Below are 57,671 nucleotides of genomic sequence, written 5' to 3' on the forward strand. Positions count from 1 at the left end.
CACTACCGTAAACGATTAAACCTTCCCATTCATTCTCTGTTGCCAGCAGAGCAATGTCAGCATCAATGAGCGCTCGACGTAGTGAGCCGCCACCATCAACAAGCAATACGCGACCGACACCGGGCTGCTGTAATACCGTTCGAAGTAACGCATTATCTTCGAAACATTTTACCGTAGTAATTTGTCCACCGAAGGAACTGCGACCACCATAAGAATTGAACATTGGCTCAATCACATCAACCTGATCCAGATAAATGTCACATAGTTCGGACGTGTTATATTCCATACGCTAACTTCTTCTCGTAGTAAAAGAAACGGGTGCTGTCATTTCAATACTTTCAGGTGCCTATCGATAAGCCCTATGCTCGAAAGTAATTCGCTTGTTGAAATTATAACCAGCTTGTTAACCGATGCAACTGAGATTAAACGTTTTAAGCCAGTATAACGCCTGCGGCAAATAACAAATTAGTCAGAAGTGCGCACTTCACCATGGTTGCCATCATAGGACGAAGCGCGGCTCCATCTGTTGATTGAAAAACCTGTTTCCCATGTTGAAATAACAAAGGCGCACTTAAAATAAATAACCAACCAAACGGTGAGCGAAGTTCTAACCCTGCAAAGAGTGCAAGGCAAACAATACTGCCAGTCAGTAAAAATAGGTGATATTTACGCCCCCAATCAGGCCCCATGCGTACTGCTAGCGTAAGCTTGCCACAGGCACGGTCATTATCAATGTCACGTAGGTTGTTAATATTTAACACCCCAACAGCAAGTAAACCACAGGCTGTTGCCGGTAACATGATGATTGAGTCAATTTGCCCGGCTTGCAGGTAATAGGTTCCTGCTACGCCAAGCCAACCAAAGAATGTAAGTACTGAGATATCCCCCAAACCACGGTAACCATAGGGCTTATTACCCACGGTGTAAGCGATGGAAGCAGCAATCGCCATTACACCTAATAGCATGAAGCCAAACATGTCTTTTAGGTTATTACAGGCGAGAATAATGAGCGTTAAACCACTGGTAACTGTAAGTACAATATTCAATGCCATGGCTTTTTGCATTGACCCTTTGGTGACTAACCCTGATTGGATTGCACGTTGTGGGCCAATACGGTCATCATTATCGGTGCCTTTTACCGCATCGCCATAATCATTGGCGAGGTTAGATAAAATTTGGAGTAAAAGTGCGGTTAGCAGAGCGAGCCCTGCAATTGAAGCAGAGAAACTTCCTTGCCATCCTGCCACTGCACTGCCGCATACAATTGATGCGATGGCCAATGGCAAGGTTTTAGGTCTTGCTGCATCGAGCCAAATTGCGAGTGAAGATGATTTCATAATCAGTGTGCTTTAAAAAACTGTAGAAAGGGTATTATGGCGCAATTATAGCGAGGGGCAAATTTATCCGATCAATGTTTGTTTAAAAACAAAAAAACGGCGCCATATGGCACCGTTTAATGCTTTTACAGTAGGTTATCTTTCACCTGCTGCTACTTTTCTATTACAGAATGAAGCGACTTAGATCTTCATCTTCGACCAGTTCACCGAGACGCTCATTAACATAAGCTTCATCAATGACCAGCAATTCGTCTGATCTATCAGTGGCGTCGAAAGACAGTTCTTCCATTAAACGCTCCATAACAGTATGTAAGCGACGAGCACCGATATTCTCGGTACGCTCGTTAACTTGCCATGCTGCATCAGCAATTTTATTAATACCGTCTTCAGAGAAGTCGATATTGACAGACTCTGTCGCCATCAATGCCTTGTACTGTTCGGTTAGAGAAGCGTTAGGCTCGGTCAGAATACGTTTAAAGTCATGGCTCGTTAGTGCTTCAAGTTCAACTCGAATAGGTAGACGACCTTGCAGTTCAGGGATTAAATCTGATGGTTTCGACATTTGGAATGCGCCAGAAGCCACAAACAAGATGTGATCCGTTTTTACCATGCCGTGTTTAGTTGATACTGTGCTACCTTCGACTAATGGCAGTAGGTCGCGCTGAACACCTTCGCGTGAAACATCAGGGCCTGAAGAGTCACCGCGTTTACAAATCTTGTCGATTTCATCAAGGAAAACAATGCCATTGTTCTCTACCGAGAAAATTGCCTGTTCTTTTAATTCTTCTTGATTAACCAATTTAGCCGCTTCTTCTTCTGTCGCTGCTTTAATGGCATCTTTGATTTTCATTTTACGTTTTTTGCTTGTGTTACCAGCTAAGTTTTGGAACATTCCTTGAAGCTGGTTTGTCATGTCTTCCATTCCTGGAGGAGCCATGATCTCTACACCCATTTGCGGCGCAGCAATATCCATCTCGATGTCTTTATCATCAAGCTTGCCTTCACGTAATTTCTTACGGAATGACTGACGCGTTGAAGAGTCAGTATCGTTTTCTTCATTCTGCCCCCACTGATCACGTGCGGGTGGTAGCAGCACATCAAGAATGCGGTCTTCAGCTAATTCTTCTGCGCGAAATTGTACTTTGCTCATCGCTTGTTGATGCGTCATCTTTACAGCAACATCAGTTAAGTCGCGAATGATTGTTTCCACTTCTTTACCGACATAGCCGACTTCGGTAAATTTCGTGGCTTCAACTTTGATGAAGGGGGCGTTAGCGAGTTTTGCTAAACGACGAGCGATTTCGGTTTTACCGACACCCGTAGGACCAATCATCAGAATATTCTTAGGTGTTACTTCAACACGCAGCTCTTCTGGAAGTTGCATGCGACGCCAGCGGTTACGTAATGCAATCGCAACAGCACGTTTAGCTTTATCTTGACCGATAATATGACGATCAAGCTCATGGACGATTTCGCGTGGGGTCATCTCAGACATTGCAACTTCCTTACTTAGTTTCTAGCTCTTCAATGGTGTGATTATGATTGGTGAATACACAGATATCGCCAGCGATATTCAGTGACTTTTCAGCAATTTCACGCGCACCTAAATCGGTATTTTCTAATAACGCGGTTGCTGCTGCTTGAGCAAAATTACCGCCAGAACCAATCGCAATTAAATCATTTTCAGGCTGAACCACATCACCGTTACCAGTGATAATTAATGAGCCAGTTTCATCCGCTACAGCTAAAATAGCTTCCAATTTACGTAGCGCACGATCGGTGCGCCAGTCTTTAGCAAGTTCGACTGCTGATTTCAGCAAGTGACCTTGATGCATCTCAAGCTTCCGCTCAAAACGTTCGAATAGAGTGAAGGCATCAGCGGTGCCGCCTGCAAAACCCGCCAGTACTTTGTTGTTATATAAACGACGTACTTTACGAGCGTTGCCTTTCATTACTGTGTTGCCAAGAGAGACTTGACCATCACCAGCAATTACGACTTTACCGTTTCGACGTACAGATACGATTGTTGTCACGGTTGAACCCCTTTGATTCTCTTCGGCTTAATGCCGAGAACGATGTTATTAGTATATCTGGGGGTGGTGTATTTGTTTTTCAAGGTATGGCGAGGTAACAAAAAAAGGATGCCTCGGCATCCTTTTTCAAATCTATTTAGAGGTAGTTACTGGAAGTGTTATTCCCAGAACCAAATCGCGCAAGGTGCAATACCTGCCCGTTTTAGCATGTTTCGGTCGTTTTCAGCTTGGCGCTTTTTGGGGTAAGGCCCAATGATGACTCGATACCATGTGCCTTTTTCACCGGCCGATGCTTTAACTTGGCTATTTAACCCCTGAAAAGCGATCATCGCTTTACGCTGTTCAGCCTGATCTTGGCTACGGTATGCCCCACATTGCATCAGATAAGGTTTGGTTGGCTTGTCATCGGCTTTTTTGGCTTCAATTTGTATTTCTTTGTTTTTCAACTCTTCGATGTAACGCCACTTTTCTTCAGGCTTCGGTGGAAGTGTGCTGGTTTCTTTGGCTTTATTTGGGGTTTTCACCACGGGTTGAGTTGTTTTTTTCGTCGTGTTTTTTTCTGGTGTCGATATTGGCTGAGGTTTCACTGCTTCAGCTTTTGGAACAGGCTGAGTAGCAGGTGCAGGAGAGCTGGATAAGAAATACAACCCATAGCCAAGCGCACCGACTAATGTCAGTGCAATAAGTCCCCATTTTACAGGGAATCCAGTGGAAGCTGGGGCTTTTCGGTTTTGGCGGGCTGGCTTTTTTGGCGAGCGTCCGCGTTTCACATAATCTTTAGTGGCCACAATGATAAAACATTACAAGAATCACAATTAGGCTATGGTACAAACTTGCGCCGTACCTGACTAGTGTTTGAATCAATCACTTGAGGAATAATCGTTTTAATACGATGGGAAAGTGTGAGCTTATGCCCAAAAAAGTAATAAGCTCACTTATTTCTGCGTGTGATTACATTGATGGTGGCGCGGCACTTTCGCGAATGACCAACTTTGCATCAAGTAAACGCGAGCCAGCACGAATATCTTTGCCTTTTAATAGTTCAAGTAGCATCAACATTGCTTGGCGACCAATTTCATAACGCGGCTGAGAAACGGTGGTTAACGGGGGATCGCAATATTCTGCAAATTGAATATCATCAAAGCCTACAATGGACAGATCTTGCGGTACGCGTAAACCAAGACGTTTGGCTTGTTGCATTGCCCCAATGGCCATCACATCACTGTGACAGAATAGTGCTGTTGGTGGCTCAGGTAATGAAAGTAGGGCTGTAACAGCCCGTGCACCTGCTGCAAACGAGAAATCACCTTTAACAGTGTAAGCAGGGTTCAACTCTATACCACCACGACGAAGTGCTTGCTGATAACCTTGTGCGCGAAATTGACATAGCGCTGCTTGATCAGGACCAGAAATTTGCGCAATACGCTTATGACCCATCTGAGTTAAATAGTTTACGGCTTCATAGGCGGCAGTTAAGTTATCGATATGAACAGTTGGCAGCTCAAGTTCTGGCGCATATTCACATGCCATTACTAATGGAGGTAGGTTTTTCTGTTCGGGCTTGCTGACATCAAACGGTAAATCAGCGCCCAGCAGCAGCATGCCGTCAGCTTGCTTGGTGAAAACTAAATTAACAAATGAATTCTCGCGAGTTTTCTGTTGTCCGCTATCACCGAGCAAGACTAAGTAACCGTGTTCCATCGCAGCTTCTTCGATACCACGGATAATCTCGGTGAAGTAGGGGTCACAGATGTCGGGTACGATAGTAACGATGGTTTTTGATTCATTGCGGCGCAGGTTTCTGGCCAGTGAATTGGGGGAATAACCAGCTTCCATAACGGCTTGTTCGACTTTTTTACGGGTCGATGCCGAGACCTTTTCTGGGTTCATTAACGCACGGGAAACCGTGGCCGTAGATACACCAGCTAGCTGGGCAACGTCCTTCATTGTCGCCATATTTGCAGTTCCTCTCTATTATTTCTCTCTTAATATGCTGGAGGACCTTGGCCAAAATGAGCAGGCACCGTGACCAGCAAGCATCTTATTGTATGCGCTCTGTTGTTGATTAAACATGGCTTTATGAGCATAAATTACATTCAACATGTGACTTACATCGCATTGTTCATTTTAAGTTAAATCTTGAGGTTCAACATCGATCGACCAACGTACTTTTTTCGCTAAGGGCAGTAGTTGAATTGCGGGTTTAGCAATTGCTAGCATACGCTGTAAGGTTTTACGATCCGGAGCCTGAAGAAGCAGTTGCCATCGGTATCGCCCTGCACGGCGAGCCAAGGGGGCAGGGTTGGGACCCATGATAAAGGTGTCTTGGTTAAACAAAGGGCTAGATTCAAATATGCCCCGTATTTGCTGTAAAAGTTGGCAAACGTGGTCGCTATTGTTGGCTTCTGAACGAAATAATGCCAAATGTGTGTAAGGTGGTAATAAGGCTTCTTTTCGTTCTATTAGTGCGTTATCGGCGAAGTTATCATAACCTTTGTGTAACAATGCTTGTAATAAAGCATGTTCAGGGTGATGAGTTTGCAGCAATACCTCTCCTGGTTTACTGGCACGACCGGCGCGACCAGCCACTTGAATAAACAACTGAGCAAGACGCTCTGATGCCCTAAAATCATTACTGAATAACGCACTGTCGACATCAATGAGTGAGACCAAGGTAACATTTGGAAAATGGTGACCTTTTGCCAGCATTTGAGTACCAATTAAAATTTGATACTCATTGTTCTTTATGGCTTCTAGGTAATCTTCTAGCGACCCTTTTCGACGAGTGCTATCGCGATCAATACGTACTGTTTTGTATTCAGGAAATAAAGTCGCTAATTGCTGCTCTAATTGCTCTGTTCCCACTCCGACAGCATTGAGTTGAGTTGAGCCACAACTATTACATTGGTGCATGATAGGTCGTTGAGTTCCGCAATGGTGACAACGCAGCTCTCCAGATTGTTGGTGCAGGGTGTAATACGCATCACAACGGTCACATTCTGCTAGCCAGCCACATTCATGACAAATCATGGCAGGGGAAAAGCCCCGACGGTTTAAGAATAAAATGACTTGGTTGCCAGCCGTTAAATGTTTACGCATTTGGGCAATTAATGGGGCGGATAACCCTGCATCAAGGTATAAGCCTTTTACATCTAGAACCCCATGACGAGCAGATTGGGCATTACCAGCTCGGCGAGTAAGATGAAGGTGATGATATTTACCTGTTTTAGCATTGTGTAAACTTTCTAGCGCAGGGGTTGCTGACCCTAAAACAATTGGAATGTTTTCTTTGTTTGCTCGCATAACGGCGAGATCACGGGCATGGTAACGTAAACTATCTTGTTGCTTATACGACGCATCATGCTCTTCATCGACAATGATGATGCCCAGATTATGGAAAGGCGTAAACAAAGCAGAGCGCGTACCAATAATGATCCCTGCTTGGTTATCTCGACCAGCTAACCATGAAGATAGACGCTCTGTATCATTGAGACCAGAATGCACGGTTTCCAGTGGCACATTGAAGCGACGACGAAAACGGTTAATGGTTTGTGGGGTTAAACCGATTTCAGGCACGAGTATTAATGCTTGTTTGCCAGCCGCTAATATTGGCTCTAAAGCGTTCAGATATACTTCGGTTTTACCTGAACCTGTAACCCCTTCTAATAAGTAACAGCCAAATTCAGGGTTGGCATTAATTGTCGCAATGGTTAAGGCTTGTTCTTCATTCAAGCGAGGCTTTTCTTCAGTGACCGCAAAATGCTTGTGCCAATCGACCAGGCGGGGCTTTTCTTGTAATTCGGTTATCCAGCCTTTATCGACCAGTGTTTTTAACGTGGCTGAGCTGATTTCTTCAGCAAGCAGAGCTTCATGGCGACAATTACCATTTCTTAATATATTCAACACTTGTACTTGGCGAGGCGCCCGTTTAAGTGCGGTGATTGGCTGATCGCGCCCAGCTTCTGTTAGCGCCCAGTATTTGAGCGTGCCTGCAGATGCTTCTCGTCCTTTACGCAGCAATCCCGGCATTGAGTTAGCTAATGTATCGCCTAATGGGTATTGGTAATAATTACTAGCCCAAGATAACAAGCTAAATAATGGTGAAGTCCATAATGGCGCTTGATCAATGACGGTATAGATGGGTTTTAGCTGTGCGATTGGGAAATCAGATTTATCAGTGATTTCAATAACAATACCGACCAGTTGTTGGCGTCCGAATGGCACCTTTACTCGACCTCCTACCACAGGGGAAGAGCCTGTTTTTATTAGGTAATCAAATGTTTTGTCCAATGGAACAGGAAGCGCCACTCTGGCAATATTGGATGTCATAACTAACCGAAGATGAAGCTGTGATTATATTAAAGCACTATGCTGTTAAGCGTCACAGATGGTTTACTGATTGAGTTTGAAGTGTACAACGCACGACAGTTTATCCCAAATTGATTAGTCATGTAGTCGTTATTGATAGCGCACTTAGTTATACTTAGTCGATAAACGGTGAAAATAGTAGCGTGTCTGTTGATCTGAGCGTAATGATTGATTATCATACGCGCCCTAATTTGTCGTTTATGCGGCATACTATTTTTAACGACGTGTGGTGCCCGGCTTTGGATCGGGAGAGCGACGCGGCCTTATACTTGAGGTTTTCCCATGAAACAAGGTATCCACCCAGATTACAGTGCAGTGAACGCTCGTTGTTCTTGCGGCAACACATTCATTTTTCAGTCTACTATGACTAAAGATGTAAACCTTGATGTGTGTGACAAATGTCACCCATTCTACACTGGTAAGCAACGTCAAGTTAGCTCTGGTGGTCGTGTTGATAAGTTCAACAAACGTTTCGGTGCTCTTGGTAGCAAGTAATTGCCCATTGAATTCCGATGAAAGGGGATGCTTATGCATCCCTTTTTTTTACCTGTTATTTGGTATTCCCCATATTTCTTTATTAAGCTAAAGCTGTGCAAGGCACTACTTTGCGTGATGGCTTACACTTCTTATTCGCCTAGTTTACTTTTTGTAGCACAATTTATACCCACTTATCTGATTGAGTTATCATATATAAAGATTCAATTGGCTTGACCAGTTGTGCTGCGCTAGGATTTTGTAGTGCTATATAATATGATCCATCTCCCAATACCGAACTGAACATCATTTTCATTCAGGATCGAGATCGCCTGTTACCTAGGACCAGAACATTATGTCGGAAGATTTTCGCCAACAAGCTCTTAATTACCACGCTTACCCTGTACCAGGAAAAACGGCCATTGCGCTAACAAAGCCAGCAGATACTGTTCAAGATCTTGCTTTAGCATACAGCCCTGGTGTTGCTGAACCCGTACGAGAAATCGCACAAAATGCTGAAAATGTTTATAAATATACTGGCAAAGGTAACATGGTTGCGGTTATTACCAACGGTACAGCTATCTTAGGTTTAGGTAATCTTGGTCCATTGGCATCGAAGCCTGTAATGGAAGGTAAATCTTTATTGTTTAAGCGCTTTGCTGGTTTAGACTCTATCGACATAGAAGTGAAGCACCGCACCATTGATGAGTTTGTTGATACAGTGGCAAACATTGCGGATACCTTTGGTGGTATTAACCTTGAAGACATTAAAGCACCAGACTGTTTTGAAATTGAAAAACGTCTGATTGAGCGTTGTTCTATTCCTGTATTCCACGATGATCAGCACGGTACAGCGATCGTAACGGCTGCAGGTATGTTGAATGCCCTTGAAATTCAAGGCAAAGAAATCAGCGAATCTGTTATTGTATGTTTAGGTGCTGGTGCGGCTGCTGTCGCGTGTATGGAACTGTTGATTAAGTCTGGCGCTCAGCGCGAGAAAATCTATATGCTTGACCGTAAAGGTGTTATTCACACTCGTCGTGATGACATCAACGAATATAAGCAGCTATTTGCTAACAACACCGACAAGCGTACGCTGGAAGATGTTATTGAAGGGGCTGATATTTTTGTTGGCGTTTCAGGTCCAAACTTATTGGCTCCAGAAGCGCTTAAGCTAATGGCTGATAAACCTGTTGTGTTTGCATGTTCAAATCCTGATCCTGAAATTAAACCAGAGCTGGCACATGCCGTTCGTGATGATCTGATTATGGGAACTGGTCGTTCTGATTACCCTAACCAGGTAAACAACGTTATTTGTTTTCCATTCATTTTCCGTGGTGCATTAGATGTACGTGCGAGCAAAATTAATGATGAAATGAAGCTAGCAGCGGTAAAAGCGATTCGTGAATTAACGAAAGAGCCAGTACCAGCTGAAGTCATGAAAGCGGCAGGTGTCGATGAGCTTGAGTTTGGTGTTAACTACATTATTCCAAAGCCAATGGATCCACGCTTGCTTCCACGTGTTGCCAAAGCGGTAGCACAAGCAGCTATTGATTCGGGTGTGGCGCAAATTGACATGCCTGTGGGTTACATGGAAAGCTAATGTAACGCCTTCAACTTTTGCTATGAACACTCAGAGCCAGCTGCACACTGTGTCGCTGGCTTTGTGCTATTTACGGTTTGACTGTACCACGAGTATTAGAACGGTATGTTATTCAGTAGGATCTCCCCCCTGCATCATGATCATTTCTGTACTGAACGAGCCTGAAAAGAGCATCGTGGTAGCCAATATAAGCATTAACATGTATTTCCCACCGATTAAACACATGCCTATCATATTAATTACTGAATTCCACATATACCACCCCATAGATTGCTGAACAAATAAAAATAAACGCTCGAGTAATATCCGTATTGCTTCGAATTACTGTAGTGAGTTTATTGTATTAGGTTAGGGGGAGTACTATTTGATTATGATCATTTTTATATTCAGCATTCATTCAAGGTTATTGATAAATATAAAATACGCTAGCTAAGTTCTATTTTTACAAAAGATAGCAATTTATTACTGTTTAGTGATGCAGTGTAACTGCTGAAATCTAATTGGTGGGATACTTACAAATATATTATTAATAACCATATTAATTACATTTTGTATTTTTAATTACAAGGCTAAATAAAACGAAACATATATGTCGACCTTGTAATGATTAGTTACAGTATGAAATTTTTAGTGTTACTTTTAATAGTTAATGAATCTTGCATTTGATTTGTTGAGTTACTGTAGACCTTTTTTATACGTTCAGTTTATTTGCATAATTCAGTACCATTATTAAGGTTCACATCACAAAAAAGCCTTTAGATACGGTCAGGCCTGCGCTTTACCCTTAATCACTCGGTTTTACCGATGTGTTTAGTCATTTATTATTCAGTCTTGTTTATGCCTGTTTACATTCTTTTTAATATTTATCGCCGATATCAATCCGAATGTTGACGGGGGTCAATAAAGTTCCCAAATAAGAATTGTGAATGCCGAAAAGTATTTCGGCATTTGAATGAATAATATAATTTAAATGCGGTCAGCTATTCTGATTGACTGTTATCAATTAATTAAGTTCAGGGCTTGCCATGTTTTGGTTGGTTTTTGTCGCCTTTATTTTGTTGGGGGTTATTGTATGCGAAAAAAGTGGTTTATAAAGACAGCGGATGACACGCTCTCAGAGTTGAATACAACGCGTTGTGGTCTTTCATCTGAGACAGTGACAGAGCGTCAAGCTGAATACGGACCAAATGAAATACAAGAGCAAGAAGGTAAGTCTGCTCTTGAAATGTTATTACACCAATTTAAAAACCCATTGATCTTTATTTTGGCTGTCGGGGCTTTGGTGTCCTTATTTACGGGTCATTATGTTGATGGTATCGCTATTACGGTGATTATTGTCATCAATGCGTTGATTGCGTTTTGGCAAGAAATGAAAGCAAAAAAGGGGATGGATGCCCTAAAAGAGATGGCAGCACCCAACGCAGAGGTCGTGCGTGACGGAGAAGTGTTGTCGATTCCAGCACGAGAATTGGTGCCTGGTGACATTTTAACGATTAATACTGGTGACATTTTAGCTGCTGATGTTCGAATCATTGAAGCCAATCGGCTCTCTATTGATGAAGCAGCCCTTACCGGTGAATCAGAGCCTGTCGATAAAGCGATTGCAGCTTTAGATGGTGACAATATTGGCTTAGGTGACCAAGTAAATATGGGCTTTATGACCACGATTGTAACCTCAGGTAATGGTTACGGTGTTGTGGTAGGCACTGGAATGCAGACCGAAGTTGGCCATATTGCTGACTTGATGACGAATACCGAAGAAACAAAAACACCGATGCAAGTGCGTATGGATACTATCGCTCATACCTTGATGATTGCAGCGTTGGTAGTTGTTGCTGTGGTGTGTGCGATTGGTTTGTACCACGGTATGCCATGGCTAGAAATTCTGAGCACTGGTATTTCATTGTCGGTAGCTGCGATTCCTGAAGGCTTGCCAACTGTAGTATCCATTGTATTGACAATGGGTTCGACCAAAATGGTGAAGAGCAATGCCTTGGCAAAACAGCTTTCTGCTATTGAAACTTTGGGCTCAACAACGGTTATTTGTTCAGACAAAACGGGCACGTTGACACAAAACCAAATGCAGGTAATGCAAGCGTATGATGCATCGGGTCGCCAGTGGAAAGTGACTGGTAAAGGTTTTGATCCTAAAGGAGAGTTTATTCCTCAAGATCATAATACAGCGGTAACAGACAGCCCGGAAATGATGCAAGGTTTGACTGTTGCAACGTTATGTAACGATGCTCAATATTTACAAGATGAAGGTAAATATACGGTGCGCGGTAATCCAACTGAAGGCGCATTGATTGTAGCGGCCGCGAAAGCTGGCTTGCAGCAAGGCACTATGTTGGCGTCGGGTGATTTTACCTTAATTGAGAAATTTCCGTTCGACTCTGGTCGAAAAATGGCATCGGTAATTGTACGAGATAAAGCTGGCCAACATTTCTTGGCTGTAAAAGGAGCACCAGATGTCATCTTGCGTAAAGCATCGGGCTTTATGGCTGACGGTAATGTGGTAGTCCATTCGAGTCAGGAAATGCGAGGGAACTTGGCACTGGCGTCTAGTCCTGCTGAGCAACATATTGCGAATTACCAGAAAGCGATTGAAGAGTTTGCTGATCAAGCACTGCGTACACTTGCTGTTGGCTTCCGCCCTTTGACAGATGAAGACTTAGAGCGTGATCACCATGAGTTGGAGCATGACATCACAATCCTAGGTTTATACGGCATCATGGATCCTCCACGCCCTGAAGTGCGTGATGCGATAAATAGCTGTTTTGATGCAGGTGTTCGTACTGTCATGATCACTGGTGACCATGCCTTAACAGCTGCTGCTGTTGCTCGAGATATTGGCATTATCCGCAGTGATAACGATAAGGTCATTACAGGAGCTCAACTGGATGAAATGGACGATGAAGAACTGCGTCGTATCTGTCCTGAGGTTGCCGTCTATGCTCGCGTTAGCCCAGAGCATAAACTTCGTATCGTGAAAGCACAGCAAGAAAACAATGAAGTACCTGCAATGACTGGTGATGGTGTGAATGATGCACCAGCACTTCGTCGAGCGGATATTGGGGTAGCGATGGGCATTTCTGGTACCTCGGTAGCGAAAGACTCTGGCGACCTGATTTTGTTGGATGATAACTTCAGCACGATTGTGAAAGCAGTGCGTCAAGGTCGTCAGATCTTTGATAATTTACGTAAGTTCATTCGTCAGGCATTGACAGCGAACGTGGGTGAAGTAGCAGTAATACTGATTGCTTTCTTAGTGATGGGGCCTGCAACTATTTTGCCGCTTACACCATTGATGATCTTATGGATCAACTTAGTCTCTGATGGCCTACCTGCGTTGGCATTAGGGGTTGAGCCGGAAGAGAACGACGTGATGTCGCGTAAACCGCGTAAGCGTAACGAAGGCTTCTTTGGCGATAGCTTGGGTGTCAGAATTGTAATTCGTGGTTTGGCATTGGGTGGCATGAGTTACCTAGCATTTAGCTGGGTATTAAATGCAGGTCACAGTGCTGAATATGCACAGACAGTGGCGTTTGCGATGCTGATTTTCTCTCAACTATGGCACCTGTTTGATTCGCGTAGTTTTACAACGTTATACCGTAAAAATCCATTCACCAATAAGTATCTACTTGGTGCTGTGGCGTTGTCTGCCACGTTATCTTTAGCGGTGATTTACACTGGCTTTGGTCAATTGGTCTTCAATACTGAGTCACTATCATTCGGTCACTTGTTGGCTGTGGTTGTTGCGGCATCAGTACCGACCTTTGTGCTATCAGGCATCAAAGAAATAACGAAAGTGAAATTCGTCTAACCCGTTGGCCTGCAATTCCGCAATGGATTGCAGGCTGCTTTTTATGAGCAATGGATTGCAAGCTAATTCTATGAGTAATGTAATACAGAGGTTATGACGTGAAAAAGATTATCGTATATTCCGCACTCTTATTGGTGGGGCTGATTTGTTCTCAACTACTACCATCTTTTATTCCAAGTTATAGCAAGTTGCAACCAGTCATTATGGTGCTGACCATGTCGGCACTGGCTTACATTATGATCAATGTGGGCCGTGAGTTTGAAATTGATAAAAACAACCTGAAACAATACCGCTGGGATTATGTTGTCGCCATGACAACAGCAACATTCCCATGGATTGCTGTCGTGGTGTATTTCATCTTTGTGCTAATGCCACCAGAGCTATGGAGCAACGTAGATGCTTGGAAAGAAACATTAGTTATTGGTCGTTTTGCTGCACCAACATCGGCAGGGGTGTTATTTGCCATGCTGACTGCTGCTGGGTTAGGCGCAACATGGGTATTTAATAAAGCCCGTATTTTGGCCATTTTTGATGACTTAGATACTGTGCTGCTGATGATTCCATTGTCTATTTTAGTTGTGGGATGGCAACCCGCGCTAGGCCTGACGTTAGTGTTAATGTTTGGTCTATTGGCGCTGGGTTATCGTTATTTACATTTGTGGTCTATTCCTTCTTCAGCTTCTGCCGTGTTGGGGTATGCCGTTGTGATAGCTGTTGTGTGCGAATTGTTTTACCTACGCAGCGGTGTGCATTTTGAAGTCTTGTTACCTGCGTTTGTGTTGGGTTGCATGATGAAATCGCAGCATGAGTCGGCGTCTGATCAACAGCTATCCAGCTTGATTGCAGGTGTATTCATGGTGTTGGTTGGCTTAAGTTTGCCACAAATTTTTGGTTCGGCTGATATTACTGCGTCTGATAGCATCACGCTCTCTATGCCTGCTATGTCATTGGCTGAAATTACTTACCATGTTGTCGTTATCTCGATCATTGCCAATGTCGGCAAGATGTTCCCTCTATTTTGTTACCGCAAAGAAGCTTCACTCAGAGAGCGATTGGCGTTGTCGATTAGTATGTGGCCGCGCGGTGAAGTGGGGGCTGGTGTGTTGATGATCAGTCTTGGTTATGGCTTTGGTGGACCGATTGTCACTATCAGCATGCTGTCGTTAGCACTGAACTTGGTACTGACTGGTGTGTTTATTATGGTGGTGAGAAAACTCATTCTAAATGAAAGACAGGAAGGAGAAAGCTATGAAAAGGCGTGAACTTAAATTGCTAGGTATTGTGATTACTATTTTTCTTTTTACATTGATGATAGGGCGTGCGGCGTAAGCGGAGAACTAATAAGTAAAAGCTGTTATTAAAAATCACAAAAAGTAGCGTGTTTCCATATTTGCTGACTGTGGTACCAGAGTTGTCACCACAGTCAGTTTTTTTGTACCTAGAAGATGAACGTTATTCGTTGATGTCTTCGTAAGTAATGCCCATTTCATCCATGATCGCTTTCGCTTCTGCTGGAAGTGCATCTGGACAATCTTTACGAATATCGTCATCAGTTGGTAACGGCTGACCTGTATAAGCATGTAGGAATGCTTCACACAGTAATTCACTGTTTGTTGCATGACGCAGGTTATTTACCTGGCGACGAGTGCGTTCATCAGTCAAGATTTTTAAAACCTTTAATGGAATCGAAACAGTAATTTTCTTAACTTGTTCGTTTTTCTTACCATGTTCCGCGTATGGGCTGATGTACTCGCCATTCCACTCTGCCATGTTCTACCTTCTCAGCGATATTAGGGCTAAATAATTATAACCCGAATTTTAGCCGGATTTACCGCCACATGCAAAGACATATAGACGTCTAGAAGTGTTGACGTCTTAGTTTAATGTCGGTAATGTTGTTGTTGCTATTTTATTCAGGAACGGGCTAAGCCTGAAACAAGGAAGGTAATAATGAGTGACAAGCAACTTGCCACCATCGCTGTGCGCACAGGTATTGAATCAGACAGTCAGCACAACGCTGTTGTTCCACCTATTTATCTGACATCGACTTATAGTTTCCCCAAACTCGGTGAGTTACCGCAGTACGACTATTCTCGATCAGGCAATCCCACGCGGAACATGTTAGCTGATGCCTTATCTGATCTCGAAGGCGGTGCCGGTGGCGTTGTGACGAGTTGCGGAACTGCTGCAATTAACTTGCTTGTATCGGCATTGCTTAGCCCTGATGATTTAATTATTGCCCCGCATGATTGTTATGGTGGTACTTACCGTCTGTTTAATACACGTGCTAATAAAGGCGATTTTAACGTTTTATTTATCGATCAGTCAGATCCCGTAGCGCTTGCTCAAGCGCTGGCGAAAAAACCTAAAATTGTTTGGGTTGAAACCCCGTCGAACCCATTATTACGTGTGATTGATGTAGAAGCATTGTGCCAGCAAGCTAAAGCGGTTGGCGCGCAGGTTGCCGTTGATAACACCTTTCTTTCTCCGCTTTTACAGCAACCTATTAAATTAGGCGCTGATTTTGTGGTGCATTCGACGACGAAATACATCAATGGTCATTCGGATGTTGTGGGTGGCGTTTTAATTTCAAAAGATGCAGATCAAGCAGAAAACATTGCTTGGTGGGCTAACTGCATTGGTGCTACGGGTGCACCGTTTGATGCTTACTTAACATTACGTGGTTTGCGTACGTTAGGTGCAAGAATGCGGATGCATGAAGAGAATGGTGCCGAGATCCTTAAGTATCTACAAACAAATGCTCTGGTTGGCCAAATTTATCACCCTAGTTTGCCTGAGCACCCAGGCCATGATATTGCAGCGCGTCAGCAAAAAGGGTTTGGTTCCATGCTTAGCTTTGAGCTGGCAGGTACTTACCGTCAACTTGAAGTTTTCGTTGAGGCATTAAAATTATTTTCATTAGCAGAATCATTAGGTGGAACCGAAAGCTTAATTGCGCATCCATCAAGCATGACACACCGTGCGATGTCTGATGAAGCACAAGCAGAAGCTGGTATTAAAACGTCACTGTTACGCCTTTCTGTTGGTTTGGAAGATCCTCAAGATTTAATTAACGATCTTGAACAAGCATTTACTCTGGCTGCGGAGGCGGTGTAATGGTTCAAACAGTGAAACGTCAATTGCATAAATTTGGTGGCAGTAGTCTGGCAGATCCAGAATGCTACCGCCGTGTTGCGGGTATTCTGCGAGAATATTCCCACCCGAATGATCTTATTGTGGTCTCTGCGGCGGGCAAAACTACCAATTGCCTAATTGAATGGGTAGAGCGCCTAGGTAAAGATGGGCGTCAAGCACATGAAACATTACAAGAGCTACGTCAGTTTCAGCAACACTTAATTGAAGCGTTAGTGCATGGCGAGCAAGCTGATCGATTACTGAGCCAGTTACACGCTGAATTAAGCGAACTGGCAAAGCTAAGTGGATTAGAAATCACAGAGGCAGTACGTTCTTCGATACTCGGCCATGGGGAGCTATGGTCGGCGCGACTGCTAGCGGCATTGCTTAATAGTAATAATATGTCTGCGGTCAGTTTAGATTCTCGTGACTTCCTGCGTGCTGAACGTGCAGTTCAGCCAGAAGTGGATCGCACACTTTCAAGGCCGTTATTACAACAGCAACTGGTTCAGCATAATAAGTGCCGTATTGTGATCACTGGTTTTATGGCGCGTAACCAAACGTCAGAAACGGTGCTACTTGGGCGAAATGGGTCGGATTATTCGGCAACGGTTATCGGGGCATTAGCGGACGTTTCTCGCGTTACGATCTGGAGTGATGTGGCGGGCGTGTACAGCGCGGATCCTCGCAAAGTTGCTGACGCATGTTTGTTGCCCTTATTACGCTTAGACGAAGCTGATGAACTTGCCCGCCTTGCCGCGCCAGTCTTACACAGTCGAACACTTCAACCTGTTGCGCAAAGCACGATTGATCTCACTTTGCGATGCAGCCATCAGCCAGAATCAGGTTCGACACGTGTCGAGCGAGTGTTGGCTTCTGGGCGTGGTGCCAAAATCGTAACCTCATTAGATGAAGTCTGTTTAATTGAATTAGATGTACCGCGATCTCATGATTTTGATGCAATAAAAACCGATATAGAACGTACTCTGCAGCGAGCTCAGTTATTGCCACTAGCGCAAAGTGCTGAAGTCGAGTTAGGACGTATTTTATTGGCTTATACCAGTGAAATGGTGAACTGCGTATTAGAGCTATTACAGAATCGTGGTGTCGCAGCAGAGCTACGCCTGCGCGAAGGTTTCTCGATGGTTGCGGCTGTCGGTGCTGGCGTCGTCAATAATCCAGTGCATTGTCATGGCTTTTATCAGCAGCTAAAAGGGCTACCGGTTGAGTTCATGACTGAAGCGGAATCAGGGTTAAGTTTGATCGCCGTATTGCGTAAAGTCGATACCGAAGGTTTGGTCGCCCGTATTCACCAAAGCTTATTCCAAGCCCAAAAACGTGTCGGTATTGTTTTATGTGGTAAAGGCAATATCGGTAGCCGTTGGCTTGAATTATTTGAGCGAGAAAAAGAACAGCTAGAAAAACGCCACGGTATGAGCTTTACCTTGGTTGGGGTGGTTGATAGCAGCCGTCATTGGATTGATTTTAGCGGTATTAACCCTAAACGTGCACTCAATAGCTTTGATGAGGAAGCCATTAGTTATGCTAATGGGGAGTTATTTCCCGCATTAGCGTCGAGTGATTATGACGATGTCGTCATCTTAGATGTGACTGCCAGTGCTCAACTTGCAGCAAGGTATCCCTGCATTGCGGAAAGTGGTCTGCATCTGATTTCAGCAAATAAAGTCGCAGGATCAGCCTCGAGTAAAGATTATCATGCGGTTCAAGATGCTTTTGCTAAAACCAGCCGTCATTGGTTATATAACGCAACAGTAGGGGCAGGTTTACCCGTTAACCATACCGTGCGTGATTTACGTGAGAGTGGCGATGACATTATCGCAGTTTCAGGTATCTTTTCGGGTACGTTATCGTGGCTATTTCAGCAATATGATGGCGCATTACCGTTTTCTCAGTTAATTGAGCAGGCTTGGCAGCAAGGCTTAACAGAGCCAGATCCTCGCCATGATTTGGATGGTAGCGATGTGATGCGAAAGCTTGTCATACTGGCGCGTGAATCAGGTTTAGAGATTGAACCTGAGCAGGTGAAAGTCGAATCCTTGGTACCTGATGATTTAGCGGCATTGAGCATCGATGGCTTTTTTGAACAGGCCGAAAAACTGGATGAGCTGTTACTTGAACGTTTAACGAAAGCACAGCAAGAAGATAAAGTATTGCGCTATGTTGCTCGCTTAGATAAAAATGGCAAAGCCAATGTGGGCGTAGAAGCGTTGCCTCAAGAGCATGCATTAGCCAATTTATTACCTTGTGATAATATTTTTGCGATTGAAAGCCGTTGGTATCGTGATAATCCGTTGGTTATCCGTGGCCCAGGTGCGGGGCGTGATGTCACCGCTGGTGCCTTGTTGTCTGATATTAATCGTCTTGCTGCGCTTCTATAAAATAGGATGAATACTTACCTTAATAGTATGAATGTTTACCATAGGGTATAGGATTGGCCGTAATCACTGAATGATATTAAAAACCCGCTATATGCGGGTTTTTGCTTATTTGGCGTATATTTACTATGTTGAAGTTTATGCAATGTTAACTTGAAAAAAATTCATGATCACTTTGTTGACATTAAATTGGTTACACGACATTCTGTAGACATATAGACGTCTAAACGGTTATTTAAGACGTCACCATTTGGGGAGCTGGCCACACGGCCAAAAAGGAAGGGATTCACTATGGGATACTCTCACGCAAGTCATCTAGACTCGTTAAACCAGAACATTGCTGATATTAACGGTGATATCAATGTTTCTTTTGAATTCTTTCCACCAAGCAGTGAAAAGATGGAAGAAACCTTATGGCATTCAATTCACCGCTTAAAAACACTGAAGCCAAAATTTGTTTCTGTAACTTATGGTGCAAATTCTGGTGAGCGTGATCGTACCCACTCCATTATTAAAGACATTAAAGATCAAACAGGGCTGATTGCTGCACCTCATTTAACCTGTATTGATGCGAGCCGTGACGAGCTGCGTACTATTGCTCGAGATTATTGGCGCAATGGTATTCGTGATATCGTCGCGCTACGTGGTGATTTACCCGCTCAAGGCACTAAGCCTGACATGTATGCAGCCGATTTGGTTGAGTTACTACGTAAAGAAGCTGATTTTGATATTTCAGTTGCGGCTTACCCTGAAGTGCACCCAGAAGCGAAAAGTGCTCAGGCAGATTTGATTAATCTAAAACGTAAAGTGGATGCGGGCGCTAGCCGAGCCATTACCCAGTTTTTCTTTGATGTAGAAAGCTACTTACGTTTTCGTGACCGCTGTGTGGCTGCTGGTATCGATGTTGAGATTGTACCTGGTATCTTGCCTGTTTCTAACATGACGCAAGCCAAGCGCTTTGCAGCGGCCAATAACGTGAAGATCCCAGGTTGGCTAGAGAAGCAGTACCAAGGCTTAGATGATGATCTTCTTAGTCGTCAGATGTTAGGTGCGAGTAATGCCATTGATATGGTTCGAGTGCTGAGCCGAGAAGGGGTGAAAGATTTTCACTTCTATACACTGAATCGTGCAGAGTTGACGTATGCGATTTGCCATACATTAGGTGTACGTGCCGAAGTTGAAGCTAAATAAATCATGCTTCCCAAATGTTAGAATTAAAAAAAGCCGCTGTTGCGGCTTTTTTATTATCAATAAATACTCAGTAAAGAATATTAATTGATTTGAACATCGCTATCAGCGCTATCCATATCTTTCAATTCAGCTAACACTTCTTCAGCCCAGTAAATCCAAGCTTGACGGTTGTGTACACCACGACGAAGCGTTAGGCGATCTAAGCGCGCTTGACGATCCATTTCTTTGTGATTAGCAAAGTGGATTTTCTCAAGCTCAGCGTAGTGACCCATTAAAGTATGAGACTCTTCGATTAGCGCTTCTAGTTGCTGTTGCATGGGTTCAGAATTATGAACACCACAAACAAGCAGTTTCGCTGAGAACTCATCACGAATAGTTGGATTACGAGCTGGTTCTTGGAACCACTCAAGTAATGCCTGACGTCCTAGATCAGTAATTGAATAGACCTTGCGATCTGGTTTACCGTCTTGGGGCTCTAGTTGACAAGTTACTTGGTCGTTGCCGGCCATCTTATTCAGTTCACGGTACACCTGCTGGTGGCTCGCTTTCCAAAAGTAACCAATACTGTGTGAGAATTCTTTTGTTATATCGTAACCAGTAGCATCTCTGCTACATAGTACTGTTAGTATTACGTGAGGTAGTGACATCTCTTCTATCCGATAAAATACGACAAAATAAAAAAAACAATCAAACGGACGTTACCCTTCGCTCTTTGGCGTTTTATAATCGTCTTGTTGCACTGCTTGATTGAGATCGCACAGAGTATCATTAATATACTCAATATCGATACCTAGCTGACTAAATTTATTATTCATCAAAGCAATAAATTACACATCTTGTGACCTACGTTTGAATCTTTCATTATTTACGGCACTGCACTTAAGTTTTAAACAATCTGGTTCATATCGTTTTTTGACTCTAGCGCAGTGACTAGTGAATTGAATGTCTCATTGTTGAGATTGAAAGGGAATTAAATGTGTCGAGCAGAATAATGCAGCTGTTTAAAGGTAAGTAAAGCGGTGAGCAGCATAAAATAAAGGCCGCAAAAGCGACCTTTATGAGGGGGGAATTATTTTGTTAGCTTAACCTGTGTTACGCATACCTGTTGCGATACCGGCAATACTGACCATGAGCGCTTCTTCTAAAATCGGCGATGGTTCGTCTTGTTGACGGGTTCGGTACAATAATTCAGCTTGTAGCATATTGAGTGGCTCAACATAAATATTACGTAAGCGGATTGCTTCAGCGCCCCAAGGATTTTGCTCCATGAGGTGTGCGTTATTTTCCACGTTTAAAACGGCTTTAATATCTTGCTGTAGCTGATCACGTAATTTCTGCCCCAACGGCCATAACGACTTGTCTGTTAAGCGTTGGTCATAGTATTCAGCGATACCCACATTCGTCTTGGTGTACACCATTTCTAACATGCCTAAGCGTGTAGAGAAGAATGGCCACTCACGACACATGTCTTCTAAGAGCTGCGCGTGCCCTTTGTCGATAGAATATTGAATGGCTTCACCAGCACCTAGCCATGCAGGCAGTAGCAGGCGGTTTTGTGACCATGCAAAAATCCACGGAATTGCACGTAAGCTTTCAACACCACCGTTAGGATTACGCTTTGCAGGACGCGAACCCAACGGTAATTTACCCAGTTCGAGTTCTGGCGTCGCAGCGCGAAAGTAAGGAACGAACTCGTCGCTACCACGAACCACGTTACGGTATGATTCACAAGAGACCTCTGACAGCACATCCATCAAATCACACCATTCTTTTTTCGGTGCTGGTGGCGGTAATAGGTTCGCTTCTAGTGTCGCGCTCGCATATAGGCTTAAGCTATTTACGGCTACGTCAGGTAGACCAAGCTTGAAGCGAATCATTTCACCTTGCTCTGTAACGCGTAGGCCGCCTTTTAAGCTACGAGGTGGTTGCGAGAGTAGTGCTGCATGAGCTGGCGCACCACCACGACCAATAGAGCCACCACGGCCGTGGAATAGCGTTAGTTCGACACTGGCATCTTCACAGACTTCAACTAATTCTTCCATTGCACGGTATTGTGCCCAACCTGCCGCCATTACGCCGGCATCTTTGGCTGAATCAGAGTAGCCAATCATTACCATTTGATGGTTTTGAATGAAACCGCGATACCAATCAATACTCATTAATTCTTTAATAACGGATGCACCGTTATTTAAATCATCAAGTGTTTCAAATAGTGGGCACACATCCAGACGGAATGGACAGCCCGCTTCTTTCAGTAGTAGGTGAACAGCAAGCACATCTGATGCCGTGCGGGCCATTGAAATAACGTAAGCGCCTAATGCTTCACGAGATTGCTCTGCAACGGCTTTACAAGTGTCGAGTACTTCTTGCACTTCTGCCGATGGTTGCCAAGCTAGTGGTAAAAGAGGACGCTTAGATGCTAATTCACGCACTAAGAACGCGACTTTATCTTGTTCATTCCATTGTTCGTAATCACCAAGGCCTAGGTAGCGGGTCAGTTCAGAAATAACATCTGAGTGACGAGTGCTTTCTTGACGGATATCAAGACGCACAAGGTGGATGCCGAAACATTTAATACGGCGAAGTACATCAAGTAATAGGCCATCTGCAATAATGCCCATACCGCATTCGCGCAATGACTGGTAACACGCATGTAGCGGTGTCCAGAGTTGATCAACATCATCAATGGTGGCGAGGTTTGGCGCATCTTGCTTTTTAATCTTGGCATCCAATACATCACGGGTATTGGTTAGCTTGGTGCGTAAATCTTTTAAAATAGCGCGGTAGGGTTCGTGTTCATCACCCGCGAGTTCGCGAACTTGGTCATTACATTTAACCATTGATAGTTCACTAACTAATTCTTGAATATCTCCCAAGAATAAATCTGCAGCTTTCCAGCGAGAAAGTAGCATCACTTCACGCGTCACGTCAGAGGTGACAAATGGGTTGCCGTCTCGGTCACCGCCCATCCAAGAGGTAAATTTTACGGGAGATGCATCTAATGGCAGGTTTTCCCCCAGGTGTTGTACGAGTTTTTCATCAAACTGACGTAAAAATTCAGGTACCGCATGCCAGAGAGAATTTTCAACAACCGCAAATCCCCATTTTGCTTCATCAAGCGGAGTCGGGCGTTGCTTACGAATAACATCGGAATGCCATGCTTGCGCGATCAGCTGCTCTAGGCGTTGTTCAACACGCTGACGTTCGCTGGGAGATAACTCACTCAACTCAAGGTTTGATAAGCATTTATTAATCTGTACCAATTTGTGGATCATGGTACGTCGAGCAATTTCGGTTGGGTGTGCTGTTAGTACTAGTTCGATATTTAAATCGCGCACCGCCTGAATGGAATCAAACTGGCTGATATTGTTGGCATTCAGTTTGCCAAATAAAGAATCGATCGAATCAGGGCTGCAAATTTGCTCTTCGCAGTGGCGAGAAATTGTATGGTACTGTTCAGCAATATTGGTCAAATTCAAAAATTGACTAAAGGCGCGAGCGACAGGAAGAAGTTGGTCGTCGGGAAGGTTTTGCAACTCGTCGATTAACTTAGCACGATCGCTATCATTGCCTGCGCGAGCAGATTTAGACAGCTTACGTATGGTTTCTACCTTATCAAATAGAGGCTCCCCATGCGCATCTTTAATCGTATTACCCAGCATGTGGCCGAGCATACTTACGTTACTTCTTAACGCACTGTACTTTTCATTCATATCGCATCCATCTCGTAATTTTGTTACATCAAATTCATCCATATACTTAACAATCTAGCCGCGATCCCACTTTCAGGTCAACATCGATTGCATTTATCAGTGATAAATCGAGCTAGATTTGATTTTAGTCATACACTTGCTTCAAGCCTGAAACTTTATTTCGTAAAAATGGGTCATAAAGCACGTTTTTTGTGTGCTTTTGCTTATTTGGATGAAAAATGAAGCGGTGATGGTTTGCTTTGTCATCATCATGCCGTCAGGAATTATGCTTTAGTAAGCTTATTATTAAAGAAAGGGAAACTCAGCGAAGTTGGTCAAATTTAATGAGGGATAGATTGGAGGGGCATGATGGTGTGTAGATTTGTGCTTTTGACGGTTTTACCAGTGAATCTGGTGGAATAAGGATAAATGAGACTACATATAAGCGGATATTGAGGAGAAATGGCATTTTTTCTGCTTCTGCTGTTGACAGTGAATAGATTAATCGGTAAACATATTAATTCAGAAGGCGTGAATAAAAATCTATTCTCCGCATTCACATCGATTTGCATGGATAGCAAACAGATTTTTGAACAAGACGTAGGAAAAATTAACATGAACCAAGCGATGATTAACAATCAAGATTCCCTCCGACGACGCTAAGTCTTAATCGCTTGGTGCCTCGCGCGCACCTCATCATTAGCTGCATCAGCAGCGCTGTTTCAAACCAAAAGCTTTTACAATCAAAGCCAAATAAACGGAAATCATTATGTTGAACACCCTTATTGTAGGCGCTAGCGGCTACACCGGTGCCGAACTAGCAAAAATGGTGCACGTACATCCACATCTTGAACTCGCTGGTTTATATGTTTCAGCCAATAGCTTAGATGCAAATAAACCTATTAGTGATTTACATGGCCAGTTAAAAGGCATTGTTGATCTACCTCTACAGCCATTAACCAACCCTGAAGCTATTGCCCAACAAGCTGACATTGTTCTGCTTGCGACAGCGCATGAAGTTAGCCATAACCTAGCCCCTATTTTTCTTTCCGCAGGGTGTCAGGTGTTTGACTTGTCTGGTGCGTTTAGGGTTAAAGATGATGATTTTTATAAAGATTGTTATGGTTTTGAACATCAACATGTCCAGTGGTTAGAGCAAGCTGTATACGGACTTGCAGAGTGGAGTAGCGAAGCCGTAAAACAAGCACAGTTAATTGCGGTTCCGGGTTGTTACCCTACAGCGTCACAGTTGGCATTGAAGCCATTGCTTGAAGCTGGGCTTATCGATAAAAATCAATGGCCTGTTATTAATGCTGTCAGTGGTGTTTCAGGCGCAGGTCGTAAAGCATCAATGGTGAATAGTTATTGCGAAGTGAGCCTACAAGCTTACGGTGTATTTACTCACCGGCATCAGCCTGAAATTGCTAGCCACCTTGACTGTGACGTTATTTTCACACCGCATCTTGGTAATTTTAAGCGCGGTATTCTTGCAACGATCACCGCGAAATTAGCAGATGGTGCTAATATGCAACAGGTGTCTCAGTGTATGGCTGATGCATATCAATTATCAGACGATGCCCATGCGGTTCGTTTACTGGGGGAACAAACAGCAAGTATCCAAAATGTTGTTAATACTTGTTTCTGTGATATTGGCTGGAAGGTACAAGGTCAGCACATTGTTTTAACATCAGCGATTGATAACTTATTGAAAGGTGCTTCATCACAAGCGATGCAGTGCATAAATATTCGAAATGCATTTCCGCAATTAACGGCGTTGGTATAGGAGCATCACTATGAGCAAGATCCCTTTAGTTATTAAGTTAGGTGGTGCTGTTCTGTCATGTAACGACACCCTTGAAAAGTTATTTACCGCGATTAGTGCATATCAAGCCTCGGCACAGCGTCCATTACTGCTGGTACATGGTGGTGGTTATCTTGTTGATGATTTGATGAAGAAGCTGCAACTGGAAACGGTTAAGAAAGAAGGTTTGCGAGTAACACCTAAAGCGCAAATCCCTTTCATTGCCGGTGCGTTAGCGGGAACCGCTAATAAAATGTTGCAAGGGCAAGCGATTAAATCAGGTGTCGCGGCGGTGGGTTTAAGCTTAGCCGATGGTGGTTTGTGTCAAATTACTGAACTAGACCCAGAATTAGGATCAGTTGGTAAAGCTGCACCTGGCAATGGTGAACTGGTTAGTCAGATTATGGCATCTGGGTATTTACCAATAGTGAGCTCAATTGGTTTAGATGCCAATGGTGAGTTGATGAACGTCAATGCCGATCAAGCGGCAGTGGCAGTAGCTGCGGCATTAGATGCTGAATTAGTACTACTTTCTGATGTGAGTGGCGTATTAGATGGCAAGGGTCATTTAATTTCAGCGCTAACTGAACAACAAGCTGAAGACTTAATCACGCAAGCGGTTATTACTGACGGAATGATAGTGAAAGTTCGTGCGGCTATTGAAGCGGCAAAAGCGTTAGGTCGTCCTATCGAAGTGGCGACGTGGCGTTACCCCGATAAATTAGCGGCTTTGTTTGATGGGAAAAACATCGGGACCAAGTTTTCAAGTTAGGTTCTGATCAAGGTTTTAAACGAGGCACTCAGCGAAACAGAATATGTAACACCGATTTCAATCTATATTTAATAAGCAATTTTAATAAGAAGCGCCTGAGCGGTATGACCGTCGAACGGGCATAAGGAGAGCATCATGAGTAAGGTAACTAAAGTCGTATTAGCCTATTCCGGCGGTCTAGATACATCAGCAATCATCCCATGGTTAAAAGAAAACTATGACTGTGAAGTTGTCGCTTTTGTGGCAGATGTTGGTCAAGGTGCAGTAGAGCTTGAAGGGATTGAAGAAAAAGCGATCGCATCTGGCGCATCATCTTGTTACATCGCCGATCTAAAAGAAGAAATGGTAGCAGATTACATCTACCCAAGCCTCAAGACAGGTGCTATTTACGAAGGTAAGTACTTGTTGGGTACGTCAATGGCACGTCCTATTATCGCGAAAGCACAAGTTGAATGTGCGTTAGCCGTTGGTGCTGATGCGGTATGTCATGGTTGTACAGGTAAAGGTAATGATCAGGTTCGTTTTGAAGGTGCGTATGCCGCGCTTGCTCCTCAATTAACGGTGATTGCACCGTGGCGTGAGTGGGATCTGCGTAGCCGTGAAGCATTGCTAGATTACCTTGCCGAGCGTGATATTCCTTGCACAGCATCACTTGAAAAAATCTACTCTCGTGATGCAAACGCATGGCACATTTCAACAGAAGGTGGCGTGTTAGAAGATACTTGGAATCAGTCGAATGAACTGTGCTGGGTATGGACGAAAGATCCTGAAGATGCACCAGAAAAAGCTGAAACTGTGTCTATTTTGGTAGAAAAAGGTGAAGTTGTTGCTGTCGATGGTGAAGCCATGTCGCCGTTTAATGCCCTGACTTACCTGAATGAAAAAGGTGCAGAGCACGGTGTGGGCCGTATCGATATCGTTGAAAACCGTTTGGTTGGTATTAAGTCTCGTGGTTGTTATGAAACACCAGGTGGCACAATCATGAACGAAGCGTTACGTGCGGTAGAGCAATTAGTGCTTGATAAAGAGTCGTATGAATTCCGTGAGACGGTAGGGCTTAAAGCGTCACACCTGATTTATGACGGTCGTTGGTTTACCCCGCTTTGTAAATCGATGTTAGCGGCAGCAGATGAATTGGCTCAAGATGTGAGTGGTGAAGTTGTCGTGAAACTGTATAAAGGTCAAGCTACAGTGATTCAGAAACGTTCAGTGAATAGCTTGTACTCTGAAGAGTTTGCAACCTTCGGTGAAGATGAAGTCTATGATCACAGCCATGCTGGTGGTTTCATTCGCCTTTACTCGCTAGCAAGTCGTATCCGTGCATTGAACACACAGAAAAAACAAAAATAACAAAGTGACTTTCATCTTGCCTTTTGACTGAATATTGCGGAAGGTGAGATGAGCGGTTACAACAATAATGAAGCAATGAGCAAGTCGAGCAGTAAAGCATAGGAGTAGTACCATGGCATTATGGGGCGGACGTTTTAGTCAGGCAGCTGACACACGGTTTAAGCAGTTTAACGATTCATTACGTTTTGATTACCGTTTGGCGGAGCAAGACATCGTTGGTTCTATTGCATGGTCAAAAGCATTACGACAGGTTGATGTTTTAACCGAAGAAGAACAGCAGCGTTTAGAGTTAGCATTGAATGAGCTAAAGCTAGCGGTAATGGAAGATCCAGAGCAAATTTTGCGTTCTGATGCTGAAGATATTCATAGTTGGGTTGAGCAGCAACTGATCAGCAAAGTGGGTGATCTGGGTAAAAAGTTGCACACAGGGCGCTCTCGTAATGACCAAGTGGCAACCGATTTAAAACTCTGGTGCCGTCAACAAGGTCAACAGCTTCTGCTTATGCTCGACAAATTACAGAATCAATTTGTTTCTGTAGCTCGTGATCATCAAGGTACGGTATTGCCGGGTTATACGCACTTGCAGCGCGCCCAGCCTGTTACCTTTGCCCACTGGTGCTTGGCGTATGTTGAGATGTTTGAGCGTGACCACTCTCGTCTAAGTGATGCACTAGACCGCCTTGATACCTGCCCGTTAGGATCCGGTGCGTTAGCGGGAACGGCATACCCTATTGATCGTGAAGTACTTGCGCACAGTTTAGGTTTCCACCGTGCGACCCGTAACAGTTTAGATTCAGTATCTGATCGTGATCATGTGATGGAGCTACTTTCTGTTGCTTCTATCTCGATGCTTCACCTCTCGCGTATGGCTGAAGATTTAATTTTTTACAACTCAGGTGAATCAAACTTCATCGAGTTAGCAGATACAGTGACATCAGGGTCGTCTTTGATGCCACAGAAGAAAAACCCCGATGCTCTCGAACTTATCCGTGGTAAATGTGGCCGTGTTTACGGTGCAATGACGGGGATGATGATGACTGTTAAAGCTTTACCTCTGGCATACAACAAAGACATGCAAGAAGACAAAGAAGGTCTTTTTGATGCGCTTGATAGCTGGCACGACTGTATGGAAATGGCAGCGTTATGTTTCGACGGCATTCAGGTGAATAAAGAGCGTACCCTAGAGGCGGCAATGCAAGGCTATTCGAATGCAACCGAGCTGGCTGATTACTTGGTCGCGAAAGGTATTCCATTCCGTGAAGCTCACCATATTGTGGGGGTTGCTGTTGTTGCTGCCATTGCAAAAGGATGCGCGTTAGAAGAATTGTCTCTCGATGAAATGAAACAATTCTCGGTTGTTATTGAAGAGGATGTTTATCCAATTCTGACTATCCAGTCATGTCTTGATAAACGTTGTGCCTTAGGCGGTGTCGCACCCAATCAGGTTGATTATGCGATTGAGCAGGTCGAGAAGCGTTTAGAGAAACGTTATTCACCGGGCGTGAAAGTACGTGGTGCGCGTTTAACTGATCTTGATGCCATTGAAAGCATGGTGGTTTACTGGGCTGGACTGGGTGAAAACTTGCCGAGAAAACGTAATGAATTAGTCCGAGATATTGGCTCATTTGCAGTGGCAGAACACCATGGTGTCGTAACGGGCTGTGCGTCGTTGTATGTTTATGATTCAGGGTTAGCTGAAATCCGTTCGTTAGGTATCGAAGCGGGTTGGCAAGAACAAGGTCAGGGGAAAGCGATTGTTGAACATTTGATTGAGAAAGCCGATCAAATGGCAATCAAAAAGGTTTTTGTACTGACACGACTGCCAGAGTTTTTCATGAAGCAGGGTTTTATTCCAACCTCGAAATCATTACTGCCAGAAAAAGTGATGAAAGATTGTGACCGTTGTCCACGTCAGCATGCGTGTGATGAAGTGGCACTAGAGGTGCGTTTAGGTTGCGAACAAGCAATCCCAACGGTGAACGTCGCGTAACCGTACGAATCAATCCGGTAACTATGTAAAATGTAGTACCGGGTTTTTTATTGGCGTAAGTACCGAGACAAAGCCGTGATGAGGTGAGCGATAAGTAATAATGAGAAAGCACTGGCTGCGAATATTAATGTTATAGATTCAACTACCGTGGGGGTATCTTGATAAAAATACCACCAAGCTCCCCAACTCAAGCTACTTAGTAAGGCCAGTTGCCACATGCATTGACGGCAGCGACCGATCTTGTTTTTAAATGCTTGTTGGCTGAATGCGTCATTTTTACAGAGGTTACATCCCATCAGGCTCACTCTAATTAACGAATGTCGCTAGTATTGTACCGCTCGACGATCTCGGTGTAACGAAAAAAGCCCTCCGTAGGGGGGAGGGCAAAGAATTTTACAGGATTATTTTACTGGTTATTAAGAGTGCTTGTGCGTCGTACTTATTAACAACCAGGGCCACAGTCTAGGCAGTGTTTAATCATATCTGGACCAAGGTGCAATTTAGCGTTTAGATCGCGCAGTGCAGTACGTACACCTTCTTCAATTACGGGATGGTAAAATGGCATATCCAGCATTTCAGCAACGGTCATTTTGCTCTGGTGTGCCCATGCCAATAGGTGTGCTAAATGCTCAGCGTTTGGACCAATCATCTCAGCCCCAAGGAAGCGACCTGTACCGTGTTCACCATACACATGCAGCATGCCTTTGTTTCGTAACATAACGCGAGAGCGACCTTGCCCTTCGAAAGAAACGAAACCTGTTTCAAAGCACCCGCAAGTACCTAAACGTGTCGTAAGTTCTTTGTAAGTTTCTCCCACCATCGCGATTTGTGGATCTGAGAACACCGCAGAAATCTTTGAGCGACGAAGACCGGCTCGGATCTCAGGATAACGACCTGCATTATCACCCGCGATACGTGCTTGGTCTGCTGCTTCATGCAGTAATGGAAGCTGGTTGCTTGCATCACCGGCAATAAATATCGAGCTTATTGATGTTTGCATGGTGTAGTAATCAGCCACTGGTACGCCACGCGCATCAAGCTCTAAGCTGGTATTGTCGATATCTAACTGATCAACATTAGGACGTCGACCTGTTGTCGCTAATACATAATCAACGGTAATTTCTTTTAGCTCACCCTCTTTACCAATATATTTAATCTCAACCACATCACCTTCACGCTTCATGCTTTCTACTTGCACATCAGCATCAAGGTAGAATTCTTCATTGAAAGATTTATAAGCGTAAGCCATGACGTCAGGATCGGTCAGTGGACCTACTTGGCCGCCTAGACCAAACATAATGACTTCAACCCCTAGACGCTTAAGTGCTTGACCTAGTTCCAAGCCAATAACACCTGGACCAAATACTGCGACTGAATTAGGTAAGTCATTCCATTCAAAAACATCATCATTAATGATTAGACGATCACCGAGCTCATTCCATACTGCTGGGTAAGCAGGGCGAGAACCCGTTGCGACAACAATACGCTTAGCAACGATCTTGGTGTGATCATCGACGATTAAGGTATTATCATCGGCAAATTTTGCGTAGCCAATAATCTTGTCTCCGGCTGGAATTTCGTCAACCCCTTCCAAAACGAATCCGACAAAGCGATCGCGTTCGCTTTTAACGCGAGCCATGACTTCTTGACCGTTAATCACGATTTCACCTTGAGGGTGAATGCCGAAGCCGGGTGCTTTTTCGATTTGATGAACGCTTTCAGCGGCTGCGATAAGTAGCTTCGATGGCATGCAACCTACGCGAGCACATGTGGTGCCGTATTGGCCACCTTCAATCATCACAACACTGTCAGTGTGTGCTTTTGCTGCACGATAAGCACCAAGACCAGCAGTACCACCACCAATAACAGCTACATCAACATTCAAGGTTTTCATTTGGGTATCTCCGAGCAAAATCAAAAAAGGCGAGACGAAAAATACAGATTGTCTCGCCAATTATTTGTTGGCTTTTCTAGTTTAAGTAACGGGTGTTACTTGAGGTTTATCACTTTCTTAAGCTAAGTATGTTTCTAATTCTTCACTGCCACCAATGTGCTTACCACCGATGAATACCTGAGGAACTGTGCTGCGACCTGTGATAGCACGTAGGCTGACAGTTGTTGCATCTTTACCTAATACCACTTCTTCGTACTGCAGGCCTTTGTCGATTAGGTTCTGCTTTGCTTTTGCACAGAATGGACAACCAGGCTTAGAGAATACGGTGATTGATTCTTGTAGTTTGTGGTCTGGTGCAACGTAGTTAAGCATAGTGTCGGCATCAGAAACTTTGAACGGGTCGCCTGGTTCTTCTTGCTCAACAAACATTTTTTCAACAACGCCGTTTTTAACCAGCATGCTGTAACGCCATGAACGAGGACCAAAACCTAGGTCTTCTTTATCAACCAGCATGTCCATGCCTTTCGAGAATTCACCGTTACCATCTGGAATGAATGTGATGTTTTCTGCTTCTTGGTCTGCTTTCCATGCGTTCATTACAAACGTATCGTTAACTGACACACACACAATCTCATCAACGCCATGCTCTGCAAATACTGATGCTAGCTCGTTATAGCGAGGTAAATGGCTTGAAGAACAAGTCGGTGTAAATGCACCTGGTAGGCTAAACAAAACCACTGTCTTGTTTGCGAATAGTTCCTCTGTTGTAACATCTACCCATGCATCGCCTTGGCGAGTATGGAATGTTACTTGTGGTACAGCCTGACCTTCTTTAGATGCGAACATAATGTAATTCCTTAAATTTAAAATATTTATTTGATTCAATCGGAGCGTAGCAATCTGTGCTCCCTTTTGATGTGATGATTATGTGATTTTTGGCTTGATAGCTCCAATCGTTTGCTGCTATGGTTTTGATAGTTTATACCTATCGTTGGAAATCAGAGCAATATGAACATTCGTGATCTTGAATACCTTATCGCTTTATCAGAGCACAAGCATTTCAGAAAAGCCGCAGAGTCGTGTTTTGTCAGCCAACCTACATTAAGTGGACAGATCAAGAAATTGGAGGATGAGCTAGGTGTGTCTTTATTAGAACGCACCAGTCGTCGGGTACTTTTTACTGATGCTGGATTGAACCTAGTTGCTCAAGCGCAAAAAGTACTGCTGGAGGTGAAGGTGCTAACGGAACTGGCGAGTCAGCAAGGGGAGAGTATGAGTGGACCACTTCATATTGGGTTTATTCCTACTGTTGGTCCCTATTTATTGCCATTAATTATTCCAATGTTTAGGGAATCGTTTCCTGATCTCGAACTGTTTCTTCATGAAGCACAAACCAGTCAATTAACGCATTTATTAGAAGAAGGTAAATTAGACTGTATTTTGCTGGCGGCAGTAAAAGAAACAGAAAGCTTCATTGAATTGCCACTCTATGATGAACCTATGGTCGTGGCCGTGCCTGACACCCATCCTTGGGCAGAAAAAACGGAGATGGATATGGCTAGCCTTCATGGCGAAACGCTCTTGATGCTGGGGGATGGGCATTGCTTACGTGATCAGGCTATGGGGTTCTGTTTTGCGGCTGGGGCGAATGAAGATGGGCGTTTTAAAGCTACGAGCCTAGAAACATTGCGTAATATGGTTGCAGCAGGAAGTGGGATAACGTTATTACCGCAACTCGCGACCCCAAAAGAGCGTAGCCGTGATGGTGTTTGTTATATCAAGGTTCACGACCCGATCCCGACCCGTTTAATTACTTTATGTTATCGCCCTGGCTCACCATTACGTACTCGCTATGAAAAAATAGCGACAGAAATTAAAGATCGCATGGTGACGTATTTTGAACAATAACGACTAGGTCGTAGTTGAGGCATAAAAAAAGAGCGCTAATACTGGTGTTGTATTGGCGCTCTTTATTATACAAAGGTTATAAGCAAGCAGCCTTACCCTTTATGTATTTACGTTATTGTTATCAATAACGCGTTAGAACAATTCGTCAGAACTGTCTGCTTCAAAAATACTTTCAGAACCACTTTCACTGACCGTTTCTGTTGGTTCGGTACCTTTTTTAAAATATTCAAACATCGAGCTAGCATCATTGCGATTCGATAGCTTGCCGCTTTCACGGTCTATACGTACTGTCACAATATCTTCGGGTAATTGTTTATTTTGCACTGGCACATCTTGTAATGCTGCCTTCATGAACTCAATCCATGCAGGTTGTGCTGTTTTTGCCCCCGCTTCACCGCCAGATATTTGCTCTTTACCTAGGTTATTGTTCCATGATGCTTTACCTAGCTCACGGCTATGTTTATCAAAACCAACCCATGCAGTTGCAACAATATTAGGACCGAAACCTGAGTACCAAGCATCTTTCGATCCATTGGTTGTACCGGTTTTTCCGCCAATATCTCGGCGTTTAAGTACCTGAGCTCGCCACCCCGTACCATTCCAGCCAGTACCTGTCCGCCAGTTGCCTCCGCCCCAAATATTACTTGCCATCATTTCACGAACTAAGAAAGCATTCGATTCTGAAATAACTTGCGGGGCATATTTAACGGGCTGTTGATCAGATTCTTGGGCACTGCCTGCAGTCCCTAATTCTTGTTCGCTAATTGCGATATCGTTAATAACGGCACGGTTTGTCGCTATGGATTCACCAGTAGATTGCTTTTCATCCTGACATTCGTCGTTACAGACAATATTAGGGTTTGCTTGGTAAACTAAATTACCGTAAGCGTCTTCTACACGTTCAATGAAATACGGTTTAACAAAGTAACCACCGTTAGCAAAAACGGAAAAACCTTGCGCCATTTCAACTGGCGTTAGGCTACCTGCTCCTAAAGCAATTGCTTCAGCGCGAGGGATCTCATCACGTTTAAAGCCAAAGCGTGTTAGGAAACTGATGGTTTGATCTAAACCGACACTGCGTAATACGCGCACCGCCATAACGTTTTTCGATTGCGCTAAACCAAGACGCAAGCGGGTAGGGCCATTGTATGTGGGGGGTGAATTTTTAGGGCGCCACGCAGTGCCTTGGCTCTGATCCCAGCGATTGATTGGTGCATCATTAACCAATGTTGCCAGTGTCATACCGTTATCAATTGCCGCAGAGTAGATAAAGGGCTTAATACTTGAACCAACTTGGCGTACAGACTGAGTTGCACGGTTAAATTTACTGTGTGCAAAGTTAAAGCCGCCCACCATTGCTAACACTGCACCGTTTTGCGGAGAGGCCGCCACGAATGCTGTATTGGCATCGGGAACTTGGCTCAGTACCCAATATGTGCTTTCTGTACCGTCTTCTGCTTGCTTGGTTTTAGGTTGAACCCAAACTTGTTGACCAGAGGCTAAAATATCGGATGCTTTCTTGGGTGCAGCTCCTTGGCGAGTATCTGTGACAAATTTACGCGCCCACTTCATACCATCCCATTCAAGAGTGACATTTTCACCGCCTTTAATGACGACGTTAGCTGTTTTCTTGTCGACATTGGTTACAACTGCTGGGGTTAGATCCCCGTAGCTTGGTTGTTTTTTTAGGTGCTCGACGATGTCGTTTTCCGCCATTGCCGTTTGACCAGGCTGCCACAATGTTGCGACGGCACCGCGGAAGCCGTGGCGTTGATCGTAGTTTAGCAAGTTTGATATTGCTGCATGTTGCGCGGATTTTTGTAGTTTGCTATCGACCGTTGTATACACGCGCATGCCGGAGGTATATGCATCTTCTCCGTAGCGTTCAACAAGCCATGAACGAGCGCGTTCAGCAAAATAAGGCGCACTCAGCTCAATTTCAGCCCCGTGGTAGCGAGCAACAATTGGCTCTGAACGAGCTTGATTCAGTTCGGTTTGCGTTATGTAGCCTTCTGCAAACATACGACCCAGCACCACATTCCGACGTGTGGTTGAACGATCCAATGAATAGATAGGGTTCATGGTTGACGGTGCTTTTGGTAAGCCAGAAATAACCGCAATTTCACTTAGGGTTAATTGGCTAATATCTTTGCCAAAATACACTTGTGCTGCTGCACCAACACCATAAGAGCGGTAACCCAAATAAATTTTATTGAGATACAGCTCTAAAATTTCATCTTTCGTTAGCAGTTGCTCGATGTGAATCGCAATAAAAATCTCTTTTATTTTACGCATGATCTTCTTTTCATTCGTTAAGAAGAAATTTCGTGCGAGCTGCTGAGTTATGGTACTAGCCCCTTGCTTGGCTGAACCTGATGTCAGCACCACAAAAGCAGCGCGGGTAATACCAATTGGATCAATGCCGGGGTGTTGATAAAAACGACTGTCTTCAGTCGCAATGAATGCATTAATCATTTGAGGTGGGATGTCTTTTAACGCTAATGGTATACGGCGTTTTTCACCAAACTGTGAAATCAATTCACCGTCGGCACTAAAGACCTGCATAGGGGTTTGCAGTTCCACATTTCTGAGTGTTGCTACATCTGGGAGTTCTGGTTTTACATAAAGGTAAAAGCCAAAAATAGTACTGACTCCAAGAGTTATGCAAATGATTGCAAGAATAAGTAGTCGCTTTATGAACTTCACTAGAGATTTCCCGTTACGCCATCGTTCAACCGGCCATTATTCATTATCTTTCAACAAGTAGTTTAAAAAAATAATTAAATAAAGAGAACATCACCGGATGGTGTTTTTTTTGAAAGAAATTGCTTTTCCACTATCAGGGAGCATAGCACGGTATGTTTCGGAACCCATTAAGTATTGGGATAGATATTGGCAATCACAGCGTAAAAGCGGTTGCTTTGTCTCAAAAAAAAGAACGGTTGGAATTAGCCGCTTATGCTGAGGTTGTGTTGACGTCACCCGTCATCAACGAGCAGCATAGCGTAGATTCCACAGTGCTGTTGTCAGCAATACGTAAATTAAAAAAGAGTTTACCTTTTGGATCCAAAATAGTGACATTGGCGTTACCAGACAGTGCGGTAATTAGTAAAGTTATCCAGCTAGATACCAACCTTAAAGAAGATGAGGCGATATTCGCCGTCTCTCAAGCCTTAGGGAGTTCTTCTCCTTTTCCTGTTGAAGAGTTATGGGTGGATTTCTTCCCTTTAGAATCTAATGCATTTCCTGACGCCACCACGACCATGCCCTATCAGATTTTTGCGACTCGAAAAGAGACGGTAGATACCCGCATTGTTGCCATTAAAAAAGCGGGATTATCACCCAAGGTGATGGAGTTACAAACCCACGCTTTGTTATGGCTTGTTGAGCATAGTGCTGAGATGTCTGGCATTCATGAACAGTGGGGCGTCGTTGATGTTGGGGATTGTCTGACTGAATTTTGCATCAAGCCACAAAATGCGGCCGCGTATCATCGAGAAATCGCGTTTGGATTACGTAAGTATTCTTCATCCCCGCACCGTAACACCTTAGTTAATGATCTTTATTACGATGAACCCGCTATGAAAGAGTCGCTTTCGAGTGATGAGATAGAGCGTTTTACTCAGCAATTAGCGGATCAACTGAAGCGACAGTTTCAGCTTTATAATTCCACCCACCCGCGATCATCTCTAAAGGGGATCTGGCTGTGTGGGGGCGGGCAACATGTTATTTCAAGTGAGCTTTTACAGCGTTTACTGGGGGTTGAGGTCGAGTTAATGAACCCTTTTGCCCATTTTATTCGTCATAAAAAGCTAGAGGCAGTCTCTGGCAGTGCATTGAATAGCCAGTTTGCCGTGGCTGCCGGCTTGGCTATTCGAGGGGTGAATCAATGATCGCTAAACTGAATTTACTCCCATGGCGGGAAGAAAAGCGGATACAACACAAGCGACGTTTTATGGGGTTATTAGGGGCGGCCGTTTTTGTCGCTGCTGCTGGTCATTGGTTGACGGCTGAATTTATTGGGTATCAAAAAGAGCTGCAGCAAGTGCGTAATGATCAGCTGCAATTAGAAATTGATACGTTAGATCGTCAGCTGTCCTTTCTACCGGAATTGGAACAGCAGCGGGAAGCATTAAATAGCCGGTTACGCATTATTGAAGACATTCAGTCTGAACGTAATCGTGTCACCCATCTCTTTAGCATGCTGCCCGCATTAGTACCTCAAGGGGTGTATCTCGACAATATCTCGTTGAAAGAGGGCAACGTTTTGCTTAATGGTGTCGGTGACTCTAACGGTCGAATTGCTTCATTGCTGTCTAATGCAGAACATTCGGAATGGTTAGAAGATGTTGCCATGTACTCTATTGAAGCCACAAAAGGGAGCAATTCAGAAGACCTCACCAGCTTTAAAGCTTCTTTCTCGATGAAAACACCAGTCATGCTGGCGTCTACGTATGATGCTGGGTATGAGCTAGTCAAAAAAACTGACGGGAGTTTATGCAACAACGATAACAAGCTCACTGTGTGCAAGGAGGTACACAGTGAATGATTGGCAAGATTTAGACTTTGATGAAATAACCGAGTGGCCACGGGGGCCTCAATCTGTGGTGGCGCTTCTATTATCATTGGTTGTCGTTGCGGTGGGGTATTGGTATTGGCTTACTCCGTTGCAAGCTGAGTTAGCCCAGTTAAAGCAGACCGAAGTGGAATTGCGTTCACGCGTTATTAATCGCGCTTCGCAAGTTGCCGCTTTACCGACGGTGAAGCAACAGATTGATGAATTAAATAAGCGGTACCAAACTGTAATTGTACAGTTACCCGTCGAGAGGGAATTAGCCAGTTTACTCTCAGATATTAATGATATTGGTGTTAATAATGGATTGGAGTTTCAAGGTATTCAATGGGCGGATCGTATCGAGAAAGCGCAATATCATGAGCTGCCCTTGAATATGCAATTGACTGGTAATTATGAGCAAATAGGTCAATTTGCAGCATCCATTGCACACCTTCCTCGTATTGTGACGCTAAAAAATGTTGACTTGAAAGTGACCGAGCATGGTCAAAATAAAAACACCTTATCGTTAAAAGTGTCAGCAAGTACATACCGCTTCAAAGGCACACCAGAAAAGGTGGCGTTATGAACCCCCCTTTTTACTTGCCGCTCATGCTCTGTCTATTGCTGATGGGGTGTCGAGCGAATGATGATTCTATTTCAATATTTATCTCTAATTCACATTCGGCGGCAGAAGCTAGAATTGAGCCGTTATCTGCCCAGTTTGAATTTATTGCGGATGAATTTGTGATGACGGATTCGCGTGTTCCTTTTGTGCGCCCTTACCCTAAACAAATGGATATTGCTGAAACGAGTAACAAGTCGTGCTGGCAACCGAATTTACAACGAGAATTTACAGCATTAGAGAGCTACTCGCTCGATACGCTTACGATGAAAGGGGTACTGGGTGACCGTAAGCAACTATGGGCATTGATTTACACGCCCGAAGGTCAATTGATCAAAATAAGGGAAGGGCATTACATCGGATTAAACCACGGCCAGGTCCAGCGTGTTGGCTCTCGCAGTATTGATATTGAGGAAATTTTACCTGATGGCGCGGGGTGTTGGTTAAAAAGAACAACTCATCTTGCTCTTAATCAGCAGTGATCAAGGAAGAGGCGCAAAGTTAATGAGTCGGATTTTATTTATTCCCAATGTTTTAAAGCATTTATGTTTGCTTATCGTTTGTATATTGCCATTGGCTGTTCCTGCAACAGCCACGGTGCTTATTGATAATCAAGTAAAAGTGATTGATTTTAAAAGGGATAAAAAAGGACAAGGTGTGCTAAATGTCCAATTTGCAAAATCGCAATCTTTAGTTGATATACGCCAATCCGGTAAACAGCTATTTGTTGACATCTTAGACACGTCGATCAGTGATGAAATGATTTATACCTTAGATGTTGCCGATTTTGCGACTGCGGTAAATTCAATCGAAACCTTCAAGATAGAGAAAGGAACACGATTAATCCTTAAAATGAACAGTGCTTTTCGTTACGACTACACCCTGAAAGGTGCGCAGTTTAATGTGATGATTACGACTGAAAAGAAGACAAAGACCAAAAAAGAAGGAATTGCTTATAAAGGTAAACCTATCTCGATTAACTTCCAAGATGTGCCGGTGCGCAATGTTTTACAGCTAATCGCCGAATATAACGATTTTAATTTAGTCGTCTCTGATACGGTGCAAGGTAACGTAACATTGCGTCTTGATGACGTGCCATGGCCGCAAGTGTTGGATATTATCCTGCAAGCGAAAGGGCTGGATAAGCGTGTTAATAATTCAGTGGTCTTGGTGGCACCTAAAGCTGAGCTGGCTCAAAATGAACAAAAAGCGTTAGAAGCGAAGCGCAAAGAAAATGAATTAGCGTTATTGCGTTCCGAGCTTATTCAAGTCAACTATGCAAAGGCGGTTGACCTCGCTGATTTACTAGAAGGCACTGATGATGGTATTAGCATGCTATCTGAACGTGGTTCGTTACACGTTGATGATCGAACGAATTCAATCATCATTAAAGATTTACCAAGCAGCATTGAGAGTATCAAAGACATTATCAGTGCTTTAGATATTCCGGTTAAACAAGTGCAGATTGAAGCGCGTATCGTGACGATTAATGAAGGGGATGTTGATGAGTTAGGGGTTCGCTGGGGAGTCTCTAAGCACAATGGTAACTTTACGTTAGGTGGGTCAATTGAAAGCAATTTAGGCTCGGTTGGTTTACTGAAAGATGATGTCAGCGTGGATGACTTTTTGAATGTAAATTTAGCGGCACAAAAAGCAGGAGCATCATCAATTGCTTTCCAAGTTGCCAAGGTTGGTGATATTTTGCTCGATTTGGAGCTGTCGGCACTACAATCTGAATCTAAAGCTGAAATTATTTCAAGCCCAAGATTAGTGACCACAAACAAGCAGACAGCTTATATTGAACAAGGAACAGAAATTCCGTATTTGGAGGCATCTTCGAGCGGTGCTGTATCGGTTGATTTCAAAAAAGCGGTACTGAGTTTGATGGTGACGCCACAGATTACCCCAGACAATAAATTAGTGCTCGATCTGGTTGTAACACAAGATGAACCTGGAAAAACCGTGGTTACGGGCATTGGTGAAGCCGTTTCAATCAATACTCAGCGCATTGGAACCCAAGTTTTGGTCGAAAATGGTGAAACAATTGTACTGGGTGGGATCTACCAACATCAAGTGAACAAAAGTGTCACTAAAGTGCCATTATTGGGGGATTTACCGTATTTAGGGGCACTTTTCCGGCATTCTTTGGAAGAAATGGGTAAGCGTGAGCTATTGATTTTTATCACTCCTAAGATAGTTTTACAGTAATCTTTACTATTGATTCACTCTAGCTATTGCCAAGTGGCAGTCAGTCCTGAGATAATTTTCGGTCTTATCACGAATTATATGTGAGGAACTTGGCGCCTCGGGCTTATTTATTGATGGCCTGCGGGCGGTGTCGTTTTATTAACCGCGCGTAAAATTGCTAACAATGGCTGAAAAACGAAATATTTTCCTGGTCGGACCTATGGGTGCCGGCAAAAGTACTATTGGTAGACACCTTGCACAACAGTTGCACATGGAGTTTTTTGATTCTGATACCGTTATCGAAGATCGTACCGGAGCTGATATAAGCTGGGTATTCGATGTTGAAGGTGAAGAAGGCTTCCGTGTTCGCGAAGAAGGTGTTATTGACGATCTGACTCAAGAGCAAGGTATTGTTCTCGCGACAGGTGGTGGTTCTGTTATCAGTAAAGAGAACCGTAACCGCTTATCTGCTCGTGGTGTTGTTGTTTATCTTGAAACGACAATCGAGAAACAGTTAGCACGTACTCAACGAGATAAAAAGCGCCCGTTGCTTCAAACGGATGCTCCACGTGAAGTACTTGAAGCTCTTGCTGCAGAACGTAATCCAATGTATGAAGAAGTGTCCGACTATGTTGTACGCACTGATGATCAGAGCGCCAAAGTAGTTGCTAACCAAATCATCAATATGCTTGAAGAGCGTTAATTACTAAACAAGAGAAGCTGACCATGGAACGGATCAACGTCAATCTAGGTGACAGAAGCTACCCTATCTCTATCGGCGCCGAGTTGTTTAACACCCCGGCGTTGTTTGCGTCTGCAATAAGTGCAGGACGACGTGTTGTTGTGGTCAGCAATGAAACTGTTGCACCACTTTACGCAGCGCAAGTGATGGCTACTATTCGTGCTTTAGAGTGCGAAGTATCATTATTAGAATTACCGGACGGCGAGCAATATAAAACCTTAGAAACATTTAATCAGATCATGACATTCTTACTGCAAGGTAATTATGGTCGCGATGTGGTGATGGTGGCACTAGGGGGCGGCGTCATTGGTGATGTTGTCGGTTTTGCTGCTGCAAGTTACCAACGTGGTGTTGATTTTGTTCAAGTACCAACGACATTGTTGTCTCAGGTCGATTCATCAGTAGGTGGTAAAACTGCTGTGAATCATCCTTTGGGCAAGAATATGATTGGTGCGTTTTATCAACCGAAAGCGGTAGTTATTGATAATCAGTGTTTGAAAACATTACCAGCCCGTGAGTTTGCTTCGGGTATGGCTGAAGTGATCAAATATGGCATTATCGCTGACTATGAGTTTTTCGTTTGGTTAGAACAGAATATTGAAAAGCTACAAGCTTTAGACAATGAGGCCTTGTCTTATGCAATTGGTCGTTGTTGTCAGATTAAAGCTGATGTTGTTGCTTCTGATGAAAAAGAGTCTGGTGTTCGTGCCTTGCTCAATTTAGGTCATACATTCGGTCATGCAATTGAAGCTGAAATGGGCTACGGAAACTGGCTACACGGTGAAGCTGTTGCAGTGGGTACTGTGTTTGCGGCAAAAACTGCTCATGAGCAGGGTTTGTTATCAGAAGAGGATGTTATCCGTATTGCCCGTTTGCATGAACGAGCACAGTTGCCAATAAGTAAACCGACGTCGATGGATTATGATAGCTTTATCAAGCATATGATGCGTGATAAAAAAGTTTTATCCGGTCAATTGCGCCTCGTTTTACCAACATCTATCGGTACTGCTGAAGTTGTATCAGATGTACCACACGACGTTTTACGCCGTGTGATTAATGCATAAATTTGTCGGCGGTCATGACCAACGGCAGTAATGCTCGAGAGTTGGATCTGGATAGTCAGATCCAATTGCTTTCGCGCATTCAATTTTTAACCCGCTTTAATTCCAATCTTATTCAAATTACTGGCACAGAAGGTGCGGGTAAAACGTGGCTTGCTCAGCACTATATTGAACACTATTCTCAAAACTGTAATCAAGCCTTGTTATTATGTCATCCTGCTCAAACGGATAGCCAACATCGCTCGATCGTGCTTAAACAGTTAGTTAATCAGCCGCTATTCAATGATCAAGATCCATTAATCCAAAGCCTTGAGCGGATGCTTGAAGGCCATCGTTCTGATGTTTTGCTGATTATTGATGATGCCCATTTATTAAGCCCTGTATTGATTGCTGAACTTTGGGCTGTGATCACTCGTGCCCAAAGTGAGCCATTATGGCAAATTAACGTATTACTCTTTAGCCAAACAGGACGACTCAATAAATACTTAGATCAGGTCTCTCATGGGCAGGGGCAAATGCCACTTGAACTCGAAATCTCTGATTTAACGGAACAAGAAGTGCAAACCTTTGTCGAAGTAGTGTTGTCTAGCGATGCGTTAGATGCAAATGGAAGACGTGAATTAAAGGAAAAAGCCGCCTCGGCTGAGCCCAAACCTCGCGCGTTGATGCAACTAAATAATACGGATAACAATATGGCTAATTCTTCATCACGGACTCTCTCTCCGCTGGCATTACTTGTAGTCATGTTAGCAATATTAACTGCCGGTGTAGTCTTTTGGTTTTTCCCTGCGAATGATGAGCCAGCACAAAGTGCAAATAACACGATCGTTACCGATACTGCAAAAGAAAACCTGAAGACGGAGCATTATGATGACGCTGATACCGCTCAGTCAGCGACCATTGCTCCGCAGCAGGCTAAAAAAGTCGCGTTGAGTTCGTCAGATAGAGCGATAGATGACGCCCGTGTGTTACCGCAAGAAATATCGAGTGAAGGGCTAACGGTTGGGCGTAATGACGATAGTCAACGTGTTGTTGTACCTTCGCAAGTGGTTGACGCTATGTTAAGTGGGCAAGCCTTAGGGACGAGTGGACAAGAAGCGCTCGCTCAGCAAGCCGCTACTCCCGAAACAACGCAAAGCAATACAGATATAAATACCAATGATGTCACAACGGTATCTAGTGATCCCGTTACTCCTCAACAGAAAGCGGCAGCACCAGTATTATCTGTTCAGCAAAAAAAATCAGCTGCATTAGGTGAAGAGCTCAAAAACGTTGATTCTCGCCATTACACCTTGCAGCTTGCAGCATTACAATCTCTTAGCACCGCACAGAAATTTATTGCTGAACATAAAATTCAAAATATTGCGACTTTGTATGAAACCCGTCGAAAAGGCGAAGCATGGTTTATCGTTATTACGGGTAATTATAAAGATATTGTGACGGCAAGGCGTGCAGAGCTGTTATTGCCAGATAGTGTTCAAGCGGTACAGCCTTGGGTTAAATCGTACGCACAAATTCATCGTGAAATAGATCAAGCTAAATAATCGTAATATCCTTGCTGTTTGAGCGTAGTTATTTCCGGTAATAGGTACAGACAAGGTAATAAATGAGGTACAATCCGCAACCTTTCGTGGTGGTATAGGTAGTAGGTTAGCTGAATGAAGAAGCATCGTGCATTTCTGAAATGGGCTGGGGGTAAGTACTCTCTAGTCGAGGAAATTCAACGCCACCTGCCACCTGCGCGTAAATTAGTTGAGCCTTTTGTTGGGGCGGGGTCGGTATTTTTGAATACTGATTTTGAACAATATCTATTGGCAGATATCAATCCAGATCTGATCAACCTTTATAACATTCTTAAAGATGATCCAGAAAAGTACGTTGAAGATGTACGAAAACTTTTTACGCCTGAATATAATCAGAAAGAAGCTTATTTAAAAATCCGCGAAGAATTTAATAAAACCCAAGATCCTTACGTGCGTTCGTTGTATTTCTTGTACATGAATCGTCATGGTTTTAATGGCTTATGCCGTTATAACAAAAAAGGAGGGTTTAACGTCCCATTCGGCTCTTATAAGAAGCCTTATTTCCCAGAAAAAGAAATGTACTTTTTTGCCGAGAAAGCAAAGCGAGCGACATTTGTTTGTGAAGGGTATCAGCAGACGTTTTCTCGTGCTCGTAAAGGTTGTGTCGTGTACTGCGATCCTCCTTATGCCCCTTTATCTACGACGGCTAATTTTACGTCTTATGCAGGTAATGGCTTCAGCCTTGATGATCAAGCCGATTTGGCCGATGTAGCAGAAAACGCTGCTACAGAACGTGAAATTCCAGTGCTTATTTCTAATCACGATACTAAATTAACGCGCCGTTTGTACCATGGTGCAGATTTGTCGGTGGTGAAAGTGAAGCGAACCATTAGTCGTAATGGCAGCGGGCGCAATAAAGTGGATGAGCTATTAGCGTTATTTAAATCACATGAAAGATCATCTAATAATTGAATCGTTCGCTAATGTGTTGCGGTAACCGATAGCGTTATCGTAACCAGCAAGGCGACAAAAATCCCTATTGCAATAATACCGCCAATAATAAAAGGCCAAGGACTTTGCTGGCTAAAGTCTTGTTGGCGATTCCTTTCTGATTGCACCCCAAATAAAGCTGCAATAACACTAATTGCTAAGCTGATTTTCCGTTTCTTTGGTGATGTTCTATTATCTGAATCCATTCAATTTTTCCTTCTGATGTGCCCATTCTCTCTTTATTCTTTTAAGCATAGTCACAAAACCTAACTCGATCGGTTAAGACATCGTTAACAGGATCGGGTAGAATTGCGCCGATTTTACCGACCGTATCGTATGTAACGTATAGAGGCTGAACATGAAGGACTTTTTGATCGCTCCATCTATCTTATCTGCAGATTTCGCTCGTCTTGGTGAAGACGTTGAGAAAGTATTAGCTGCCGGTGCCGATGTGGTGCACTTTGATGTGATGGATAATCACTATGTACCCAATCTGACGTTTGGTGCGCCAATATGTAAAGCATTACGTGACTACGGCATTACCGCGCCGATTGATGTTCACCTAATGGTAAAGCCAGTGGATCGTATTATTCCTGACTTTGCTAAAGCGGGTGCAACAATGATTACTTTCCATGCTGAAGCGACAGAGCACTTAGATCGTACTTTGCAGTTAATTAAAGAGTGTGGCTGTCAGGCGGGTGTTGTATTTAACCCTGCAACTCCACTTCATCACCTTGATTATGTAATGGACAAGATCGATATGATCTTACTGATGTCAGTTAACCCTGGTTTCGGTGGTCAATCATTTATTCCAAATACATTGGATAAGCTACGTGAAGTACGTCAGCGTATCGATGCATCAGGTTACGATATCCGTTTAGAAATTGATGGTGGTGTGAAGGCTGATAATATTCGTGAAATCGCTGAAGCGGGGGCAGATATGTTTGTTGCCGGTTCTGCAATCTTCAACCAGCCTGATTATAAAGCGGCGATCGATGAAATGCGTGCAGAGCTTGCAAAGGTTGAGCGTTAAGCATGAAGCAATTTGAAGGCATTAAATTTATTGCTTTTGACCTTGATGGAACGCTGCTTGATAGCGTTCCTGATTTGGCTGAAGCTGCTGATAAAGCGATGCAGGCATTAGGTCGTGATAGAGTAACCGTCGAGCAGGTAACAAGGTGGATTGGTAACGGGGCTGATATTCTGATTGGTCGTGCGCTTAGTCAAAGCCTTGAGCTTGACCCAGAGCTTGATCCTGCACTTCATCAAGAAGCACGAGCATTGTTTGATCGCTTTTACGATGAAGGTGGTCATAAGAAAAGCCACTTATATGCAGGTGTAAAAGAGACACTGGCAGCTTTCCATCAAGCCAATATTCCAATGGCAATTGTGACCAATAAACCTGCTCAGTTTGTACCGCATTTGCTCGAGCAACATGGTATCAGTGAGTTTTTTGTTGATGTGATTGGTGGTGATACCTTCCCATTGAAAAAACCTGACCCGTTTGCGTTGCACTGGTTGATGGAGAAGCATCAACTGGCTGCTTGCGAAATGCTGATGATTGGTGATTCTCGTAATGATATTCTGGCAGCACAGGCAGCAACATGTCGTGTTGTTGGTCTTACTTACGGTTACAATTACGGTCAGCCTATCAGTGCTAGTAACCCAGATGTTGTGTTAGATCAGTTCAGTCAATTAATCGACGTGGTTAAACTAGCTTGCTAGTACTGCTGGTCTGTTCCGGTTAAACTAGGCATCAAGTAAACATATTGAATTCTGTTAGCGGCTTGAGTGTCGCTGAATATTTTAGGTAACAAAGGATCCCCCATAATGAGTAAACCCATTGTTTTAAGTGGCGTGCAGCCTTCCGGTGAATTGAGTATTGGTAACTACATGGGTGCGCTGCGTCAGTGGGAACAAATGCAAGATGACTTCGATTGCCAATATTGTGTAGTCGATCTTCATGCAATTACCGTTCGCCAAGATCCAAAAGCACTGCATGAAGCAACGTTAGATGCTTTGGCTATTTGTCTTGCTGTTGGTGTTGATCCAAAGAAGAGTTCGTTATTTGTTCAGTCTCATGTACCAGAGCATGCTCAGCTAGGTTGGATTCTAAACTGCTACACCCAGATGGGTGAGCTTAATCGTATGACGCAGTTTAAAGATAAATCAGCCCGTCACGCGAATGACGTGAATGTTGGCTTATTTGGCTACCCAGTATTAATGGCTGCCGATATTCTGCTTTATGGAGCACATAAAGTACCTGTAGGCAGTGATCAGAAACAGCACCTTGAGCTAGCGCGTGATATCGCAACCCGTTTTAATAATTTATACGGTAGCGAAGACCAGCCGATTTTTGAAGTGCCTGAACCGTACATTCCAGCGGTGAATGCGCGGGTGATGAGCCTACAAGATGCAACAAAGAAGATGTCAAAATCAGACGATAACCGTAAAAACGTTATTACGCTGCTTGAAGAGCCAAAATCGATTCTGAAGAAGATCAATAAAGCTCAAACAGACGCACAGAATCCACCAAGTATTATTCACGATATCGAAAACAAAGCCGGTATCGCCAACCTTATGGGTCTGTACTCAGGCGCAACAGGTAAAACATTTGCTGATATCGAAGCACAATATGCTGGTGTTGAAATGTATGGTCCTTTCAAGAAAGACGTTGGTGAAGCCATCGTTGCAATGCTTGAGCCCGTACAAGCAGAATACAAGTGTATTCGAGCAGACCGTGCCTACATGGATGCCGTCATGAAAGCGGGTGCTGAAAAAGCCTCTGCACGTGCTGCAGTGACATTAAAGAAAGCCTACGAAGCAGTAGGATTTGTTGCTCGTCCATAACTGACTAGCTGTATATATAAAAAGCCATGAAGTGATTCATGGCTTTTTTTATACCTGTTGTTTCTAGCTGTATATTCATTAAGCGATTGATTTTGCATTCTGTTGAAAATGAATGAATTTATTGCATCAATGTCTAGTTGCGATTAATTGCATTTAGCTATGACACTTGTTTGTCGGTTTTGTCACATTAATGGCATGTAACTTTGTTAAATAATGCACACCTTTTAAGACATCAAACACATAAATGTAAAGGATTGCACAATGCGCATGCTTAAATTAAGCCCTTTAGCCATCGCGGTTGCGCTGGTTAGCGTAACCTCACACGCATCAGACTTTTCGTGTGAAGAGCAAACATTAACGCCTATTTATTCGGTTCAAGGTGATGGTAGTTCTAGCCCGTTAATTCCGGATGGTGAGTACATTAGCCCTGATGCGTACTTCGTCAAAGGCGTTGTTACCAAGTCGATGAGCAGCCTGTATAAAGGTTTTTTTATTCAGGATGCGGCTGGCGATGACAACGAAGAGACATCAGATGGCATTTTTGTTTACACCGGTTCTGCCCCGAGTGCTGATATACAGCCGGGGATGGAAGTGTGTGTAGAAGCCAAAGTGAAAGAGCATTACGGCATGACCCAGCTTGTCGCTCAAAAAGACAAGGTTGAAGTTGGGCATGAAGTGAGCCCGATCATTGCGACCAATATTACAGTGAGAGATGGCGAAACACTGGTTGAGGCAATGGAGCGTTATGAAGGCATGCTGGTTCGTCTAGCACCTGATAGTAACTTGCAGATCACCCGTAATTTTGGTTTTGATTACGGATCTTATCGTAACAACATGTTGTTATCGCATGAAGCGCCATTGATCAAACCGACTCAGCTTTATGTTGCGGGTAGTGAAGATGCAACAGCTCTTGCCAAGCAAAATGCGGAAAACAAACTTTATATCGATACTGATGAAAAAACACCTAATGGTGTCATCCCTTATTTTCCTGGTTTAGATGCAGAGCAAGGTTATATTCGAGTGGGCGATCAGCTCGTGAACCTCGAAGGTATTATTGGTTTTAGTTACGGTCAATATCGCTTAATTCCAACCAATAATATTGAACCCGCAGACTTTATTCATCAGAACGATCGTACTGCAGCCCCTGTAGAGTACATTGGCGGTAATATAAAAGTCGCCAGTTTCAATGTGCTGAATTTATTTACTAGTGCCAGTGAGGTTGGCGGAGACTTGAATGCTACATGTAGCGACCAAGCGGATGCCGATGCTGCGAAAGGCTGTAATCGTGGCGCTAAAACCTTAAGTGAATTTTCATTACAACGCACCAAAATTGTTAATGCATTGAAAGCTATGGATGCCGATATTCTTGGCATTATGGAAATGGAAAATAATGGCTTTGGGGCAAATAGTGCGATTGCCAATTTAGTCACTGAATTGAATTTGCAATTTAATGATAGCGCTGATCATTACGCATATATTGAAATTGCTGATGAAGATAAAAATCAAGGCAAGTACCTTGGCAGCGATGCCATTATGGTGGCATTAATTTATCGCCCAGCCAAAGTGACACCAGCTGATGACGCTCAAGTTATCCGCATGCCTGAACAACACATTACCGGTAATAACCCTGACGGCGAAGCAAAGCAGCTGGATAAGTATCAACGTGATAGTTTGATGCAGACGTTTAAGATTGTAGGCACAAAGAAAAAGAAAGAAACCCTTTCAGTTGTTGTGAATCATTTGAAATCAAAGGGTTCAGGTTGCTACGAAGATTGGATTAACGGTGAATATGAAGATGATCCTGCGGATCTTCAGGGGCACTGTAATGCATTCCGTGTATCAGGTGCGATGACATTAAGCCAAGAGCTGAAAAAAGTGAAAGGTGATCTGTTAGTCATGGGTGATATGAATGCGTATGGGATGGAAGATCCAGTACGTGTGTTAACAGACTACAAGCCGAAAAAAGCAGAACGTAAAATTATGTCGGCATCAGGCACGTCGATTGCTGGGCAACCATTACATGCAACAGGTATAGAAGCTGGAAAAGGTTTAGGGCTTATTAACTTAGCATCTGAATGGCATGGCGATGATAGTTATTCATACAGTTATGGCGGTGAGTTAGGCAGCCTAGATCATGCATTAGCGAATAAAAGCTTAAAGAAAAAAGTGGTTGGTATTGAAGATTGGCACATTAACTCGGTTGAGAACTCATTGTTTGAATATTCAGGTAAGTACAGTGGCTCACTGGCTAAATCTGAAGGACCGTATTCAGCGTCTGATCATGATCCCGTTATTATCAGCCTGAAATATAAAATGAAAAAACTGGGTTTTACGCTGAAGATTCAGAATAAAAGTCGCCAGCCTGTTTATCCGGTCTTCAATACTTGGTATTGGGACAGCACTAAGCCATGGATGATGAATGGGGACAAGCGCACGTATACTGAAAAAGATCGTTTCCTTAAACACGTAGGCATCAAAGCGGGTGATGCTGTCGATCTTAGCATTCTTGCTTATGGCGTCTATGACGTACCTTGTACTTTCACGCCGCTGGTTTTGGAAGGAAAGCTAAAGGCTGTTTATAACGGCAACTCGTGCCGTATTCAGTAAAGAACTTTTAATGATTTAACTTAAAAAGGCAAACTCAAGCTATCTTGGGCTTGCCTTTCTTATTTCCTATAGCAAAATAGAGCGCCAAACCATACTGGGTACTTGCTATGCTGCTAATCATCGATAACTATGACTCTTTTACCTATAACTTGTACCAATACTTCTGTGAGCTAGGTGCTGACGTTAAAGTTATACGTAATGATGAAATCGATATTGCTGGCATTGCGGCGTTAAATCCCTCTCATCTGGTTATCTCTCCAGGCCCCTGTACACCAGATGACGCGGGTATTTCGTTACAAGCGATAGAGTACTTTGCCGGAAAATTACCGATTCTTGGTGTCTGTCTGGGTCATCAATCGATAGCACAGGTATTTGGTGCACAAGTCGTGCGTGCTCGTCAGGTAATGCATGGTAAAACATCGCCTATCATTCATACCGATGCCAGTGTATTCCATACCCTCAATAATCCATTAACGGTAACGCGTTACCACTCTTTGGTGGTAAAAACCGATACCTTGCCGGATTGCTTTGATGTGACGGCATGGACAGAGTGCGACGGTGAATTTGATGAAATTATGGGGATTGCCCATAAAACGTTACCGATCGAAGGGGTGCAATTTCATCCTGAAAGCATTCTGACAGAGCAAGGTCACCAGCTATTAGCCAACTTTTTAGCCCGTCGCTAAAGGTGTTTTTATCCTACAAAATGAAATAAAAAGCGTCATTCTGGATTTATTTTTCATTTCTCCTGTCTCATAATCGCGATCTTCATCACTTTATTTAACATTTCATTATCTTTTTCTGCTGAGTATCTCGAGCAATCTTATTCACTAATATATTTCACTATTTGCATTATTTCCTATATGGAAAAACAGCTTTAGCGGAACTCGGGTTAATAAACTTTCCTATAACTCGCATAAATATGTACATTATTCCCATTTAATCATTTTCAGCTTCAGATAAAAAAAATATTCTGCTATTGGAATTGGTTAATAAAATGTAAATACTATGCTTAGGGCGACATGCACAGAAGGATAATGTGATGACAATGGAACATAAAGTAGAACGTAAATTATTCGATGAGGTAATGGTACCTTGTTATTCCCCGATGCAGATTATTCCTGTGAAGGGACAAGGATCTCGAATTTGGGATCAAGATGATCGCGAATATATCGACTTTGCCGGTGGAATTGCCGTGAGTTGTTTAGGGCATTGTCATCCAGTGATGGTTAACGCACTTAAGTCGCAAGCTGAAAAGTTATGGCACCTAAGTAATGTAATGACCAATGAGCCAGCCTTACGCCTTGCTAAAAAATTAACCGAGCACAGTTTTGCTGAAAAAGTATTTTTTGCAAACTCAGGTGCAGAAGCTAACGAAGCGGCATTGAAGTTAGCGCGTCGTTATGCGGTTGATAAATTTGGTCCTGAAAAATCAGAAATTATCGCGTTCAATCAGGGTTTCCATGGTCGTACATTCTTTACGGTAACCGTTGGCGGTCAAGCAGCTTACTCCGATGGTTTTGGTCCTAAACCACAAGCTATTTCCCATATTCCATATAATGACCTTTCGGCTCTGGCTGAGATCATGTCAGATCGCACGTGTGCAATTATGATGGAGCCACTTCAAGGGGAAGGTGGAATTATCTCGCCAACCTCTGAGTTTGTGCAAGGTGTTCGTGAACTGTGTGATAAGCACAACGCGCTATTAATCTTTGATGAAGTACAAACGGGTAATGGGCGTACTGGTAATTTCTATGCCTACCAAGGTCTGGGTGTAACACCTGATATTTTAAGCACTGCAAAATCATTAGGTGGTGGTTTCCCCATTGGTGCAATGCTGACAACGGCAGCACTGGCTGAACACATGAAAGTCGGCACCCACGGTTCAACCTATGGTGGTAACCCATTGGCGTGTGCTGTTGCTGAAGCTGTTGTTGATGAAGTCTCTAAACCAGAGGTACTCGCAGGTGTTAAAGAGCGTGAGCAGTGGTTCCGTGATGCGCTTGAGCAAATCAATGCTAAGTACCCAATCTTTTCCGAAGTGCGTGGTAAAGGCTTATTACTCGGTGCTGCGCTGAATGAAGAATGGCAGGGGCGTGCTCGTGATGTATTGCTTGCTGCTGTTGAAGAAGGGCTAATGGTATTGGTTGCCGGTACTAACGTTGTTCGCTTCACACCATCACTGGTGATTGATAAAGCTGACGTTGATGAAGGTATGGCGCGTTTAGAACGAGCTATTGCTAAGCTTTATAATAAATAAGTCGTATCAAAATATATCAGCAGTTAGCGCACTCATTTAACTGCTTCATACAGTGGCTAGCAGGAGCTTGGCCACTGTTGCTTACTCAATACTGCAGATAGCGACATGCTGTGTGCCCCTGTTTTTTCTTGTTTATCTTAAAAGCGAGAGAAGGGAAGTGAGTAGGTTTACCCATTCAATTTATAGATAGCGACCCTGTCGCTACCTGCATCAGGAGGGAGTTCGATGCTGGTTATTCGTCCTATTACCGAAGCCGATTACCCGGCGCTTATGCGCTGTGCGGAAGAATCTGGCCATGGTTTCACGTCATTACCTGTTAACGAAGAAATGCTACGTAACAGGATTGCACACTCAGTTGAAAGCTTCGGCAAAGAAGTAACCGAACCGGGCACTGAAGGCTACTTGATGGTTGCGGAAGACACGGAAACGGGTGAAATCGCAGGAACAACGGCAATCGAAGCTGCAATTGGCCTTGATAATCCTTTCTATACCTATCACCTCAGCACGGTTGTTCATGCCTCACGGCGTTTAGGCGTGCATAACGTCGTAAAAGTGCTGACGTTTGGTAATAACTATACGGGCAACAGTGAGCTGTGCACCTTGTTCCTTCGCCCTGAATGGCGTCAAGGCTTGAATGGTCGTTTACTGTCTAAATGTCGCTTTCTAATGATGGCAGAGCATCGCCATCGCTTTTCTGAAACGGTATTAGCAGAAATGCGTGGCGTATCAGATGAAGAGGGTAATTCCCCGTTCTGGCATTGGCTAAAAGAGCATTTCTTCTCTATTGATTTTACGCATGCTGATTACCTAACAGGTATCGGGGCCAAAGGCTTCATTGCTGATCTTATGCCAAAGCTACCGATTTACGTCAGCTTATTGAGCCCAGAAGCACAAGCTGTGATTGGACAAGTACATGAAAAAACTCGCCCAGCATTACGCCTATTAGAAAAAGAAGGCTTTTGTTGCCGCGGTTACGTCGACATTTTTGATGCGGGTCCAACGGTTGAATGTGACGTTCGCAATATTGAATCGGTACGCCATTCGATCACGTGTACCGTTGAGGTTGGTGAATGTACGAGTGGAAAAGACTTCATCATCAGTAATGGCTCATTTGATGGCTTCCGAGCTGTGGTGGGTAAAGTGAAGGTTGATGAAGAGAAAAACATCGCGCAGATAACCGCTGAAATGGCCGCGGCGCTGCAAGTGAAAAATGGCGATCACGTTCGTTTAATCGAGCAGTAAGCCTAGCGGTAACAGCCACAACGGTATTTAGTTATTTAAAGAAATGATACTTGTTCAGACGGGTATAACGGGCAGATACAGGAGAAGATCATGACTCAATGGATTGCAGGAAACTGGTTAGCAGGCAAGGGCGAAGCGATGAATTCGCTAAACCCATTTAGCAGCGAAGTAATTTGGCAAGGTGATGCTGCCACTGCAGAGCAAGTTGAACAAGCGGTCAGTGCTGCCCGTGAAGCATTATCAACATGGCGTAAAACCAATTTATCAGAGCGCCAAGCTGTCGTCGAAAAATTTGCTGAGTTGGTCAAAGAGCACAGCGAGCATATCGCCCATACCATCGCAGAAGAAACAGGCAAGCCATTATGGGAAACCCGTACTGAAGCAGGCGCGATGGTGGGTAAAATTGCGATTTCGTTACGTGCTTACCATGAACGTACAGGTGAAAAGCAAAAAGATATTGCGGGTACGGCCGCAGTATTACGCCATCGCCCATTAGGGGTTATGGCGGTATTTGGGCCGTATAATTTCCCGGGGCATTTACCGAATGGTCATATCGTTCCTGCGTTGCTATCGGGCAATACCGTAGTCTTTAAACCGTCAGAGTTAACCCCGAAAGTGGCTCAAGAAACCATGAAACTGTGGGAGCAGGCAGGATTACCTAAAGGCGTGTTGAATATGGTGCAAGGCGCACGCCCTACGGGTGAAGCACTTGCGGGCTCAAAAGGTATTGATGGTCTATTGTTTACTGGTAGTGCCAATACTGGTCATATCTTACATCGCCAATATGCAGGGCAACCGGGCAAGATGTTAGCGCTCGAAATGGGCGGCAATAATCCAATGGTTATTTCTAAGTCTTATGGCGAGTTAGATGCCACGGTCTACACTATTATTCAGTCAGCGTTTATTAGTGCTGGCCAACGTTGTACATGTGCACGCCGTTTGTATCTGCCACAGGGCACAGAAGGCGATGCAATTTTAAATCGTTTGATTGAAGCTACCGCTCAGATTCGAATTGATGGACCTTTTGCAGATCCTCAGCCATTTATGGGGCCACAAATCTCTGAGCGCGCTGCTGACGGTATTATCGCTGCACAAGCTAACTTGGCTAGCCTAGGTGCGGAGGTATTGTTAGAAGCGAAAAGAGGCCAAGGTGCGATCGTCTCTCCTGCCATTATTGAAGTCAGTAACGTGGCTGAGTTACCGGATGAAGAGCATTTCGGTCCATTACTGCAAGTTGTGCGTTATCAAGACTTACCTGAGGCTGTCGATCTTGCTAATGATACTCGCTATGGTTTATCGGCAGGTTTAGTGTCTACGGATGATAGTGAGTGGCAATATTTCATCGATAACATTCGCGCAGGCATTGTGAACCGAAACCGCCAACTTACTGGAGCAAGTGGTGATGCACCATTCGGTGGTCCTGGGGCGTCAGGTAATTTACGTCCAAGTGCTTATTATGCTGCAGACTATTGTGCCTACCCTATGGCGTCGATGGAAGGCGAGCAAACAGAATTACCGGCACAATTATCACCTGGTATTGCACTTTAATCGAGTTGCGTCTTAATAAATTGGCACATTAACCAACACACTACTAATTCAGCAAAGGGGAAGGATTCATCATGGAAAGAGTGGAACAATTGTTTAACGCCTTATGGCAAGACTATACCCAGCGTCTTTGTCCATCTGCAGAGCAAGTACATGCACTATTGACCGAAGATGAACCTTTACTCAATGATCATATTGCGTTGCGTACCTTCAACTTACCGAAGGTGGGGTTAGATAAACTGGCGGCTCCTTTCATTGCTATTGGTTACAAACCTTGTGGTCAATACCGCTTTGAAGCCAAAAAATTGTATGCCGAGCATTTTGAACATCCCAATCCAGCCGCTCCTAAGGTATTTATTAGTGAGTTGATGGTAGGTCAATGTTCGGCACAGCTCCAACAAGCGGTACGCGAGTTAGTTAATCAAGCCCCTGAAGCAGCATTTCATGACCCGTCATTCCTTTATGGTGGACGATTATGGGACATTGATTCAGAGACATATGAGATGCTAGCGGCAGAAAGTGAATATGCGGGGTGGGTGGCAGCGCATGGTTTTGGTGCCAATCACTTTACGGTTAGAATTAATCAGCTTGAGCAATTTACGGAAGTACGTGATGTGAATCATTTTCTGCGTCATAACGGCTTTGCGATTAATGAATCTGGTGGGGAAGTGAAAGGCGATCCTGAAGTGATGTTAGAGCAGTCATCGACTATGGCAGATAAAGTTGCAGTGGGTTTTCTTGATGGGGTAAAACACATTCCAGGTGGTTTTTACGAGTTTGCTAAGCGCTATCCGCAAGCTGATGGCGAGCTATACGGTGGGTTTGTAGAAGCTTCTGCCGATAAGATTTTTGAGAGCACCAATTAACCGCTAATTGGTGAGCGGTGGTTATCATTAATATTGATTAAGCAGCGACGTTGGTCGCTGCTTTTTTAATGTTCGCTATCTAAGGTGTTTGCCCATAGTTCACCGTCATAGACGCAGTGGTGGCGTCGGCTGAAATTGGTTTGTTGCTCTAGGTAATGGCGCTGGTCACTGAACCCTGTCATTTCAACAGTGGTGGGTAACGAAGCAATGATGGCTGGTGTTGGTAGGTGCGTGTTTGGCGCAAAGCGTTCGATATCCATATCAGACGTCTCAATATAAAAGCATATGCACAATGTAGCACTCTTTCAGAGCATGGCAAGTGAATTGATTGTGATGAGAGCGACAAAATATGCCTTTGAGGGATTAATAATGCTTTGTGTTAATCGCAGGGTGTGAGCGGGGTAGGGTAGGAAGGGAAATAGTCACCGTGCTGTGAGTCTATATAACAAACAGAGATATAAAAAAAGCCGCTCAAAGCGGCTTTATTAGAATGGTAATTTATGGATGTTTAGCGAGTGCCGTAAACAACAATAGTCTTACCGTGAGCAGAGATAAGGTTCTGCTCTTCTAGCATTTTAAGAATACGACCAACTGTTTCACGAGAACAACCAACGATCTGGCCGATTTCTTGACGAGTGATCTTAATCTGCATACCGTCTGGGTGAGTCATCGCATCAGGTTGCTTAGCAAGATTTAGCAATGTCTGTGCGATACGGCCTGTAACATCCAAGAATGCAAGGTCACCTACTTTCTGGCTAGTCACTTGTAAGCGAGTTGCCATTTGAGAAGATAGACGCATTAGAATGTCAGGGTTAACCTGAATAAGTTGACGGAATTTCTTGAACGAAATTTCA

Annotated in this window: 48 protein-coding genes (2 of these 48 running past the window's edge); 30 read left to right on the top strand and 18 right to left on the bottom strand. The window is 43.8% G+C overall.

Annotation, left to right across the window (positions count from 1 at the left end; genetic code table 11):
- From rraA to priA, 7 genes are all read right to left on the bottom strand, one after another.
- Window positions 1-286 carry the 5' portion of a ribonuclease E activity regulator RraA gene (rraA, locus tag C9J47_RS16925; RefSeq protein ID WP_107254566.1) on the bottom strand. Its footprint begins 200 nt before the window's first position, so 286 of the gene's 486 nt are visible here — the first part of the coding sequence; its start codon is at window positions 284-286; its stop codon lies off the left edge, out of view.
- 145 nt (window positions 287-431) lie between these two features.
- Window positions 432-1,337, bottom strand: coding sequence for a 1,4-dihydroxy-2-naphthoate polyprenyltransferase (locus tag C9J47_RS16930; RefSeq protein ID WP_107254567.1), 906 nt, complete (start codon window positions 1,335-1,337; stop codon window positions 432-434).
- A gap of 163 nt (window positions 1,338-1,500) precedes the next feature.
- Window positions 1,501-2,832, bottom strand: coding sequence for an ATP-dependent protease ATPase subunit HslU (gene hslU / locus C9J47_RS16935; protein ID WP_006233884.1), 1,332 nt, complete (start codon window positions 2,830-2,832; stop codon window positions 1,501-1,503).
- A gap of 10 nt (window positions 2,833-2,842) precedes the next feature.
- On the bottom strand, window positions 2,843-3,370 hold the full coding sequence (gene hslV, locus C9J47_RS16940; protein ID WP_006233883.1) for an ATP-dependent protease subunit HslV: 528 nt from the start codon (window positions 3,368-3,370) through the stop codon (window positions 2,843-2,845).
- Between the two features lie 158 nt (window positions 3,371-3,528).
- Window positions 3,529-4,158 (bottom strand): SPOR domain-containing protein, encoded by a 630-nt coding sequence (locus C9J47_RS16945; protein ID WP_107254568.1) that lies wholly within the window; start codon window positions 4,156-4,158, stop codon window positions 3,529-3,531.
- A gap of 163 nt (window positions 4,159-4,321) precedes the next feature.
- Window positions 4,322-5,326 (bottom strand): DNA-binding transcriptional regulator CytR, encoded by a 1,005-nt coding sequence (gene cytR / locus C9J47_RS16950; protein ID WP_107254569.1) that lies wholly within the window; start codon window positions 5,324-5,326, stop codon window positions 4,322-4,324.
- Between the two features lie 171 nt (window positions 5,327-5,497).
- Window positions 5,498-7,699 carry a primosomal protein N' gene (gene priA, locus C9J47_RS16955; RefSeq protein ID WP_107254570.1) on the bottom strand — a complete coding sequence of 734 codons (2,202 nt, stop codon included), beginning with the start codon at window positions 7,697-7,699 and terminating at the stop codon, window positions 5,498-5,500.
- Window positions 7,700-8,020: 321 nt separating this feature from the next.
- Between priA and rpmE the strand changes: the two genes are divergently transcribed.
- Together rpmE and C9J47_RS16965 are read left to right on the top strand one after the other, a co-directional pair.
- On the top strand, window positions 8,021-8,233 hold the full coding sequence (gene rpmE, locus C9J47_RS16960) for a 50S ribosomal protein L31 (RefSeq protein WP_006233879.1): 213 nt from the start codon (window positions 8,021-8,023) through the stop codon (window positions 8,231-8,233).
- 334 nt (window positions 8,234-8,567) lie between these two features.
- Complete coding sequence (locus tag C9J47_RS16965; protein WP_107254571.1) at window positions 8,568-9,815, top strand: malic enzyme-like NAD(P)-binding protein; 1,248 nt, start codon at window positions 8,568-8,570, stop codon at window positions 9,813-9,815.
- 108 nt (window positions 9,816-9,923) lie between these two features.
- On the opposite strand, the gene C9J47_RS27155 is transcribed toward C9J47_RS16965, so the two are convergent.
- Window positions 9,924-10,070 carry a hypothetical protein gene (locus C9J47_RS27155; protein ID WP_170107532.1) on the bottom strand — a complete coding sequence of 49 codons (147 nt, stop codon included), beginning with the start codon at window positions 10,068-10,070 and terminating at the stop codon, window positions 9,924-9,926.
- An 817-nt stretch (window positions 10,071-10,887) separates the two neighbouring features.
- On the opposite strand from C9J47_RS27155, the gene C9J47_RS16970 reads away from it, so the two are divergent.
- On the top strand, window positions 10,888-13,638 hold the full coding sequence (locus tag C9J47_RS16970) for a cation-translocating P-type ATPase (RefSeq protein ID WP_107254572.1): 2,751 nt from the start codon (window positions 10,888-10,890) through the stop codon (window positions 13,636-13,638).
- 98 nt (window positions 13,639-13,736) lie between these two features.
- On the top strand, window positions 13,737-14,900 hold the full coding sequence (locus tag C9J47_RS16975) for a cation:proton antiporter (protein ID WP_107254573.1): 1,164 nt from the start codon (window positions 13,737-13,739) through the stop codon (window positions 14,898-14,900).
- A gap of 190 nt (window positions 14,901-15,090) precedes the next feature.
- Here C9J47_RS16975 and metJ read toward each other — a convergent pair whose 3' ends face one another.
- Complete coding sequence (gene metJ / locus C9J47_RS16980; RefSeq protein WP_006233871.1) at window positions 15,091-15,408, bottom strand: met regulon transcriptional regulator MetJ; 318 nt, start codon at window positions 15,406-15,408, stop codon at window positions 15,091-15,093.
- A gap of 180 nt (window positions 15,409-15,588) precedes the next feature.
- Here metJ and C9J47_RS16985 point away from each other — a divergent pair, with 180 nt between their 5' ends.
- The 3 genes from C9J47_RS16985 (at window position 15,589) to metF (ending at window position 20,360) form a co-directional block, all read left to right on the top strand.
- The gene (locus tag C9J47_RS16985; RefSeq protein ID WP_107254574.1) at window positions 15,589-16,755 is read left to right on the top strand and encodes an O-succinylhomoserine (thiol)-lyase; all 1,167 of its coding nucleotides are present in this window, start codon (window positions 15,589-15,591) and stop codon (window positions 16,753-16,755) included.
- Entirely contained in the window at window positions 16,755-19,172 is a 2,418-nt protein-coding gene (locus C9J47_RS16990; RefSeq protein WP_107254575.1) for a bifunctional aspartate kinase/homoserine dehydrogenase II, read from the top strand. The genes C9J47_RS16985 and C9J47_RS16990 overlap by 1 nt, the downstream gene beginning before the upstream one ends.
- Before the next feature lie 288 nt (window positions 19,173-19,460).
- Window positions 19,461-20,360 carry a methylenetetrahydrofolate reductase gene (gene metF / locus C9J47_RS16995; RefSeq protein ID WP_006233867.1) on the top strand — a complete coding sequence of 300 codons (900 nt, stop codon included), beginning with the start codon at window positions 19,461-19,463 and terminating at the stop codon, window positions 20,358-20,360.
- Between the two features lie 80 nt (window positions 20,361-20,440).
- Here the strand turns inward: metF and C9J47_RS17000 are convergent, their stop codons facing one another.
- Entirely contained in the window at window positions 20,441-21,007 is a 567-nt protein-coding gene (locus tag C9J47_RS17000) for a PadR family transcriptional regulator (protein WP_006233866.1), read from the bottom strand.
- Window positions 21,008-21,442: 435 nt separating this feature from the next.
- On the bottom strand, window positions 21,443-24,073 hold the full coding sequence (gene ppc, locus C9J47_RS17005) for a phosphoenolpyruvate carboxylase (protein ID WP_107254643.1): 2,631 nt from the start codon (window positions 24,071-24,073) through the stop codon (window positions 21,443-21,445).
- 748 nt (window positions 24,074-24,821) lie between these two features.
- Here ppc and argC point away from each other — a divergent pair.
- From argC to argH, 4 genes are all read left to right on the top strand, one after another.
- On the top strand, window positions 24,822-25,835 hold the full coding sequence (gene argC, locus C9J47_RS17015) for an N-acetyl-gamma-glutamyl-phosphate reductase (protein WP_107254577.1): 1,014 nt from the start codon (window positions 24,822-24,824) through the stop codon (window positions 25,833-25,835).
- A 10-nt stretch (window positions 25,836-25,845) separates the two neighbouring features.
- The gene (gene argB, locus C9J47_RS17020) at window positions 25,846-26,625 is read left to right on the top strand and encodes an acetylglutamate kinase (protein ID WP_107254578.1); all 780 of its coding nucleotides are present in this window, start codon (window positions 25,846-25,848) and stop codon (window positions 26,623-26,625) included.
- A 135-nt stretch (window positions 26,626-26,760) separates the two neighbouring features.
- Window positions 26,761-27,975, top strand: a complete 1,215-nt coding sequence (locus C9J47_RS17025) for an argininosuccinate synthase (RefSeq protein WP_107254579.1) — start codon at window positions 26,761-26,763, stop codon at window positions 27,973-27,975.
- 112 nt (window positions 27,976-28,087) lie between these two features.
- Window positions 28,088-29,965 carry an argininosuccinate lyase gene (argH, locus tag C9J47_RS17030; protein WP_107254580.1) on the top strand — a complete coding sequence of 626 codons (1,878 nt, stop codon included), beginning with the start codon at window positions 28,088-28,090 and terminating at the stop codon, window positions 29,963-29,965.
- A 47-nt stretch (window positions 29,966-30,012) separates the two neighbouring features.
- Here the strand turns inward: argH and C9J47_RS17035 are convergent, their stop codons facing one another.
- The 3 genes from C9J47_RS17035 to C9J47_RS17045 form a co-directional block, all read right to left on the bottom strand.
- The gene (locus tag C9J47_RS17035) at window positions 30,013-30,261 is read right to left on the bottom strand and encodes a DUF3624 domain-containing protein (protein ID WP_107254581.1); all 249 of its coding nucleotides are present in this window, start codon (window positions 30,259-30,261) and stop codon (window positions 30,013-30,015) included.
- Window positions 30,262-30,407: 146 nt separating this feature from the next.
- On the bottom strand, window positions 30,408-31,859 hold the full coding sequence (locus tag C9J47_RS17040) for a dihydrolipoyl dehydrogenase (RefSeq protein WP_107254582.1): 1,452 nt from the start codon (window positions 31,857-31,859) through the stop codon (window positions 30,408-30,410).
- 117 nt (window positions 31,860-31,976) lie between these two features.
- Window positions 31,977-32,705: a glutathione peroxidase gene (locus C9J47_RS17045; protein WP_107254583.1), complete on the bottom strand. Its 729-nt coding sequence runs from the start codon at window positions 32,703-32,705 to the stop codon at window positions 31,977-31,979.
- Between the two features lie 162 nt (window positions 32,706-32,867).
- On the opposite strand from C9J47_RS17045, the gene oxyR reads away from it, so the two are divergent.
- The gene (oxyR, locus tag C9J47_RS17050; protein WP_107254584.1) at window positions 32,868-33,767 is read left to right on the top strand and encodes a DNA-binding transcriptional regulator OxyR; all 900 of its coding nucleotides are present in this window, start codon (window positions 32,868-32,870) and stop codon (window positions 33,765-33,767) included.
- Between the two features lie 132 nt (window positions 33,768-33,899).
- Here oxyR and C9J47_RS17055 read toward each other — a convergent pair whose 3' ends face one another.
- Entirely contained in the window at window positions 33,900-36,473 is a 2,574-nt protein-coding gene (locus C9J47_RS17055; RefSeq protein ID WP_107254585.1) for a penicillin-binding protein 1A, read from the bottom strand.
- Between the two features lie 152 nt (window positions 36,474-36,625).
- Here C9J47_RS17055 and pilM point away from each other — a divergent pair, with 152 nt between their 5' ends.
- From pilM to dam, 9 genes are all read left to right on the top strand, one after another.
- Entirely contained in the window at window positions 36,626-37,660 is a 1,035-nt protein-coding gene (gene pilM, locus C9J47_RS17060) for a type IV pilus biogenesis protein PilM (RefSeq protein WP_107254586.1), read from the top strand.
- Entirely contained in the window at window positions 37,657-38,316 is a 660-nt protein-coding gene (locus tag C9J47_RS17065) for a PilN domain-containing protein (protein ID WP_107254587.1), read from the top strand. Before pilM ends, C9J47_RS17065 begins: the two co-directional genes overlap by 4 nt.
- Entirely contained in the window at window positions 38,309-38,908 is a 600-nt protein-coding gene (locus C9J47_RS17070) for a type IV pilus inner membrane component PilO (protein WP_107254588.1), read from the top strand. Before C9J47_RS17065 ends, C9J47_RS17070 begins: the two co-directional genes overlap by 8 nt.
- Window positions 38,905-39,426: a pilus assembly protein PilP gene (locus C9J47_RS17075; RefSeq protein ID WP_107254589.1), complete on the top strand. Its 522-nt coding sequence runs from the start codon at window positions 38,905-38,907 to the stop codon at window positions 39,424-39,426. The genes C9J47_RS17070 and C9J47_RS17075 overlap by 4 nt, the downstream gene beginning before the upstream one ends.
- 22 nt (window positions 39,427-39,448) lie before the next feature.
- Window positions 39,449-41,152, top strand: coding sequence for a type IV pilus secretin PilQ (locus C9J47_RS17080; protein WP_107254590.1), 1,704 nt, complete (start codon window positions 39,449-39,451; stop codon window positions 41,150-41,152).
- A gap of 163 nt (window positions 41,153-41,315) precedes the next feature.
- A complete protein-coding gene (aroK, locus tag C9J47_RS17085) occupies window positions 41,316-41,834 on the top strand; it encodes a shikimate kinase AroK (protein WP_006233850.1) in 519 nt (172 codons plus the stop codon).
- 23 nt (window positions 41,835-41,857) lie between these two features.
- Complete coding sequence (gene aroB, locus C9J47_RS17090) at window positions 41,858-42,937, top strand: 3-dehydroquinate synthase (protein ID WP_107254591.1); 1,080 nt, start codon at window positions 41,858-41,860, stop codon at window positions 42,935-42,937.
- Window positions 42,938-42,951: 14 nt separating this feature from the next.
- Entirely contained in the window at window positions 42,952-44,478 is a 1,527-nt protein-coding gene (locus tag C9J47_RS17095; protein WP_107254592.1) for an SPOR domain-containing protein, read from the top strand.
- 114 nt (window positions 44,479-44,592) lie between these two features.
- On the top strand, window positions 44,593-45,429 hold the full coding sequence (gene dam / locus C9J47_RS17100; RefSeq protein WP_107254593.1) for an adenine-specific DNA-methyltransferase: 837 nt from the start codon (window positions 44,593-44,595) through the stop codon (window positions 45,427-45,429).
- An 8-nt stretch (window positions 45,430-45,437) separates the two neighbouring features.
- On the opposite strand, the gene C9J47_RS17105 is transcribed toward dam, so the two are convergent.
- Entirely contained in the window at window positions 45,438-45,653 is a 216-nt protein-coding gene (locus tag C9J47_RS17105; protein ID WP_107254594.1) for a DUF2970 domain-containing protein, read from the bottom strand.
- A gap of 152 nt (window positions 45,654-45,805) precedes the next feature.
- Between C9J47_RS17105 and rpe the strand changes: the two genes are divergently transcribed.
- From rpe to C9J47_RS17150, 9 genes are all read left to right on the top strand, one after another.
- Window positions 45,806-46,480 (top strand): ribulose-phosphate 3-epimerase, encoded by a 675-nt coding sequence (gene rpe / locus C9J47_RS17110; protein WP_107254595.1) that lies wholly within the window; start codon window positions 45,806-45,808, stop codon window positions 46,478-46,480.
- A 2-nt stretch (window positions 46,481-46,482) separates the two neighbouring features.
- Window positions 46,483-47,172 (top strand): phosphoglycolate phosphatase, encoded by a 690-nt coding sequence (locus C9J47_RS17115; protein ID WP_107254596.1) that lies wholly within the window; start codon window positions 46,483-46,485, stop codon window positions 47,170-47,172.
- 105 nt (window positions 47,173-47,277) lie between these two features.
- Window positions 47,278-48,297: a tryptophan--tRNA ligase gene (trpS, locus tag C9J47_RS17120; protein ID WP_107254597.1), complete on the top strand. Its 1,020-nt coding sequence runs from the start codon at window positions 47,278-47,280 to the stop codon at window positions 48,295-48,297.
- Window positions 48,298-48,558: 261 nt separating this feature from the next.
- Window positions 48,559-50,904 (top strand): ExeM/NucH family extracellular endonuclease, encoded by a 2,346-nt coding sequence (locus C9J47_RS17125; protein WP_107254598.1) that lies wholly within the window; start codon window positions 48,559-48,561, stop codon window positions 50,902-50,904.
- Between the two features lie 107 nt (window positions 50,905-51,011).
- Window positions 51,012-51,590 carry an aminodeoxychorismate/anthranilate synthase component II gene (locus tag C9J47_RS17130; protein ID WP_107254599.1) on the top strand — a complete coding sequence of 193 codons (579 nt, stop codon included), beginning with the start codon at window positions 51,012-51,014 and terminating at the stop codon, window positions 51,588-51,590.
- Window positions 51,591-51,946: 356 nt separating this feature from the next.
- The gene (locus C9J47_RS17135; protein ID WP_107254600.1) at window positions 51,947-53,164 is read left to right on the top strand and encodes an aspartate aminotransferase family protein; all 1,218 of its coding nucleotides are present in this window, start codon (window positions 51,947-51,949) and stop codon (window positions 53,162-53,164) included.
- A gap of 225 nt (window positions 53,165-53,389) precedes the next feature.
- Window positions 53,390-54,406, top strand: a complete 1,017-nt coding sequence (astA, locus tag C9J47_RS17140; protein ID WP_107254601.1) for an arginine N-succinyltransferase — start codon at window positions 53,390-53,392, stop codon at window positions 54,404-54,406.
- Window positions 54,407-54,496: 90 nt separating this feature from the next.
- Window positions 54,497-55,954 (top strand): succinylglutamate-semialdehyde dehydrogenase, encoded by a 1,458-nt coding sequence (gene astD, locus C9J47_RS17145; RefSeq protein ID WP_107254602.1) that lies wholly within the window; start codon window positions 54,497-54,499, stop codon window positions 55,952-55,954.
- A 71-nt stretch (window positions 55,955-56,025) separates the two neighbouring features.
- Window positions 56,026-56,817: a DUF1338 domain-containing protein gene (locus tag C9J47_RS17150; protein ID WP_107254603.1), complete on the top strand. Its 792-nt coding sequence runs from the start codon at window positions 56,026-56,028 to the stop codon at window positions 56,815-56,817.
- Between the two features lie 65 nt (window positions 56,818-56,882).
- On the opposite strand, the gene C9J47_RS17155 is transcribed toward C9J47_RS17150, so the two are convergent.
- Together C9J47_RS17155 and crp are read right to left on the bottom strand one after the other, a co-directional pair.
- Window positions 56,883-57,077, bottom strand: coding sequence for a hypothetical protein (locus C9J47_RS17155; protein WP_107254604.1), 195 nt, complete (start codon window positions 57,075-57,077; stop codon window positions 56,883-56,885).
- Window positions 57,078-57,325: 248 nt separating this feature from the next.
- Window positions 57,326-57,671 carry the 3' portion of a cAMP-activated global transcriptional regulator CRP gene (crp, locus tag C9J47_RS17160; RefSeq protein WP_006233834.1) on the bottom strand. Its footprint extends 287 nt past the window's final position, so the window shows 346 of its 633 coding nt (coding positions 288-633); its start codon lies off the right edge, out of view; it ends in the stop codon at window positions 57,326-57,328.

It is taken from the genome of Photobacterium indicum, from assembly GCF_003026215.1.
GTDB lineage: Bacteria > Pseudomonadota > Gammaproteobacteria > Enterobacterales > Vibrionaceae > Photobacterium > Photobacterium indicum.

What these genes read in the sequence shown, in the direction of transcription:
- C9J47_RS17065 (WP_107254587.1), top strand. Translation starts at nt 37,657, where the DNA reads ATGATCGCTAAACTGAATTTACTCCCATGGCGGGAAGAAAAGCGGATA.
- C9J47_RS17040 (WP_107254582.1), bottom strand. Translation starts at nt 31,859, where the DNA reads ATGAAAACCTTGAATGTTGATGTAGCTGTTATTGGTGGTGGTACTGCT.
- C9J47_RS17095 (WP_107254592.1), top strand. Translation starts at nt 42,952, where the DNA reads ATGACCAACGGCAGTAATGCTCGAGAGTTGGATCTGGATAGTCAGATC.
- rpe (WP_107254595.1), top strand. Translation starts at nt 45,806, where the DNA reads ATGAAGGACTTTTTGATCGCTCCATCTATCTTATCTGCAGATTTCGCT.
- C9J47_RS17025 (WP_107254579.1), top strand. Translation starts at nt 26,761, where the DNA reads ATGAGTAAGGTAACTAAAGTCGTATTAGCCTATTCCGGCGGTCTAGAT.
- priA (WP_107254570.1), bottom strand. Translation starts at nt 7,699, where the DNA reads ATGACATCCAATATTGCCAGAGTGGCGCTTCCTGTTCCATTGGACAAA.
- C9J47_RS16970 (WP_107254572.1), top strand. Translation starts at nt 10,888, where the DNA reads ATGCGAAAAAAGTGGTTTATAAAGACAGCGGATGACACGCTCTCAGAG.
- ppc (WP_107254643.1), bottom strand. Translation starts at nt 24,073, where the DNA reads ATGAATGAAAAGTACAGTGCGTTAAGAAGTAACGTAAGTATGCTCGGC.
- rpmE (WP_006233879.1), top strand. Translation starts at nt 8,021, where the DNA reads ATGAAACAAGGTATCCACCCAGATTACAGTGCAGTGAACGCTCGTTGT.
- trpS (WP_107254597.1), top strand. Translation starts at nt 47,278, where the DNA reads ATGAGTAAACCCATTGTTTTAAGTGGCGTGCAGCCTTCCGGTGAATTG.
- metF (WP_006233867.1), top strand. Translation starts at nt 19,461, where the DNA reads ATGGGATACTCTCACGCAAGTCATCTAGACTCGTTAAACCAGAACATT.
- C9J47_RS16930 (WP_107254567.1), bottom strand. Translation starts at nt 1,337, where the DNA reads ATGAAATCATCTTCACTCGCAATTTGGCTCGATGCAGCAAGACCTAAA.
- C9J47_RS17150 (WP_107254603.1), top strand. Translation starts at nt 56,026, where the DNA reads ATGGAAAGAGTGGAACAATTGTTTAACGCCTTATGGCAAGACTATACC.
- argB (WP_107254578.1), top strand. Translation starts at nt 25,846, where the DNA reads ATGAGCAAGATCCCTTTAGTTATTAAGTTAGGTGGTGCTGTTCTGTCA.
- dam (WP_107254593.1), top strand. Translation starts at nt 44,593, where the DNA reads ATGAAGAAGCATCGTGCATTTCTGAAATGGGCTGGGGGTAAGTACTCT.
- C9J47_RS16990 (WP_107254575.1), top strand. Translation starts at nt 16,755, where the DNA reads ATGGTTCAAACAGTGAAACGTCAATTGCATAAATTTGGTGGCAGTAGT.
- C9J47_RS17125 (WP_107254598.1), top strand. Translation starts at nt 48,559, where the DNA reads ATGCGCATGCTTAAATTAAGCCCTTTAGCCATCGCGGTTGCGCTGGTT.
- C9J47_RS17035 (WP_107254581.1), bottom strand. Translation starts at nt 30,261, where the DNA reads ATGGGATGTAACCTCTGTAAAAATGACGCATTCAGCCAACAAGCATTT.
- aroB (WP_107254591.1), top strand. Translation starts at nt 41,858, where the DNA reads ATGGAACGGATCAACGTCAATCTAGGTGACAGAAGCTACCCTATCTCT.
- C9J47_RS17115 (WP_107254596.1), top strand. Translation starts at nt 46,483, where the DNA reads ATGAAGCAATTTGAAGGCATTAAATTTATTGCTTTTGACCTTGATGGA.
- pilM (WP_107254586.1), top strand. Translation starts at nt 36,626, where the DNA reads ATGTTTCGGAACCCATTAAGTATTGGGATAGATATTGGCAATCACAGC.
- astA (WP_107254601.1), top strand. Translation starts at nt 53,390, where the DNA reads ATGCTGGTTATTCGTCCTATTACCGAAGCCGATTACCCGGCGCTTATG.
- argC (WP_107254577.1), top strand. Translation starts at nt 24,822, where the DNA reads ATGTTGAACACCCTTATTGTAGGCGCTAGCGGCTACACCGGTGCCGAA.
- C9J47_RS17105 (WP_107254594.1), bottom strand. Translation starts at nt 45,653, where the DNA reads ATGGATTCAGATAATAGAACATCACCAAAGAAACGGAAAATCAGCTTA.
- hslU (WP_006233884.1), bottom strand. Translation starts at nt 2,832, where the DNA reads ATGTCTGAGATGACCCCACGCGAAATCGTCCATGAGCTTGATCGTCAT.
- C9J47_RS17155 (WP_107254604.1), bottom strand. Translation starts at nt 57,077, where the DNA reads ATGGATATCGAACGCTTTGCGCCAAACACGCACCTACCAACACCAGCC.
- argH (WP_107254580.1), top strand. Translation starts at nt 28,088, where the DNA reads ATGGCATTATGGGGCGGACGTTTTAGTCAGGCAGCTGACACACGGTTT.
- C9J47_RS27155 (WP_170107532.1), bottom strand. Translation starts at nt 10,070, where the DNA reads ATGTGGAATTCAGTAATTAATATGATAGGCATGTGTTTAATCGGTGGG.
- C9J47_RS17135 (WP_107254600.1), top strand. Translation starts at nt 51,947, where the DNA reads ATGACAATGGAACATAAAGTAGAACGTAAATTATTCGATGAGGTAATG.
- aroK (WP_006233850.1), top strand. Translation starts at nt 41,316, where the DNA reads ATGGCTGAAAAACGAAATATTTTCCTGGTCGGACCTATGGGTGCCGGC.
- metJ (WP_006233871.1), bottom strand. Translation starts at nt 15,408, where the DNA reads ATGGCAGAGTGGAATGGCGAGTACATCAGCCCATACGCGGAACATGGT.
- astD (WP_107254602.1), top strand. Translation starts at nt 54,497, where the DNA reads ATGACTCAATGGATTGCAGGAAACTGGTTAGCAGGCAAGGGCGAAGCG.
- C9J47_RS17130 (WP_107254599.1), top strand. Translation starts at nt 51,012, where the DNA reads ATGCTGCTAATCATCGATAACTATGACTCTTTTACCTATAACTTGTAC.
- C9J47_RS17080 (WP_107254590.1), top strand. Translation starts at nt 39,449, where the DNA reads ATGAGTCGGATTTTATTTATTCCCAATGTTTTAAAGCATTTATGTTTG.
- C9J47_RS17000 (WP_006233866.1), bottom strand. Translation starts at nt 21,007, where the DNA reads ATGTCACTACCTCACGTAATACTAACAGTACTATGTAGCAGAGATGCT.
- C9J47_RS17075 (WP_107254589.1), top strand. Translation starts at nt 38,905, where the DNA reads ATGAACCCCCCTTTTTACTTGCCGCTCATGCTCTGTCTATTGCTGATG.
- C9J47_RS17045 (WP_107254583.1), bottom strand. Translation starts at nt 32,705, where the DNA reads ATGTTCGCATCTAAAGAAGGTCAGGCTGTACCACAAGTAACATTCCAT.
- oxyR (WP_107254584.1), top strand. Translation starts at nt 32,868, where the DNA reads ATGAACATTCGTGATCTTGAATACCTTATCGCTTTATCAGAGCACAAG.
- cytR (WP_107254569.1), bottom strand. Translation starts at nt 5,326, where the DNA reads ATGGCGACAATGAAGGACGTTGCCCAGCTAGCTGGTGTATCTACGGCC.
- C9J47_RS16985 (WP_107254574.1), top strand. Translation starts at nt 15,589, where the DNA reads ATGAGTGACAAGCAACTTGCCACCATCGCTGTGCGCACAGGTATTGAA.
- C9J47_RS16965 (WP_107254571.1), top strand. Translation starts at nt 8,568, where the DNA reads ATGTCGGAAGATTTTCGCCAACAAGCTCTTAATTACCACGCTTACCCT.